The sequence below is a fragment of the Candidatus Omnitrophota bacterium genome, from assembly GCA_028707125.1.
GTDB lineage: Bacteria > Omnitrophota > Gorgyraeia > Gygaellales > JAQTUX01 > JAQTUX01.
In genome coordinates this window covers 286,260-343,930 of record JAQTUX010000002.1, presented here as the reverse complement: position 1 = coordinate 343,930, position 57,671 = coordinate 286,260, and the positions used below count along the sequence as shown (strand labels likewise).

General features: G+C 51.5%; 55 protein-coding genes and 3 tRNA genes (2 of these 58 cut by a window edge). 56 read left to right on the top strand and 2 right to left on the bottom strand.

The features are described 5' to 3' along the window. From PHR44_08075 to PHR44_07970, 22 genes are all read left to right on the top strand, one after another. Positions 1-460, top strand: the end of a protein-coding gene (locus tag PHR44_08075; protein ID MDD4910613.1) for a HEAT repeat domain-containing protein. The gene continues 67,562 nt to the left of window position 1, outside the view; 460 of the gene's 68,022 nt are visible here — the last part of the coding sequence; the start codon falls outside the window, past its left edge; the stop codon is at positions 458-460. 102 nt (positions 461-562) lie between these two features. Next, the gene (locus PHR44_08070) at positions 563-925 is read left to right on the top strand and encodes a PilZ domain-containing protein (GenBank protein MDD4910612.1); all 363 of its coding nucleotides are present in this window, start codon (positions 563-565) and stop codon (positions 923-925) included. A gap of 90 nt (positions 926-1,015) precedes the next feature. Further along, complete coding sequence (locus PHR44_08065) at positions 1,016-2,329, top strand: extracellular solute-binding protein (GenBank protein MDD4910611.1); 1,314 nt, start codon at positions 1,016-1,018, stop codon at positions 2,327-2,329. A 24-nt stretch (positions 2,330-2,353) separates the two neighbouring features. Continuing rightward, complete coding sequence (locus PHR44_08060) at positions 2,354-3,862, top strand: MFS transporter (protein MDD4910610.1); 1,509 nt, start codon at positions 2,354-2,356, stop codon at positions 3,860-3,862. Position 3,863: 1 nt separating this feature from the next. Next, a complete protein-coding gene (locus PHR44_08055) occupies positions 3,864-4,742 on the top strand; it encodes a sugar ABC transporter permease (protein MDD4910609.1) in 879 nt (292 codons plus the stop codon). Positions 4,743-4,746: 4 nt separating this feature from the next. Next, positions 4,747-5,595, top strand: coding sequence for a carbohydrate ABC transporter permease (locus tag PHR44_08050; protein MDD4910608.1), 849 nt, complete (start codon positions 4,747-4,749; stop codon positions 5,593-5,595). A 131-nt stretch (positions 5,596-5,726) separates the two neighbouring features. After that, the gene (locus PHR44_08045; GenBank protein MDD4910607.1) at positions 5,727-7,973 is read left to right on the top strand and encodes a glycoside hydrolase family 2 TIM barrel-domain containing protein; all 2,247 of its coding nucleotides are present in this window, start codon (positions 5,727-5,729) and stop codon (positions 7,971-7,973) included. Between the two features lie 18 nt (positions 7,974-7,991). After that, on the top strand, positions 7,992-9,191 hold the full coding sequence (locus PHR44_08040) for a hypothetical protein (GenBank protein ID MDD4910606.1): 1,200 nt from the start codon (positions 7,992-7,994) through the stop codon (positions 9,189-9,191). Continuing rightward, a complete protein-coding gene (locus PHR44_08035; GenBank protein MDD4910605.1) occupies positions 9,184-10,449 on the top strand; it encodes a glycoside hydrolase family 2 TIM barrel-domain containing protein in 1,266 nt (421 codons plus the stop codon). The genes PHR44_08040 and PHR44_08035 overlap by 8 nt, the downstream gene beginning before the upstream one ends. Further along, complete coding sequence (locus PHR44_08030) at positions 10,419-11,987, top strand: hypothetical protein (protein MDD4910604.1); 1,569 nt, start codon at positions 10,419-10,421, stop codon at positions 11,985-11,987. The genes PHR44_08035 and PHR44_08030 overlap by 31 nt, the downstream gene beginning before the upstream one ends. A 128-nt stretch (positions 11,988-12,115) precedes the next feature. Beyond that, complete coding sequence (locus PHR44_08025) at positions 12,116-13,330, top strand: ROK family protein (protein ID MDD4910603.1); 1,215 nt, start codon at positions 12,116-12,118, stop codon at positions 13,328-13,330. Between the two features lie 10 nt (positions 13,331-13,340). Beyond that, positions 13,341-14,519: a hypothetical protein gene (locus PHR44_08020; protein ID MDD4910602.1), complete on the top strand. Its 1,179-nt coding sequence runs from the start codon at positions 13,341-13,343 to the stop codon at positions 14,517-14,519. 13 nt (positions 14,520-14,532) lie between these two features. After that, positions 14,533-15,540: a LacI family DNA-binding transcriptional regulator gene (locus PHR44_08015; GenBank protein ID MDD4910601.1), complete on the top strand. Its 1,008-nt coding sequence runs from the start codon at positions 14,533-14,535 to the stop codon at positions 15,538-15,540. A 116-nt stretch (positions 15,541-15,656) separates the two neighbouring features. Beyond that, positions 15,657-17,954: a vitamin B12-dependent ribonucleotide reductase gene (locus PHR44_08010; protein ID MDD4910600.1), complete on the top strand. Its 2,298-nt coding sequence runs from the start codon at positions 15,657-15,659 to the stop codon at positions 17,952-17,954. Position 17,955: 1 nt separating this feature from the next. After that, positions 17,956-19,239 carry an alkaline phosphatase family protein gene (locus PHR44_08005; GenBank protein MDD4910599.1) on the top strand — a complete coding sequence of 428 codons (1,284 nt, stop codon included), beginning with the start codon at positions 17,956-17,958 and terminating at the stop codon, positions 19,237-19,239. A 143-nt stretch (positions 19,240-19,382) separates the two neighbouring features. Then, positions 19,383-21,284 (top strand): tRNA uridine-5-carboxymethylaminomethyl(34) synthesis enzyme MnmG, encoded by a 1,902-nt coding sequence (gene mnmG / locus PHR44_08000; GenBank protein ID MDD4910598.1) that lies wholly within the window; start codon positions 19,383-19,385, stop codon positions 21,282-21,284. Between the two features lie 78 nt (positions 21,285-21,362). Then, a complete protein-coding gene (locus tag PHR44_07995; protein ID MDD4910597.1) occupies positions 21,363-22,034 on the top strand; it encodes a hypothetical protein in 672 nt (223 codons plus the stop codon). A gap of 31 nt (positions 22,035-22,065) precedes the next feature. After that, positions 22,066-22,755: a GAF and ANTAR domain-containing protein gene (locus tag PHR44_07990; GenBank protein ID MDD4910596.1), complete on the top strand. Its 690-nt coding sequence runs from the start codon at positions 22,066-22,068 to the stop codon at positions 22,753-22,755. A gap of 31 nt (positions 22,756-22,786) precedes the next feature. After that, a complete protein-coding gene (locus PHR44_07985; GenBank protein ID MDD4910595.1) occupies positions 22,787-23,176 on the top strand; it encodes a response regulator in 390 nt (129 codons plus the stop codon). Next, positions 23,176-23,910 (top strand): NAD+ synthase, encoded by a 735-nt coding sequence (locus tag PHR44_07980; protein MDD4910594.1) that lies wholly within the window; start codon positions 23,176-23,178, stop codon positions 23,908-23,910. The genes PHR44_07985 and PHR44_07980 overlap by 1 nt, the downstream gene beginning before the upstream one ends. 10 nt (positions 23,911-23,920) lie before the next feature. Continuing rightward, a complete protein-coding gene (locus tag PHR44_07975; GenBank protein ID MDD4910593.1) occupies positions 23,921-24,406 on the top strand; it encodes an Lrp/AsnC family transcriptional regulator in 486 nt (161 codons plus the stop codon). Beyond that, a complete protein-coding gene (locus PHR44_07970) occupies positions 24,407-25,561 on the top strand; it encodes an aminotransferase class I/II-fold pyridoxal phosphate-dependent enzyme (GenBank protein ID MDD4910592.1) in 1,155 nt (384 codons plus the stop codon). Here the strand turns inward: PHR44_07970 and lpxB are convergent. Together lpxB and PHR44_07960 are read right to left on the bottom strand one after the other, a co-directional pair. Beyond that, positions 25,548-26,687, bottom strand: coding sequence for a lipid-A-disaccharide synthase (lpxB, locus tag PHR44_07965; protein ID MDD4910591.1), 1,140 nt, complete (start codon positions 26,685-26,687; stop codon positions 25,548-25,550). The two genes, PHR44_07970 and lpxB, sit on opposite strands and share 14 nt — an antisense overlap. Next, on the bottom strand, positions 26,680-27,600 hold the full coding sequence (locus PHR44_07960) for a Gfo/Idh/MocA family oxidoreductase (GenBank protein MDD4910590.1): 921 nt from the start codon (positions 27,598-27,600) through the stop codon (positions 26,680-26,682). The genes lpxB and PHR44_07960 overlap by 8 nt, the downstream gene beginning before the upstream one ends. A 61-nt stretch (positions 27,601-27,661) precedes the next feature. Between PHR44_07960 and PHR44_07955 the strand changes: the two genes are divergently transcribed. From PHR44_07955 to PHR44_07790, 34 genes are all read left to right on the top strand, one after another. Continuing rightward, positions 27,662-29,449 carry an ABC transporter ATP-binding protein gene (locus PHR44_07955; GenBank protein MDD4910589.1) on the top strand — a complete coding sequence of 596 codons (1,788 nt, stop codon included), beginning with the start codon at positions 27,662-27,664 and terminating at the stop codon, positions 29,447-29,449. 240 nt (positions 29,450-29,689) lie between these two features. Next, a complete protein-coding gene (gene rpsB / locus PHR44_07950) occupies positions 29,690-30,580 on the top strand; it encodes a 30S ribosomal protein S2 (protein ID MDD4910588.1) in 891 nt (296 codons plus the stop codon). Continuing rightward, positions 30,580-31,110, top strand: coding sequence for a translation elongation factor Ts (tsf, locus tag PHR44_07945; protein ID MDD4910587.1), 531 nt, complete (start codon positions 30,580-30,582; stop codon positions 31,108-31,110). Before rpsB ends, tsf begins: the two co-directional genes overlap by 1 nt. After that, positions 31,107-31,835 (top strand): UMP kinase, encoded by a 729-nt coding sequence (gene pyrH, locus PHR44_07940; protein MDD4910586.1) that lies wholly within the window; start codon positions 31,107-31,109, stop codon positions 31,833-31,835. Before tsf ends, pyrH begins: the two co-directional genes overlap by 4 nt. 17 nt (positions 31,836-31,852) lie before the next feature. Beyond that, complete coding sequence (gene frr / locus PHR44_07935) at positions 31,853-32,413, top strand: ribosome recycling factor (protein MDD4910585.1); 561 nt, start codon at positions 31,853-31,855, stop codon at positions 32,411-32,413. A 15-nt stretch (positions 32,414-32,428) separates the two neighbouring features. Continuing rightward, positions 32,429-32,501, top strand: a tRNA-Lys gene (locus PHR44_07930). 10 nt (positions 32,502-32,511) lie between these two features. Further along, positions 32,512-32,593 (top strand) — tRNA-Leu (locus tag PHR44_07925). Between the two features lie 125 nt (positions 32,594-32,718). After that, a tRNA-Gly gene (locus PHR44_07920) sits at positions 32,719-32,791 on the top strand. 35 nt (positions 32,792-32,826) lie between these two features. Continuing rightward, positions 32,827-33,297: a PTS sugar transporter subunit IIA gene (locus PHR44_07915; protein ID MDD4910584.1), complete on the top strand. Its 471-nt coding sequence runs from the start codon at positions 32,827-32,829 to the stop codon at positions 33,295-33,297. After that, positions 33,281-34,525 carry a YvcK family protein gene (locus PHR44_07910; protein MDD4910583.1) on the top strand — a complete coding sequence of 415 codons (1,245 nt, stop codon included), beginning with the start codon at positions 33,281-33,283 and terminating at the stop codon, positions 34,523-34,525. The genes PHR44_07915 and PHR44_07910 overlap by 17 nt, the downstream gene beginning before the upstream one ends. 8 nt (positions 34,526-34,533) lie before the next feature. Beyond that, the gene (locus PHR44_07905; GenBank protein ID MDD4910582.1) at positions 34,534-34,794 is read left to right on the top strand and encodes an HPr family phosphocarrier protein; all 261 of its coding nucleotides are present in this window, start codon (positions 34,534-34,536) and stop codon (positions 34,792-34,794) included. Position 34,795: 1 nt separating this feature from the next. Further along, complete coding sequence (gene ptsP, locus PHR44_07900; protein ID MDD4910581.1) at positions 34,796-36,526, top strand: phosphoenolpyruvate--protein phosphotransferase; 1,731 nt, start codon at positions 34,796-34,798, stop codon at positions 36,524-36,526. Beyond that, the gene (locus tag PHR44_07895; GenBank protein MDD4910580.1) at positions 36,523-37,290 is read left to right on the top strand and encodes a nucleotidyltransferase family protein; all 768 of its coding nucleotides are present in this window, start codon (positions 36,523-36,525) and stop codon (positions 37,288-37,290) included. Before ptsP ends, PHR44_07895 begins: the two co-directional genes overlap by 4 nt. After that, the gene (gene metK / locus PHR44_07890; GenBank protein MDD4910579.1) at positions 37,291-38,448 is read left to right on the top strand and encodes a methionine adenosyltransferase; all 1,158 of its coding nucleotides are present in this window, start codon (positions 37,291-37,293) and stop codon (positions 38,446-38,448) included. A gap of 41 nt (positions 38,449-38,489) precedes the next feature. Further along, entirely contained in the window at positions 38,490-39,740 is a 1,251-nt protein-coding gene (ahcY, locus tag PHR44_07885) for an adenosylhomocysteinase (GenBank protein ID MDD4910578.1), read from the top strand. 107 nt (positions 39,741-39,847) lie between these two features. After that, positions 39,848-40,807 (top strand): 6-phosphofructokinase, encoded by a 960-nt coding sequence (pfkA, locus tag PHR44_07880; protein MDD4910577.1) that lies wholly within the window; start codon positions 39,848-39,850, stop codon positions 40,805-40,807. A gap of 33 nt (positions 40,808-40,840) precedes the next feature. Then, complete coding sequence (locus tag PHR44_07875) at positions 40,841-42,145, top strand: class II fructose-bisphosphate aldolase (GenBank protein ID MDD4910576.1); 1,305 nt, start codon at positions 40,841-40,843, stop codon at positions 42,143-42,145. Next, positions 42,146-43,798: a dihydroxy-acid dehydratase gene (ilvD, locus tag PHR44_07870; GenBank protein MDD4910575.1), complete on the top strand. Its 1,653-nt coding sequence runs from the start codon at positions 42,146-42,148 to the stop codon at positions 43,796-43,798. It abuts the gene before it with no gap. A 3-nt stretch (positions 43,799-43,801) separates the two neighbouring features. Next, positions 43,802-45,472 (top strand): biosynthetic-type acetolactate synthase large subunit, encoded by a 1,671-nt coding sequence (gene ilvB / locus PHR44_07865; protein ID MDD4910574.1) that lies wholly within the window; start codon positions 43,802-43,804, stop codon positions 45,470-45,472. Beyond that, entirely contained in the window at positions 45,473-45,946 is a 474-nt protein-coding gene (gene ilvN / locus PHR44_07860) for an acetolactate synthase small subunit (GenBank protein ID MDD4910573.1), read from the top strand. 20 nt (positions 45,947-45,966) lie between these two features. Beyond that, positions 45,967-47,001 carry a ketol-acid reductoisomerase gene (gene ilvC, locus PHR44_07855; protein ID MDD4910572.1) on the top strand — a complete coding sequence of 345 codons (1,035 nt, stop codon included), beginning with the start codon at positions 45,967-45,969 and terminating at the stop codon, positions 46,999-47,001. A gap of 73 nt (positions 47,002-47,074) precedes the next feature. Further along, positions 47,075-48,595 (top strand): 2-isopropylmalate synthase, encoded by a 1,521-nt coding sequence (locus PHR44_07850; GenBank protein ID MDD4910571.1) that lies wholly within the window; start codon positions 47,075-47,077, stop codon positions 48,593-48,595. Next, positions 48,585-49,031, top strand: a complete 447-nt coding sequence (locus tag PHR44_07845; GenBank protein ID MDD4910570.1) for a hypothetical protein — start codon at positions 48,585-48,587, stop codon at positions 49,029-49,031. The genes PHR44_07850 and PHR44_07845 overlap by 11 nt, the downstream gene beginning before the upstream one ends. A 2-nt stretch (positions 49,032-49,033) precedes the next feature. After that, entirely contained in the window at positions 49,034-49,891 is an 858-nt protein-coding gene (locus PHR44_07840; protein ID MDD4910569.1) for a shikimate dehydrogenase, read from the top strand. 3 nt (positions 49,892-49,894) lie between these two features. Continuing rightward, the gene (locus PHR44_07835; protein MDD4910568.1) at positions 49,895-50,632 is read left to right on the top strand and encodes a prepilin peptidase; all 738 of its coding nucleotides are present in this window, start codon (positions 49,895-49,897) and stop codon (positions 50,630-50,632) included. A 4-nt stretch (positions 50,633-50,636) separates the two neighbouring features. Continuing rightward, entirely contained in the window at positions 50,637-51,569 is a 933-nt protein-coding gene (trxB, locus tag PHR44_07830; GenBank protein ID MDD4910567.1) for a thioredoxin-disulfide reductase, read from the top strand. After that, on the top strand, positions 51,566-52,543 hold the full coding sequence (locus PHR44_07825; protein MDD4910566.1) for a lysylphosphatidylglycerol synthase transmembrane domain-containing protein: 978 nt from the start codon (positions 51,566-51,568) through the stop codon (positions 52,541-52,543). The genes trxB and PHR44_07825 overlap by 4 nt, the downstream gene beginning before the upstream one ends. Continuing rightward, on the top strand, positions 52,485-52,958 hold the full coding sequence (locus PHR44_07820; GenBank protein MDD4910565.1) for an NYN domain-containing protein: 474 nt from the start codon (positions 52,485-52,487) through the stop codon (positions 52,956-52,958). Before PHR44_07825 ends, PHR44_07820 begins: the two co-directional genes overlap by 59 nt. 34 nt (positions 52,959-52,992) lie before the next feature. After that, positions 52,993-53,769: an MBL fold metallo-hydrolase gene (locus PHR44_07815; protein ID MDD4910564.1), complete on the top strand. Its 777-nt coding sequence runs from the start codon at positions 52,993-52,995 to the stop codon at positions 53,767-53,769. Between the two features lie 54 nt (positions 53,770-53,823). Beyond that, positions 53,824-54,501, top strand: coding sequence for a hypothetical protein (locus tag PHR44_07810; GenBank protein ID MDD4910563.1), 678 nt, complete (start codon positions 53,824-53,826; stop codon positions 54,499-54,501). Between the two features lie 59 nt (positions 54,502-54,560). After that, positions 54,561-55,571, top strand: a complete 1,011-nt coding sequence (gene amrS / locus PHR44_07805) for an AmmeMemoRadiSam system radical SAM enzyme (GenBank protein ID MDD4910562.1) — start codon at positions 54,561-54,563, stop codon at positions 55,569-55,571. A 17-nt stretch (positions 55,572-55,588) separates the two neighbouring features. Beyond that, positions 55,589-55,885, top strand: coding sequence for a glycine zipper domain-containing protein (locus PHR44_07800; protein MDD4910561.1), 297 nt, complete (start codon positions 55,589-55,591; stop codon positions 55,883-55,885). A 1-nt stretch (position 55,886) separates the two neighbouring features. After that, complete coding sequence (locus PHR44_07795; GenBank protein MDD4910560.1) at positions 55,887-57,179, top strand: glucose-6-phosphate isomerase; 1,293 nt, start codon at positions 55,887-55,889, stop codon at positions 57,177-57,179. Between the two features lie 143 nt (positions 57,180-57,322). Continuing rightward, positions 57,323-57,671 carry the 5' portion of a hypothetical protein gene (locus PHR44_07790; protein MDD4910559.1) on the top strand. The gene runs 23 nt beyond the window's last position, so 349 of the gene's 372 nt are visible here — the first part of the coding sequence; it begins with the start codon at positions 57,323-57,325; the stop codon falls past the right edge of the window.

Sequence of the window (57,671 nt, the reverse complement as noted above, 5' to 3'; positions counted from 1 at the left end):
AGAAAGAGAGAGAAATATCCTTAAGTTGATCAACGGGGTTATCAATGCCCGTCGCGGCGGGCGTATGGGCCTGCCGGATATCAGCGCCCTCTCCGAAAACCTGCAGAATAAAATACATTGGTTAGCCGGCATCGCAGGCAGATACAAAAACGGATACGCTCCCGAGATCAACAGGGGCGCCATTACCATTGCCCTGGAGATCCTGAATGAATCCGGTGTCGCGTTAAGCGGGGAAGAGAAAAAGCCGTATGCTGAGTTGGATAATATGCAGCGCATGATGAAGGTGCTGCAGGCCTTAAACGCAGGGTTTGGCTATATTCCAGGAGATATGTTCGGCTACCGCGGCCTTGCAGATTGCTTCTTTGATTTCGGGTTAAGCAGGGATTGCGCGCATACCGTAGCAAGGATATTGCGGATTTCAGTTAACAGGGCGGACAGTGAAGAGGAACGACGGCACTGAACGGATAATAAGTTTCGCTTGAGAGGCGGTTACTAAAGATATATAATTAACAAGAATATTCACTGCCTGTATTCAGGCAGGGCCAAAAGGAGATGATGCCGTATGCGGGAAAGAAGAAGGAGCGCGAGGTGGGAGCTCGAGGCGAAGGAAGCGCAATTTTGCCTGCCCGGGTCAGATGAGCGCAGGCAATGCCGCCTCGAGGACTTGAGTTTCGGCGGCTGCCGTATCGCCTGCCGGGATGATCTGCCTGTGGGCAGCGATGTTGAAATGATCGTTGCATTCCCTTATCTTGAACCCATTGTGGCCGAGGCAAAGGTCGTCTGGGGCAGGGATGAGGTCTTCAACAAGCAGCGGGGCCTGAGGTTTACCAAGTTAGGCGACCTTGACAGGGAGAAGATATTCCTCTATGTGCGGGAAAACCACAGGGATGAGCTGGCCAGGAACTGGTGGGCGGGGATTAATTAAGGTATTTTAACTTGACACAGCTGCCAATAGATAATAAAATTGAGGTCTGATTTCCAGCCGTAAATCAAGGGTCAGAAGAGGATGATTTGGATGCGAAGATGTAAAACAGGGATTTTTTTGTCTATTTTAGCGTTGGCGGCCGTTTTTTGTTCCTGGGGCTGCTCTGTTAAGAAGCAGGAAGGCAGATCCCTGACGGTCTGGCACTGGATGACCGACAGGAAGCCGGTGTTTGAGGAGCTGGCAAAGAGATATGAGGCGCAGACGGGCATCAAAGTGGCATTTGAATTATACGCCCCCTCAGACGCGTATTCCCAGAAGGTGCGCGCCGCGGCGCAAGGGGTAAACCTTCCCGATATATTCGGGATATTAGGCGAAAAGAGAGATTTCGCCTCTTTTATTAAGGCGGGCCACATTCTTGAGCTTACGCCTTACATGGACGAGAATAACGCCTCCTGGAGAAACGGTTTCTATGAGAAGGCGCTGGAGGTCAACGAATTCAGATACGGCAATGCCTATGGAGTGGCCGCGGGCATCTACGGGGTGCCCATAGACATTATGACTATCCAGATGGTGTATAACAGGAAGCTGCTTAAGGAATTAGGGGTTAAACCTCCCGATACGTTTCAGGAGTTTCTGAATATAGGCGCTAAACTGTCTTCATCCGGGTTTAAAGATAAAGGCGTGCAAGGTTTTGTCTCCGGCTGGGTTGAGGTGTGGATGATCGACTGTTTTGCCAATAATTATGCCCTTAATATTATGGGCAAGGATAAGGTGCTGGCAACGATACGCGGGGAAGTCCCTTATACCGACCCTGATTGGCTCAAGGTGTTCGCGCTTTTCAAGGAGATGCGGGATTCCGGTATTTTGGCTACAGGGATCGTGACTATGGTGAATAAGACCGCTGAGCAGCTTTTTGCCACCGAGAAGGCGGTATCCGCCTTTAACGGCTCATGGTGCGTGAACGTTTATAAAAGTATGAATCCCGTCCTTGATTACGCGGCAATGCTGCCGCCTGTTGTCAGTGATCAGCACCCTATGGCTGTCTGGGGCGGGGCAGGGTCTTCGTTTATGGTCAACGCCCGTTCCAGGAATAAAGAAGAAGCGGTAAAGTTCCTGCGGTGGCTTACCGATGATCAGCAGCAGGCCTATTTATCCGGCGCTACTAACAACCTGCCGGCGAACAGGCAGAGCGCCTCAAAAATGCCCGAGATCAACGCGATGTTTGCCCGGGGCATGGATCAGGCGGCTCATCCCGCCGCCTGGGACGTATCGGAGTTTTCAATGGTGATCGAGGCCCGGAGCAAAGGGATCCAGGCGATCATCTTAGGCAGGAAAACCCCTGAACAGGCAGCGGCCGAAACCCAGGCGGTTAAAGAGCGGGAAATGGCACGCGAGCGGAAATAGGCGCCAATAAGAAAGGAGCAGTTAATGGAAGAAGCAGCCAGCCAACCGAAACACCGCGTAACGGCGCGCGAAGACCGCGTTCCTCTTTTTCAAAAAGCCATATACAGCATAGGAGGGTTCGTCAACAGTTTTCAGGCCGCCGCTCTTGGGGCGATGGTCATTGTTTTGAATCTCGGATTAGGGGTAAATCCGGCTTTAGTCGGCCTTGTGGGTTTTATCCCGCGTATTTTTGACGCCATAACAGATCCTATTACCGGCTACATTTCGGATAACATCCGCACACCCTGGGGCCGCCGCAAGCCCATTATATTCCTTGGGGCTATTTCCGGCGGGCTTTTCTACGCGTTGATGTTCCAGCTTCATCAGGGGCACAGCGAAATGTACTATTTCTGGTATTTCTTATTGTTTCAGATCCTCTTTTTCCTCGGATTTACCTGTTTTTCCATTCCCTGGATCGCGCTGGGTTATGAAATGACGCCCGATTATCATGAACGCACGCGCCTGCAGGGAGCCAGCAATTTCGTCGCCCAATTTGCCTGGGTGGTCGCCCCCTGGTTGTTCAAGATCATGCAAAACAAGAATATGTTCCAGGATTTAACCCATGGCGCGCGCGTCCTGGCGATAGTGATCGGTATCTTTATCGCCATTGGCGGCATGCTCCCGGCTATTTTCAACAAAGAGCGTTTCGCGAATTTGCCGAAACCCAAAAGAGGGAAGGGCCCCTGGAATGTTACCAAGCATTTCTTCAGCGGTTTCTCGGACACCTTTAAATGCGGCCCATTTGTAAAACTTTGCGCGGCTACATTCCTGATCTTTAACGGATTCATGCTCGCCTCCGCATTTTCGGCCTATGTTATTTTCTTCTATGTGTATGGCGGCGATTATTCCAAGGGCGGCACGCTTTTGGGCTGGTTCGGATCGTTCAGTTCCATCTGCACCTTCTGTGTTATCCTCATAGCGACGAAGCTCTCTACCATGATCGGAAAGAAAAAAGCCATTCTGATCACTCTTTCCCTTTCGATCATCGGCTACGCCTTGAAATGGATAGGATATAACCCCCAGCATCCGTATTTGCTGCTCATCGCCGCTCCGTTCATAGCATTCGGCCTGGGCTCGCTGTTTACTCTGGTGAGCTCAATGGTCGCCGATGTGTGCGACCTTGATGAGTGCAATACCAATACCCGTAGAGAGGGGATGTACAGCGCGGTGTACTGGTGGATGGTGAAACTGGGGCTGGCGGTTTCATCGCTTATTTCCGGGTTCCTGATAAATGCCAGCGGTTTCAATATCGCGTTAGGGGCCAACCAGACAGCCCGGGCGTTATTGTATATGAGGCTTTTTGATATCGGTATTCCCATCGTGACCACGCTGATCGCCATTTTCATACTCGCGACATTCCCCCTCTCCGAGCATCACGCGTATGAGAATCGCCGGCATCTGGAGAGGCGCAGGGAGGAAAGGCGAAAAGAAGAGGCGCAGGAAGCGCTGAGGCTGGCAGAGGAAAGGCGAAAAGGGGAGAGAAGGAAAGAATAAAGTGAAGGCCAAAGATATACTGGAAAATTACGCGTTCGTATTACCGGCGGCGGCTATCTTCGCGGTCTTCTATGTCGTTCCGTTTTTATGGGTTTTTCATTTAGGGATGTATGAGTGGGACGGGATACTGCCTGCCAAGGTTTTCGTCGGCCTGGGCAATTTCAAGGAGATCATGGCGGATAAGGCCTGGTGGCAGTCAATGCGTAACGCCGGCTATATCACCCTGATCGCGCTTACCTTTCAAAACGCGCTGGCATTTTTACTGGCATGGGCCTGTGACCGCGAGATCAGGATGAAGAATTTTTACAGGTTGATATTCTTTATCCCGCCCGTCCTCTCCGAGATCGTCGTAGGCATGGTCTGGCGCTTCATCATTAATGATGTAGGCGGGGCAAACCTTGTTAACCGCGCCCTGACAGGCGCGGGGCTGACGCAGCTTGTGAACAACTGGCTTTCAGACCCGAAGACCGCCCTGACTACCGTTGCCATTGTGCATTGCTGGAAGGGATTTGGCTGGGGTTTTCTGATATTCTTAGCGGGACTTCAGACCATACCGCGCCGGCTTTATGAGGCCGCGCGCGTGGACGGGGCAGGCGCCTGGGAGTCGTTTAAGAGCATCACACTGCCGCTTATGATACCGGTGGCCGTATTGGTCTCCATCCTTACTATTTTAGGCACGATGCAGGCCTTTGCCTTGATCATAGGTTTAGTGGGAGGGGAGTTCGCCGGTTACACCTCGGTCCCGGTCTTGAGGATACTGAATTCAATGCGCGCCTCATCCCGTTTCGGCTATGCCTGCGCGCAGGGCATCACGTTCGGCGCGATCTTAGTCGCTGTTTCATTCGTGCAGTACCGTTTCTCCAAAGCGAGGAAGGTTTGACCCAATGAAGGCCAGGTCATATTACAGGGCAAAGAATGTAACGATAAATACGCTTATCCATATCCTGCTGATCACGGTCGCGGTCAGCTGCGTATTCCCCCTTGCCTGGATGGTATCATCAAGCCTTAAGACGCAGGAGACAATATTCACCGACACCTCGCTGATACCCAAAGAGCCCCATTTTGAGAATTATTATCTTGCCTGGAAAGAGGGGGGCTTCGGCAGGTATTTCTTAAACAGCATATTCTATACCGCTTCCGTTGTCATCGGCATAATACTGGTCGCTTCAATGGCGGCATACGCCTTTTCGCGCCTGCGTTTTCGCGGCAGGGCGTTGCTGTTCATGATGTTCATGGCGGCGATGATGATCCCTGTTCCGGGAGGATTTGTCCCGCTTTACGTATTGTTAAATAAGCTGCACCTGAGGAATACCCCGCTGGGTTATGTCCTGTGCATGATAAACGTGGGGCTTTCAACCAGCATATTTCTGCTCAAGACATTCTTTGACAGGATGCCGCCTGAGCTGGAGGATGCCGCGCGCATGGACGGGTGTTCTAAATTCGGCATATGGTGGCATGTGGCGCTGCCTTTGGCAAGGCCGATACTCGCGGTGGTGGTGGTATTCAACGCCCTTAACGTCTGGAATGAATATATCCTCGCCTTGATCATTTTTGACAGCAAGGCGTTTATGCCTTTGCAGGTAGCCCTGACTACTTTTCAGGGAGAGTTTCTTACGCGCTATCCGCTTTTGATGGCGGGCTTGACCATAACCGCCTTACCTATAATACTGGTGTATATCTTTATGCAGAAATATATCGTTAAGGGAGCTACTCAGGGAGCGGTGGCAGGATGAGAGATAAGCGAAAAGCGAAAAGCGAAAAGCGAAAAGTTAAAGCGCAAAATTTAAAGTTTTTAGTTTTAAACTTTGGTTTTACGTTTTTCGTTTTGCATTTTTCGCTAACATGTTTTGCCCAGGATGCAGTCTTGACCTCCAAAGATCTTATAGAAAAATCCTGGGAGGCGCACGGAAAGCGCGACGCGGAGAAGACATTGGAATACACCGGTCAATGCATAGAGCTTTACGCGAAGCAGGCGCAGGAGCAGCAGTCATCGCTCAATGCCATGCCGAAGGAAGGCACGCCAGGCCTGCAGGAGCTCAACGATGTGGCAGTGGCTTATTTTATACAGGGCGAGGTCCATATGCGCGATCAGGAGTGGGAAAAGGCCAAGGCCGCGCTTAACATCGTTCTGGATAAATACAAGTATGCCTGGGGATGGGACCCCCGCGGATGGTTCTGGAGCGTGACTGAGAAGGCGCGGGACAGCATAACCAAGATCAACAAGATAATAAGGGGCGACACAGGGGAGGAGGGCGAGGAGGCATCGCGGGAGAATCTGATCCCTATAGCGCTTCATGACCCCGGAGCGGATGTTGTTGATTACGAGAAATACGGAGAGTTCAAGGGGGCGGGCACAAGGGATTATAAGTACATTGTAAAGGATCAGGAAGGCCTGAGCATGGCCGCCGGGGAAGGCATACACCCGAATACGTCTTCCCACCGTTTTGACCAGAGATTCATAACAGCCGTAAAAGAGGGCAAGGTCAAGCAGGGCCTGCACTGGCAATATATGAACAGCCCGGATCTGCAGACCGCGTTTTTCAACTGGATAATCGCCGCTGAGCCGGCAGGGGTTAAATTGTTTTATATCGGGGAATTGCTGGAAAAATCAGGTTTGATCAAACACGCGTTAAAGGCCTACCACGCGATAGCGGTGCATTTTCCCGGCAGTTACGGCTGGACATATTGGCATACGCCATGGTACGTGGGCCAGACCGCCCTTGCCAAAATAGAATCCATTCTGCGCGGCAACCCCGATCTGAACCTGCGTTTAGAAGGGGCGTATATAAAAATATTGAACGGTTTTGATAACGACATAAGCAACGATATCGTCATTACAGACCCCGGCAGGTTTATAAAGGTCAATCTCACCGATAAGATATTTTCCAGGAAATCCGCCAAAGACATCGGCGTAAGCAGGGCTCTGGGCAAGGGCAAGGTGCGCCTGGTCCAATACCAGAACAGCCATTGGCAGCTTCTTGTGGATGGCAGCCCTTATATGATCAAAGGCATAACTTATGCCCCGACCAGGGTCGGCCAGTCGCCTGATGAAGGCACATTGGGCAACTGGATGACGGAGGATTCCGACAAAAACGGCAGGATAGACGGGCCGTATGATTCGTTTGTGGACGAAAACGGTAATAACAAGCAGGACGCGGGAGAGCCGGCTGTGGGGGATTTTCAGCTGATGAAAGAAATGGGGGTGAATACGATACGGCTCTATCACCATCCTTTAAAGATAAGCAAAGAGCTGCTGCGCGATATGTATAACAGGTACGGCATACGGGTCATAATAGGCGATTTTCTGGGCAAGTACGCTATCGGCTCCAACGCCGAATGGGCGAAGGGCACGGATTACGCAAACCCCGAGCATAAAAAGAATATGCTCGCGTCCGTGCGCCGTATGGTAGAGGAATTCAAGGACGAGCCGTATGTGTTGATGTGGCTTCTGGGCAACGAAAATGTTTACGGCGTTGCCTGCAACGCGGACAAAAACCCTAAGGCATTCTTTCAGTTCGCCAATGAGGCGGCGTTAATGATAAAATCCATGGACGCGGATCATCCCGTAGCGCTCTGCAACGGCGATACCTTATTCCTTGACGCGTTCGCCAAATATGCCGCGGATATAGATATATTTTCCGCCAACGCCTACAGGGGCAGTTACGGTTTTGGTTCTCTATGGAGCGCCGTTAAGGAGCTCGCCGATAAGCCGGCATTTATCAGTGAATACGGCTGCCCCGCGTACGCCAAAGGCAGATCGCTTAGTGACGCCGAAGGGCTTCAGGCGGAGTATCACAGGGGCTGCTGGCAGGACATAGAAAACAATACGGCATTCAGCGAGGGCGCGGGCAACTCTCTGGGCGGCATCGTATTTGAATGGCTGGATGAATGGTGGAAGGCATACGAGCCGTTCATCCACGACAGGCAGGGCCTGTTCACCGGGCCGTTCCCCGACGGGTATATGCATGAGGAATGGCTGGGCGTCTGCGGACAGGGCAGCGGGGCGTTAAGCCCGTTCCTTCGGCATTTAAGGAAGAGTTATTTTCTATACAGGGACTCATGGCTTAGGGATGAGCCGTGGGAATTCAAGGATCTTTTAAGCAAACACTGAAAAAAAAGGAGGTGCAGTATGAAGTTTTTAGCAGTTGCGTTGTCTATGTTTCTCGCGGTTTCGGTTTCCGCGCCGGATCCAGTCCGCGCTGCCGAAGAAGGCGCGGCGGCGCTGAAAGACGAAGCGGCAAGCTACAAGACATTCAATGTCTACGCGGACAAAAATTCCCCGGATAACCATTACATACCTTCCGGTTATATGGGCGATAACCAGACGGTCTCCGTTATAGGCCGCGTAGTCAAGCTTGTGGAAGACAGTATGGATAACCCGCGTTCCGGCACCACTTGTGTAAAGGTGTCGTATGCCCCGGAGAATGAGGGTTGGGCAGGCGTTTACTGGCAGAATCCCGCGAACAACTGGGGGACCAAGAAGGGCGGATTTGACCTGACCGGCATGACCCAGCTTACCTTCTGGGCGCGCGGCGAGAAGGGCGGCGAGATCATCCAGAAGTTTGTCGTCGGCGGGATCAAAGGGCTGTATCCTGATTCCGCCACGGTGGAGTCAGGCCCCATAGAATTGACCAACACCTGGAAGGAGTACGCCATAAACCTGGCGGGCAGGGACCTCACCTCTATAGCCGGCGGGTTTTGCTGGGTTGCCAATACCGACCTGTCTCCCAACGGAGTTGTGTTTTATCTTGATGACATAAAATATGTCGCTGACCCCAACATTAAGCCGCAGACCAGGAATAAGGAGGTTATGCCGTTTTATGTCTATACCGATAAGTCGTCTTTGAATAATCATTTTGTGCCTTCGGGTTACATGGGCGATTACAGCTCCGAAGACGTAATGCTTGTCAACGATTCCAGGGAAAACCCCTACCTCGGGGATACTTGCATAAAGGTGGTTTACAGCAACAAGGCGACCAAGGGGCAGCGTTGGGTAGGCGTTTACTGGCTTAACCCCGCTAACAACTGGGGCACTATTGACGCCGGCTTTGACCTTTCCAACGCCACAAAGCTTACCTTCTGGGCGCGCGGCGAGAAGGGCACCGAGAGGATCGAGGAATTTAAGGTAGGCGGTGTCAGTAATGAATATTCCGATTCCGATGTCGCCGGCATAGGCCCGGTCATGCTCAGCACGGAATGGAAGCAATATACCATAGACCTGAAGGGCAAAGACCTTTCCTATATATTAGGGGGTTTTGTCTGGTCAACAAACCTGGATGTGAATCCAGAGGGAGCTACATTCTATCTGGATGAGATCAAGTATGAGTGATGGTTTAAGGATCAGGGGCAGGCTGCAAGGAGGGATTTTATTCTTTGCAGCCTGCCTGTTTCTATCCCTCGCGGGCTGTAAGGGAAAAGGCGATGTTTTTATACACAAGGACCGCAAGGGGCACTACCGGTTGATCGCGGCAGGGGCGCCGTTTGTTGTCCGGGGCGTCTGTTATTCTCCCGTTCCTGTCGGCAAGAACCACGAATATGACTTTTTCTCCGATCCGAATAAGCCCTGGAAAAAAGACGCTGAGTTGATGAAGGCGGCGGGGATAAACACGGTGCGCTTTTATCAGCCCGGGCCTCACGCCGAGGTGGTAAAAGAGCTTATCAGCGGCCTGTATAATGATCACGGCATATATACCATAATGGGTTCGTGGGCGGGGTTCTGGGAATATCCCCTGGGATACGCGGATGCAGAGTTCAGGGGACGCATAAAGAAACAGGTGCTGGAGATGGTAAATACTTATAAGGATACCCCCGGTATACTTATGTGGGTCCTGGGTAACGAAAACAATTATTCCTTCAACGGCCAGGTAAACCCCTGGTCATCGCCTGAAATAGACGCGATACCGGATCTATGGCAGAGGCAGCTTGAGCGGGCAAGGATTTATTATTCGTTCATTAACGAGATAGCCAGGGAAATAAAACAGGTTGACCCTGATCATCCCGTCGCCCTCGGCAACGGAGAGCTCAAGTATCTGGAGGTTGCCTCCGCCGGGATCTGCCCCGATATTGACCTTATCGCCTGCGTTATCTACAGGGGCAAGACATTCGGTAATCTGTTCGATTCGCTTAAATTTACCTTTGACAAGCCGGTGATCATTTCCGAGTTCGGCGCCGACGCGTATAACGCCAAGCTTAAAGAGGAAGACGAAGGCATGCAGGCGTTCTTTCTTGAGTCACAGTGGAGGCAGATCTACGAAAATCTGGCTGGAGGCCCCAAGGGCGCGGGCAACTGCGTGGGAGGGGTCATGTTTGAGTGGAATGACGAATGGTGGAAACATAACGAATACGACCTTCAGGGGTGGCCGGCGCACGATACCGGCTCAAACTGGTCTAAGGGCGAATACTATTTTGACATTGAAGTCCCCGGCGGTATGAATATGAATGAGGAGTGGTTCGGGATAGTCGCTCTATCCGAAGAATCAGACTCGGGGTTGAATAAGCGCGTGCCCAGAAAGAGTTATTACGTGCTGAAGAAGTTCTTCCAAGACCCGGATCAGGAATGGATAACGGAAAAAGAAAGAAAAAGATAGTTCTGGCCTCGGCGCTGGCGCTGTTTCTCTGCCTGTCTCAACGCGGCTTTACCGCTGATGCCGGACGGGCGCAGCTCCTGGACGGCATAGATGAGTTGAGGGGGGTGTATTTCGGGCTCAACCAGTATAATGAGTTTGTGGATTTTTTGAAAAGCATGCTGCCTGAGGCAAAGGAATCCGAGAAGGCGGCCGTAGCGTATTTTATCGCCCTGACGCGCTTTACGCAGTTCGGCTTTCTGGAGACAAATAAGATGTGGGACGAATATTTTAACAAGGGCGATGACTTCAGGAAAGAATTTACGGAGAACCTCCAATTCGCCATCGAGCATATTTCCAGGTCCGATATCCTTCTGCCCGAAGCCTTATTTCTTAAGTGGAAATTCCTGAAACGCGAAGGGGGCGCCGAAGACAACACAATACTTGAAGAATTATTCTCCGCGTTAAAGCATTATTCTCAGCAGACAAAAGATATTGAAAGCATTAGAGGTATGGCGGACCGGCTTAAACAGGAAGGGGCGGATGCCTCCGCGAGATCGGTCTATGCCCTGTATGCCCGGAAGGTGGACTCAACCGTCAAGTCCCCTGATGAGATAAAAGAGAAGGCGCTGCAGGCGCTTGAGGAAGGCAGCGTGGAACTGGCGCAGGCATTGTTTGATTCATTTATAGAGAGGATAAGGCCGCAGCAAAAAGAGGACGCGGCCGGAGAGTTATCCGGGATAGTTGAAAGGTTTTCCTGCGAAGGGGAGAATTTTGACGTGGAGTATTCAGAGAAGGTCTTCGCGATGCTCAATGAGATCAGCGCGGGCAGCCCCGGCGAAGATCTGTTGTATCTCAGAGCGAAGAATCTACAGCACGCCGGGCTCCTTGTCCCGGCGGCGGTAGAGTTTGAGAAACTGCTCTATAATTTTCCCAAAGGCAGGCATCTGGATGAGGCGGAGTTCAAGCTTGGGATCATAAACCTTTACGTGGTCGGTAACCAGGGCCGCGGCCGAGAGCTTCTTAGCGGCATAATCGCGAGGCCTGCCGCCGGCGCGTACTATCCGCTTTCGCTTTATCATCTGGGGCTTATATGCCAATGGAATAATGATCACAAATGCGCGCTTGATCATTATGGGAAGATATTGTCAATGGATGAAGAGATGTCTTCGGACATTAAAGATGAGGCCGGCCTGAGGATCTCAGAGATCAATAACGGTTCCTCCATAGAACATAACCTGAAGACGTTCCTTGATGCCTGTTTAAGGCAGGAAACCGGGCAGGCCGCGATACCGATATTGGACCTGAAGGCCTCCCCGATCCCCATACCGAAAAATAAAGAGGTAGATTTTTCCGTCCCCGCCTTTATTTCCTCCGCCGGATGTTTCCCTCAGAAGACCGGTTATCTATGGTCAGGCCAGATACCCGGTGAAAAACCGCTTTCCGATTCTCCCGAATTCAGCGTAACTTACGGCCAGGCAGGCACAAAGGTCGTGAATATAGTTGCCGTGAACCCATCGGGAGCAGCCAGCAGGGCGATCGCGATAATCGACGTGCAATAAAATAAAAAAAATATAGACAAAACTGAAAATAGTGTGATAAACTATTGAAGGTGTTATTTTTACAATATTTTTTAAGGCCCTTCTTATGATTTTCAGCCGCGGCATAAGAGGGACGGGGTGCCGGGAATTTGCAAACTTTAGATAGCGAGGTCCTATCCGAAAGAGAACGGCGTAATATCTCTATATTGGAAACATTGAGGCGGATGGGCCCTTTGTCGCGCCCGGAGATATCTCAACATATAGGGCTGAATGTAGTTACGGTCTCAAATTATATAGATTCTTTTTTAAAAGAAAGACTGGTCTTTGAAAAAACGCTGGATGTATCCGAGGGCGGCAGGCGCCCGGTGCTCCTGGACCTGAATCCCGATGCCGCGTATGCCGTGGGAGTGGGTATCAATCTTTTTAACAGCGTTGCCGTGCTTGTGGATCTGAAGGGCAATATTGTCGCGAGGGCGAAAACGGAGGAAGTGCCGCTCTCCGCCCAGGCGGCAGCCGACTGCAGCATAAATTTGATCAGGGAACTTTTACTTAAGGCAAAAAGTTACGCGGATAAAATAAAGGGGCTGGGCATAGGCATCGCCGGACTCGTAGATAAAAAAAGCGGTTCCGTGCATTGGCCGCAGCGCAACGGCGGCGGTTATAACTACGTGGGCCTGAACATCAATTTAAGGGACGCCCTGGAGAAAGAGTTTGACCTTCCGGTTTTCGTGGAGAATGATTCTACCTGCGCCTGTTTCGCGGAGCAGTGGGCGAGAAAGGACCTCAGCTGTAAAAATGCCATGTTCATGTTTTCCGGCGTGGGCTGCGGCATAATGATAAAAGGCGACATTTATACCGGCTCAGGCGGTTTTGCCGGCGAGATATCCGTGCACAATCCATCTGCCGCTAAAAAATCTCCCTGCGTTTTCGCTGAGTCCTGCCTGATCGAGCGTTGGGAAGCGGATCTGGGCATAGTTGAAGAGGCAAGGAAGATGGTCCAGGAGAGGGAGAGCCGGCTGGTTGAATTCTGCCAGGGCGATATAAATAATCTTTCCTTGAGGAGCGTGTTCCAGGCGGCGAAGGCAAAGGACGCGCTCGCCTGCGAACTCATAGAGCAGGGGGCAATACGCCTGGGGATAAAGACCGCCTTCCTGGTCAATCTGCTTAATCCCGATATGGTTATAATAGGGGGCGGTTTTGAGGAGGCCGGAGAGTTATTTCTGACCAAGCTGCGTTTCGCGGTAAATGAATGGGCTTTTAAAGAAATGACGGCCGATTTGAAGATAGTTTATTCTGACCTGGCGGAGAATGCCGTTGCGGTTGGCGCGGCAAGTTTAATTGTGCGCAGGGTATTCGCACAGTAAGGGGGGGTCGATGGACCAGAAGTCAAAAATCATAATAGTCATATTAGGCATACTAACGCTCATTTCTATTTTATTCGCAGCCAAGCTCAATAATGAAAAGCAGGCAGTGTTGAGGGAATATCAGGAAGAGAGGGAGGCCTGGGGGCTTAAGGAGGGCAAGCTGCGGCAAAATGCCGAAATCATAAAGAAGCAAAAAGACAGCCTTCAGGAGCGCGTTAACGCTATACAGAAGGAATTGGACAGCGCGGAGCGGGAGAAGGGCGAGTTCAGGTCTAAATATGACATTGTAGCCAGGGAGCGGGATGAGCTGGTCCGGAGATTGAAGGAGAAGCCGAAGGCGCCTGTTTCTTCGCGTTCCGCGGGTATGGGCTCTTCCGAAGCGCCGTCTTCAGTAAGCGATCAATATTGGGGAAGCGTGCTTAAAGATAAGGCGGCCCTGGAGTTTGATCTCGGCAATGTCAAGGACGAATATAAAAAACTGCGGCTGCACATAGAAGAGCTTACAAAGGAGAAGACCGAGCTTGAGCTGGAATTGACGAACCTTCAGCATAAGAATTCAGACCTCCAGCGGCGTTACGACTACAATGAGAAATTACTTGATTCGTTGAGTTCGGAGCTGGTCAGGGAGAAGAACGATAAGCAGGCCATAACAGCGCAGGTCAATGAAATAAGGAAGGAAAACGGGGTTTTGAGAAGGCAGCTTAAACTGGCGGTTGACGCGAAATTGAAGCTGCAGGAAAAGATAGTAAATATTGAGGAAGAAAAAGCGGTATTGAAGGATAAGGTTGAGGATGTTGAGACCGTAGCCATGGAAAAGCGGACCGCGCTGCAGGCCTCAGACGAGAAGCTTTCCAGGATCAAAGGCGGTCCGGCCGGCAGCGAAGCGGCTAAGACCGACGAGAAGGCGGTTGAGCTCTCGCCCATTGTAGTGCACGCTCCCGATGCCGCCGGCATACAGGTGTCCGGCAAAGAGATGGTGGGCAGGATCGCCGCCGTTGATGTGGAGCATAATTTTGTAGTCATTGACATCGGAGAAGACGCGGGGGTCGGCATCGGAATGGATTTTGAGGTTTATCAGAACGGCGAGCGCGTAGGCACGGCAAGGGTCATACAGACGCGCAAGTCAATTTCGGCGGCAGATATACTGCAGTCAACCAGGGAGATAAAAGCAGGCGACATTGTAAGATAGCCCTTCGTATCATATGGGTCCCTCCAAAAAGAAGATCTCAATTAAAGATGTGGCGCGCGCCTGTGGGGTGTCTATCACCACGGTTTCACGGGTGCTTAATAAAAGCGGGCCGGTAAGCAAGGCAAGCAAGGCGCGGATCGAAGAGGCGATAAAAGACCTTAAGTTTATGCCTTCCGCGGCTGCCAGGGCATTGGCGCGCGGAGAGGCCAACGCCATAGGCCTGGTTATCCCGCATTATGAAGGGATATTTTATTCTTATTATGCCCTGGAGATAATAAAGGGCGTGGGCACGATGTGCGACGTGATGAAGTTTGACCTGCTGCTGCACATTACCGGTTCAGGCTCTTTTCTAAGCACCGGTTCAGTGGCAGGGGTGATATTCGCCGATGTGATCAAGAACAGGGGCCAGCTTGAATCGGCGCTGAAAGAGAATATCCCGGCGGTCGTAATAAATAATTTTGTGCAGGACCTTGCCGTAAGCTGCATTGCCATAGACAATGAGAAAGGCGCGTATACGGCGGTAAAATACCTTATAGATCTGGGGCATAAGAAAATAGCGCATATTACCGGCGACCTGATAACCCAGGCGGCCTCAGAGCGCCTTAAGGGGTACAGGCGGGCGCTTGAGGGTGGCAATATAGCATACAATGAGGGTTACGTTATCAAGGCGGACTATTCGCGCGGCGCGGCGCGCACCGCGATGGAGGCGCTGCTTGATCTGGGCCATCCCCCTACGGCGGTATTCGTCGCCTCTGACTCTATGGCGCTTGAGGCGATAAACGTTATATACGAAAGAAAGCTGGATGTGCCGAAAGATATTTCAATTATCGGATTTGACGATGATCCTTCCGGGCTCTACGGCAAGGTCGCCCTCACTACGGTAAGGCAGCCGTTTGCCGCTATGGCGCAGGAGGCGGTGAAGGAACTCAGGAAATACATCAGCGAAGGCGCTGCCAGGGTGAAAAAGGTGCGGCTGCCGGTGGAGTTGGTGGTAAGGGATTCCTGCCGCCAGATATCGTAGTATAATTAAAATAGAACACAACATATAGTATATTTTCCCTTGACAGGAGGCCATCCGGCCGTTATACTGTGGTTCATCACCATTAGATAACTCCCAAAAAATAAGGAGAACAAGATATGCCGCTTGAGCTTTCGGAGAACTCGCTCAAAGTTTTGAACAGAAGATACCTTGTTAAGGATCCTTCGGGCAGGTGTGTTGAGACCCCTGAAGAGATGTTCCGGCGGGTGGCGCGCGCCGTTGCCTCGGCAGACGTTCTATACGGCAGGCCGCCGGAAGAGATCTTGAGGACAGAGGAAGAGTTTTATTCCGCGATGTCCGCTTTGGAATTTATGCCTAACTCGCCGACCCTGATGAATGCCGGCAAGGATATGGGCCAGCTTTCCGCCTGCTTTGTGCTTCCTATTGAGGATTCAATGGAGTCAATTTTTGAGACGTTGAAAGCGGCAAGTTTAATACATAAATCCGGCGGCGGCACGGGGTTTTCCTTTTCCAAACTGCGCTCTAAAAACAGCGTGGTGAGGTCCACCGGAGGCATCGCCTCCGGCCCCGTATCGTTCCTTAAGGTATACGATGCCGCGACCCAGGCAGTCAAGCAGGGGGGGTCCCGGCGCGGGGCGAATATGGGCATATTAAGGGTTGACCATCCGGACATCCTTGAGTTTATCGCCTGCAAGGAGAGCGATAAAGACATCACAAATTTTAATATTTCGGTCGCGCTTACAGACGATTTCATGAAGAAGCTTGAAAACGGCGAGGACTACGACCTTATAGAGCCGCGCACAAAACAGACGGCAGGGCGCCTTAACACAAAAAAGGTATTTGACCTGATCGTAAAGCAGGCGCATAAGAACGGCGAGCCCGGGATCGTTTTCATAGACAATATCAACAAAGACAACCCTACCCCAAACATAGGCAGCATTGAAAGCACCAACCCATGCGGAGAGCAGCCGCTTTTGCCCTATGAGTCCTGCAATCTGGGATCCATCAACCTGGCCAGATTATATAAGAAGGATTCTTTAAGCGGCAGATGCGAGGTTGACTGGGAGAGGCTGCGCGTAACTGTGCGCGGGGCAGTGCATTTTCTTGATAATGTCATAGACATCAATAAATTCCCCCTGCCCCAGATAGAAGAGAATACGAAACTGACGAGGAAGATAGGGCTGGGTGTCATGGGATGGGCCACATTATTGATACGATTAGGTATACCTTATGATTCCGAGGAGGCATTGCAGCTTGCCGAGACCGTGATGGCTTTTATCGCCAACGAGTCAAGGGCCGAGTCGGCGATGCTGGCCGAAGAACGGGGGGCATTCGCGGCGTTTATAGGCAGCGCGCTTTACGCAAAAGGCGGGGCGGCTAACAGGCAGCGCAACGCCACCCTGACCACTATCGCCCCGACGGGCACGATAAGCATTATAGCCGGGCCCTGTTCTTCCGGTATCGAGCCGTTATTCGCGGTAAGTTACTACCGCAACGTTATGGATAATGATAAGCTTGTTGAGGTCGATCCTTTGTTTGAAGAGACCGCCAAGGAGCGCGGGTTTTATTCCCGCCAACTGATGGAGAAGGTGGCGGAGTCCGGCTCAGTGAAACATATAAATGAAGTGCCGGAAGACGTGAGGCGGCTGTTTGTCACCGCGCACGATATCTCTCCGGAATTCCACATAAGGATGCAGGCCGCGTTCCAGAAATACGTGGACAACGCCACTTCAAAGACGGTTAACTTCCCCAACAGGGCGGCCGAGAAGGATGTGGCAGGGGTATATCTGCTTGCCTATAAATTGGGGTGCAAAGGCGTGACCATTTATCGCGACGGAAGCAGGGATGAGCAGGTATTGAATATAGCCAGAAAGAAAGACGAGGATAAAGCGCAGCCCGCCTCCGCGTCCAAGGAGAGGTATGACATATCTCCCCGCCCCAGGCCGGAGGTCACTCAGGGCACGACCACGAAGGTCCCTACCGGCTGCGGTAATTTTTACATAACCATTAACTCCGACGAACAGGGTAAGCCGTTTGAGCTTTTTACTCATATGGGCAAGGCCGGCGGCTGCGCCGCGTCCCAGCTTGAGGCGATAGGCAGGTTGGTATCACTGGCGTTCCGCTCAGGCATAGAGGTCAAGTCCATTATAGAGCAGCTAAGGAACATACGCTGCCCTTCGCCTTCCTGGGAGAAGGGCGTGCGCATATTTTCCTGCGCGGACGCGATGGCGAGGGTGATCGAGCGCCGGCTGGTCAATGGTCAGATCAAAGAAGAAAAAGACGACGGCCTTAGCAACAATCTGTCTGTGTTTGAGGAGCAACAGGCGCAAAAGCGCGTCGCGACCATAGTGGGCGTTTGCCCTGATTGTGGAGGCGCGCTTATGCATGAGGAAGGGTGCGTGAAGTGTCCTTCCTGCGGATTCACAAAGTGTTGATATGCGAAAGATATTCTACATAGTATTGGATGGCTTAGGCGATTTGCCGATCAAGGAACTCGGCGACAAGACACCGCTTGAGGCGGCCTTTACCCCTAATATGGACAGGCTGGCCCAGATGGGCAGAACCGGCATTGTGTATACGGTAGGCAAGGGCATCGCGCCGGAATCGGATATCGCGGTCATAAGCCTGCTGGGGTATGACGCGCACAAATACTATACGGGAAGGGGGCCGCTTGAATGTTTCGCGGAGGGCGTCGCGGTCAACCCGGGAGACGTGGCATTCAGGGTGAACTTTGCCACGGTGGATGACGACGGCGTAAATATAAAAGACAGAAGGGTGGGCAGGAACCTTACTACCGAGGAGGCGTCGTCGCTTTCCAGAGAGATAAATTCCAAAGTCACGCTTTCTGAAGGCGTGTTTGAATTTAAGAACACCATAGGCCATAGGGGTGTCTTGGTCATAAGGGGAATGCGTTCTAAATTATCCGGCTGGCTAACCAATACAGACCCGGCGTATGACAGGGAAGGGGTGTTTGGCGTTGCCAAGGAGAAATTTGAGAACAAGGTTCAGGAGTCCTCGCCCATGCCCGGATACGAGGATTCAAAAGAGGCGCAGACGGCAGCGCGGCTTTTAAATGAGTTTACCAGATTATCTATCAAGGCGCTTAATGATTCGGCGGTGAATAAGAGGCGGGTTTCGGAAGGCAAGATGCCGGGTAATGTTATCTTGAGCCGCGACGCGGGAGACCATCTTCCGGAGTTTCCCCCTATAGGTTCGTTTTATAACTTAAACGTGGGTTCATTTGTGGAGATGCCGGTTGAGAAAGGCATCGCCCTTCTCACAGGCATCAAGATAGTGGATGTCCCCAAGAGGACAGGCCACAGCGATGTGGATTACGCTGCCTGGGCAAAGATAGCGCATAATGCCATAGAGGCCCACGACGCCCTGTATATCCATATCAAAGGCCCGGATGAGCCGGCGCACGACGGAAAATACGAGCTTAAAAAACAATCCATTGAAGAGATAGATAAGTTCTTCTTCAGTGAACTGCTTAAAAATATCGATTTTAAGAATTCCATAATCGCGGTGACCGCTGATCATTCCACGCCCTGTAAACTTAAAGCGCATTCCTCTGACCCCGTGCCGCTTTTAACCGCGGGCGGCCCTATAAAGGCCGACGGCTCAATGAGCTTCTCGGAGAAGGCAGCCAGAGAAGGCAGCATCGGAGAGCTCAAGGGTGTTGAGATCATGCCCCTCCTTGTAAAGCTGGCCAAAGAGTAATATAATAAATCCGAATAAATTTCCAATGACCAATTACCAATGCCAAATAAATGCTCAATTACCCAAGGTCCAATTGGGAATTGACTAATTGGTCATTTATTGGGATTTGGGAATTGGCTAATTGGTAATTGACGACAAATAATATGTATGATGTCATAGTCATCGGCGCCGGGCACGCAGGTATTGAATCTGCATTAGCTGCATCAAGGATGGGTTGTAATACCCTGCTGGTTACCTTGAGATTGGAGCAGATCGGCCATATGTCCTGCAATCCCGCGATCGGCGGTGTAGGCAAGGGCCAGCTGGTAAAGGAGATAGACGCCCTGGGCGGGGAGATGGCAAAGGCGGCAGATGCCTGCGGACTGCAGTTCAGGATCTTAAACGCGTCAAAGGGGCCTGCTGTCTGGTCAAGCCGGGCCCAGATAGACCGCTTTCGGTATAAAGAATATATGAGAAAGGCCCTGGGAAAACAAAGCAACATCTGCCTTAAACAGGCGGAGGTCATATCCCTGCTGGTCAAAGGCAGCAGCGTAAACGGCGTCAGGACTAAAGATGAAGAGATATTCTCAAAAACGGTTGTTATCGCGCCCGGAACATTCTCCGGAGGCAAGATCCATATAGGCTTGAGGAATTTTCCCGGAGGCAGGCAGGATGAAGAGGCGGCCATGGGATTATCCGAGTCATTGAGGTCCCTGGGGTTTGGGATCATGCGTTTTAAAACAGGCACCTGCGCCCGGCTTGATAAGGCGACGATAGATTTTTCCCGTCTCAAGATCCAGGAAGGCGATGCCGACCCCAGGCCGTTCTCTTTTACCAATAAGGGGCTTAAATTAAAACAGGCGCCTTGTTATATAACATATACAAACGAACGCACGCACAAGATCATCCGCGACAACCTGAAGTATTCGCCTCTTTATACAGGCCTGATAAAGGCAACGGGTGTGCGTTATTGCCCGTCCATTGAAGATAAAGTAGTGAAATTCCCCGACAGGGTGAGGCACCAGGTTTTCCTTGAGCCGGAAGGCAGAGAGGATAACCGGATCTACCCTAACGGCATATCCACAAGTTTACCTGAAGAGGCGCAGGTTGAAATGGTCCATTCCATAGAAGGGCTGGAACATGCCGGGATCATAGATTTCGGATACGGCATAGAACACGACGTCGTGGACCCCAGGGAAAATCTGCCAAGTTTAGAGACAAAGCGCGTAAAAAATCTCTATCTCGCCGGCCAGATAAACGGGACGACCGGTTACGAAGAGGCGGCTGCCCAGGGCCTGATCGCCGGGATAAACGCCGCCTTAACGGTAAAGGGCAAAGGCCCTTTTGTATTGGAAAGGTCGCGGGCCTACATAGGCGTTTTAATAGACGACCTTACCACAAAAGGCACTGATGAGCCCTACCGCATGTTTACCTCGCGGGTAGAATACCGGCTCCTGTTGAGAGAGGACAACGCCGATATAAGGTTAAGAGAGATGGGGTTTGGGCTCGGCCTTGTAAGCAGGGAGGAATACAGAGAGACCCGGGATAAAATAAAGGCGGTAAAGGAAGGCACAGAGGCGCTAATGTCAAGCAGGATAAAGCCGACGCGGGAGGTTAACTCAAAGCTTAACTCATTCGGCAGCCCGGCCTTGAGAAAAGAGGTTACGCTCGCGGAATTGCTGAAGCGCCCGCAGATAGACCTGCGCAGATTACGGGAGCTGGATTGCCGGGGCTTGCGCCTCGATGAAAGGGCGGCATTTTTAATTGAAACGGAAATGAAATACTCCGGGTTCATCGAGAGGCAAAAGGCGGAGGTTGAACGCTTCCGCCACCTGGAAAAGATAAAGGTCCCGGCGGGCATGGATTATAACGGGCTCAACGGCCTTTCACGCGAGATCAGGGATAAATTGGGCAGGGTAAGGCCGCTGTCTCTGGGGCAGGCGCTGCGTATACCCGGGGTCACGCCCGCGGCGGTCGCGGTGTTGATGGTGTGGATTAAGAAGATTGGTTTGAAAGATAGCGAAAAGCGTAAAACGAAAAGCGCAAAACTAAAGTGTAAAGCTTAAAACTACAGAACAAAAAACTTTAAACTTTAAGTTTTAGTTTTACGCTTTGCGCTCTACGCTCTACGTTTGTTGAGTGATATGGATACTACGAATAATTACAATCTGCTCAAAGAGAAGGCGATGGAGCTTGGGGCGCGGCTGTTCGGCGTGGCGGATATATCCGGGGTAAAGAATGAATTTACTATCGCCGCCGCTGTCTTAGAGAAATTAGACAGGGCTGTGTGCCTGGGGGCCGCGCTGTCAGGGCCGATACTGGATGAAATAGAAGACCACCCCACCAAACTTTATTTTCATCATTACCGCGCTGTCAATATGATGCTTGACCAGATTGCATTGAGGCTGTCAGGTTTGATATCCGGCAGGGGTTTTTCCGCGTTACCCATACCCGCTTCTCAGATCCTGGATTGGGTAAAACAGAGCGCGCATCTTTCTCATAAAAAGATCGGTTACCTCGCGGGCCTGGGCTGGATCGGCAGGAATAACCTTCTGGTAAACAGGCAGTTGGGCAGCCGGTTCAGGATCGTTACCATTCTTACCGATATGCCGCTTAAGTCGGACAGCCCGGCCGCGGATGGCTGCGGGGACTGCCGCGCCTGCATACAGGCCTGCCCCCGAGGGGCCATAAAGCAAAGACGGGAAGATTTTGATCACACCGCTTGTTTTGAAAAACTGAAGGAGTTTCAAAACAGCGGCCTGGTCGGCCAGTATATCTGCGGGGTGTGTGTGAAGGCCTGCAAGGGAAGATATTGACTATACCCGATTTTCCGATTACAATATTGCTATGGCTCAGACAAAGGATAAAATAGAGGCGCTTTATAAGATAGGCAAGGCGATCACCTCCGACCTTTATTTAGAGGATATCTTGAAGCTGATCGTCACTGTCACCGCCCAGGCGATGGGCTCAAACGTCTGTTCGCTTATGTTGATAGATGAAAAGCAGAAGGTGCTGGCCATAAGGGCGTCCCAGTCAATTTCGGAAGGATACAACAAAAAGGGGCCGCTCAGGATCGGCGAAGGCGTGGCAGGCAAGGTTGTCCTGAGCAAGAAGCCGCGCACGGTCTATAATGTCCTTGAAGACAAGGACTACAAGTTTAAAGATATCGCCGGGAAAGACGGCCTGGTGTCGCTTTTGTGCGTCCCGATGATGGTCAAGAATAAGGCCATAGGCGCGCTCAACCTGTATACTTCAAAGCCGCATAAATTTACAGAGAGCGAGATCGAGATATTGACCACGGTGGCAAACCAGGCGGCTCTGGTCATTGAAAATACCGAGCTGATGGTAAAGACCAAGGTCATTCAGGAGGAGCTTGAGAGCCGCAAGCTTATTGAAAGGGCAAAAGGGATATTAATGAAGCAGAAGGGGCTGTCGGAGGAAGAGGCATACAAAGTAATGCAGCGGCATTCAATGGACAGCAGGAAATCAATGCGGCAGATCGCCGAGGCAGTAATACTGAGCGCGGAGATAAAATAGCGACCACACAGTGGAGCCAGGAGGCAAGATAATGCGGCAGAAGACCAAGATTCTCATTGTGGATGACGAGCAGGACATTTGCGATATAACCAGGTCCTTCCTGGAAAAGAGGGGCTATGAGGTATTGGCCGCGCAGGATAAGGACGCGGCGTTGGACATATTCCGCAGCTTTTCTCCCGCGGTTGTCCTTCTGGACATCAAGCTGGGGAGCTCTTCGGGGATGGATGTATTGAAAGAGATCAAAGAGGAAAGCCCGCGGACCCGCATCCTGATGCTTACCGGACTACAGGATGAAGAGAATATCAGGAGGGCAAAGGAATTGGGCGCGGATGATTATATAAACAAGCCGTTCACCCTTGATTTTCTGGAAAAGGTGGTCCTGCATAAGATCTCGCTGATGGCCTTGAAGGATTCGCAATAATGAAGAAAAGCGGCGTTAAGCGCAGGATGATCAGTTGGATCAAGGGGCAGCTAAGGCAGTCAGGCGCGCGGGGAGTGGTTATAGGGCTCTCAGGCGGAGTGGATTCTTCGGTAGCGGCTGCCCTGGTGAAGGAGGCGGCAGGCAGGAATAACACCCTGGGTTTGATCATGCCCTGCCACAGCAATATCGCCGACTTCAGGGACGCCAGGATCGCGGCAAAGAAAATCGGCATAAAGACCAGGACCGTGGATCTATCGGAGATATTTGACAGATTGGTGAGGATCCTGCCTGCCGGAGGCAGTATGGCCGCGCATAACCTGAAGCCGCGGCTGCGCATGATCACGCTCTATTATTTTGCCAATAAATACAATTATTTAGTGTGCGGCACAGGCAACAAATCCGAAATTATGATGGGTTATTTTACCAAATACGGAGACGGCGGAGTGGATATACTGCCCCTGGGAGACCTGCTTAAGTCGGAGGTAAGGACGCTGGCGGAGGAATTGGGCATCCCCCGCCATATCATTTATAAACCTCCCAGCGCGGGCCTGTGGCTGGGGCAGACAGATGAAGGCGAGATGGGCATAACCTACAGGGAGTTAGACGGCATCTTAGAATGTTTAGAAAATAAAAAGAGGCCGCCCGTTTCCAAAGGCAAGGCGGCGAAGGTTAAAGGCGCTATCAGGAGATCAGGGCACAAGAGGCGCATGCCTGAGATCTTCCATATAAAGTGAGGAGGGTTTGATGGACGAGATACTGGAGGTTTTGGAGAAGGACGCGCGCACCACGCCCGAGGATATAGCCAGGATGCTGAAGAAAAAGCCGGCAGAAGTAAAGGCAAAGATCGGGAAATACGAAAAGTCGGGCATAATATTAAAGTACAAGACGGTTATTAATAAAGACCTTATCAATGACGATGATTCCAATGTCAGGGTTTTGATAGAGGTCAATATTACCCCTCAGAAGGACGCGGGTTTTGATAAGATCGCGGAGCGCATATATTCTTTTCCGGAGGTTACAAGCTGTTATCTGATCTCCGGCACCTACGACCTTCTGGTGGTTGTGGAAGGCAGGAATATCAATACTGTGTCCAATTTTGTCGCTGAGAAGCTTTCCTGCCTTGAGAACGTGCGCGGCACGGTCACGCATTTCCTGTTAAAGAAATACAAGGAAGACGGGGTCGTGTTGAAGCAAAGGCAGGAGAATAAGAGGATAGCGATATCATATTAAATGAAAAATATTGTATCTAAGAAAGTCGCGCAACTCGCTCCTTCAGGCATAAGGGTGTTCTTCGACCTTGTGCTGGGCATGGAGGACGTTATATCACTGGGCGTAGGCGAGCCGGATTTCGTCACGCCCTGGCAGATACGCGAGGCGGGCATTTATTCGCTGGAGCAGGGGTTTACCTCATATACCTCCAACAAGGGGCTTTATAAGCTGCGGCTGGAGATAAGCCGTTACCTGAAGAACAATTACGGCGTAGTTTATTCTGCCGATGATGAAATACTTATTACGGTGGGGGTAAGCGAGGCGATGGACCTGTGCCTGCGCGCCATTATCAACCCCGGGGATAAGATCCTGGTGCCGCAGCCGAGTTACGTTTCTTACGGCCCTATGGCGGAGCTGGCAGGCGGCATACCTATATATATAGATACCGAAGGCGACGGCTTCAAGCTTACGCCTGAGAATCTGGAGAAGAGCATAGACAGAAAGACAAAGGCGATCATATTTAATTATCCCGCTAATCCCACGGGCATATCCTATACCAGAAAGGAACTGGGCCGGTTGAATAAAGTCCTGCTTAAGCACGATGTCTTATGTATCAGCGATGAGATATACGCCGACCTTACCTATGATTTTGAGCATACGCCTTTTGCCACGTTGAGCGGAGCGAGGAATAATACCCTCTACCTTAACGGATTTTCCAAATCATACGCCATGACCGGCTGGCGCGTGGGTTTTGCCTGCGGCCCCAAAGATATTATCGCGGCTATGACCAAGATCCACCAGTATACGATCATGTGCGTCCCTATAACCGGACAGATGGCTGCCTGCGAGGCGCTGCATTCCGGCAGAAAATCGGTGGAAGAGATGAAGCGCGAATACAAAAGGCGCAGGGAGTTTGTGTTGGCCGAGCTCGGTAGATCAGGCCTTGAATACGTGGAGCCGCAGGGGGCGTTTTATGTGTTTGTTTCGCTTAAGAAAACAGGGCTTAAGTCCCTGGAGTTCGCGCAGGGGCTTTTAAAGAAAAAAAAGGTCGCCGTTGTGCCGGGCACTGCCTTTGGACGGGAATTTGACGGTTATATACGCATGTCATACGCCTCAAGTTTTCAGGACCTGAAAGAGGCGCTGCGCAGGATAGGGGAATTTCTCAGGGGTGTATGAAATCAACGATAATCTTTGCCGCTCTTTGCGCCGCGCCGTAGGGTTTGAGCATTTCTTTTATTTCCTGCAGCTGGCGCCTGATAGATATGATCCTTTCCGGGTCGGAAAGGATGCCCACCGATTCTTTGGCGATCTTTTGCGCTGTCGCGTCTGACTGTATCAGTTCGGGCACGATGCGCCCTCCGGCGACCACGTTTACCAGCGCGATATCCGGTATCCTGACCAGGCACCTGGCGATAAATGAGGTAAGCAGGGAGGTCTTGTAAACCACTACCATCGGCCTTTCCATTATAGCTACTTCCAGGGTCGCCGTTCCCGAGGCAACGATACAGAAATCGGCTATATTTATTCCGTCGTATGTATTGCCCTCAAGCAGGCTTACCCGTAAGCCGGATCTGGAGATAGCCCCCTCAAATATTTCTTTTGCTACCGCCTCGGATCTTAGTATCACGAACTGCGTGGGAGGTATTGTTTTATTTATTAACTTTGCCGCCTCCAGCATGACAGGCAGCAGTTTCTTTACCTCCTGCTGCCTTGAGCCGGGCAGGAGCGCCACGGTTATTCTTTTAAAGGAAAGGCAGAGACGGGTGAACGCCTCTTCTTTATTCATGGACGGCCTGACTATGTCAAGCAGGGGGTGGCCCACGTATTCCGCCTCAATGCCTTCTTCTTCGTAGAATTCCTTTTCAAACCGGAATACCACCAGCATTTTATCTACGAATTTGCGTATCGCCTTTACCCGTCCCCTGTGCCAGGCCCAGACCTGCGGGGAAATGTAATAGACGGTCCTTATCTTTAACCGCTTGAGTTGTTTCGCCAGCGCGAGGTTAAACCCCGGATAGTCAACCAGCACAACGCAGTCAGGCCGGATCGCCCGGGCTTCTTTGAGGAACAGCTTGAACGCGCCTCGGAATTTCCCCAGGTTTCTTAATACTTCCTGGAATCCTACCACCGCGATCCTGGTGAGGTCGTAATAGACGCGCGCCCCCGCCTGTTCCATGCGTTCTCCGCCCAGGCCGGAGAATTGCGCCGACGGCTCAAGTTCCCTGAGCGCCTTTATCAGGTGCGCGGCATGCATATCGCCGGATGCCTCGCCGGCAACTATCATTATCTTTTTGTCAGCCATCGCGTATCTTCTTCTGGATCTTCAACGCCACAGCCAGCGCCTGCCGGCCTTCCTTCCCGGATATCAGGGGCTGGCATTTATGAGCGACGCAGTGGACAAATGACTCCAATTCTTTCTTCAGGGGTTCTTCCTTTTCAATGGGCAGGTCTTGTTTGGATATGGAGCCGCCTTTTTTCGTGTAGAGGGTCGCCTCCGCCGCTTTGTAATCAAGGGAGATGTAGGCCTGCGGCAGAAAGATGCGGATCTTTCTCATCCATTCCTCCGATACCCTGCTGGCCGTAAGGTTGGCTACGCAGCCGTTCTTAAAACTGATACGCGCGTTGGCAATGTCTTCATATTCGCTCAGCACTTTAACGCCTACGGCGTCTATCCTCTTTATGGGGGAGTTTATCAACCCTAAAATGATATCTATATCGTGTATCATAAGGTCCAGCGTTACGCCTACGTCCAGGGAGCGGTTGGGGAAGGGAGAAAGCCGGTGCGCCTCTATAAATTTGGGCTCTTTGATCATATCCTTGACCGCGGCAAAGGCGGAATTAAACCTTTCCACGTGGCCCACCTGGAGTATGGCCTTATTGTTCCTGGCGATCTTGACCAGCGCGTCCGCTTCTTTGAGGGTCAGCGTGATAGGTTTTTCCACAAGGCAGTGTACCCCGCGTTTAAGGAAATATTCGGCAACCTCGTAGTGCGTTGAGGTAGGGGTGGCTACGCTTACCGCGTCCACGGTTTGGGGTATTTCTCTGTAGTTGTGAAATGCCCGCGTTAAGAACTCGCAGGCGGCGGAGTCGGCCTTTTGCCCGTCAACGTCGCATACCCCTGCCAGGCCGACGTTTCCAATTTCTTTATATTTCCGCAGGTGCAGCCTGCCCAGCCGGCCGGCCCCTATCACGGCTATGTTAATTTTGTCAGGCATAATTCATCATCATAACAAATACCTTGTGGAAAGTCAACATATCTGATATAATCAAGCAGCCATGAAAGATTATATGAGGTTTTTGCGTTTTCTCAGGCCGCATAAAGGGACTCTCGGCTTAGCCGTATTGTTTATGGCGATTTCCAGCTTATTTGACTGGGTTTCTATCGCCATGTTTGTGCCCGTAGTGGACAAGGTCTTCAATAACGGCAAGATCGTTTTCCCTGTGGGGCTGCCTTCCGGCATGGAGAAGCTGATCTCGCTTATTAACTCTATGTCCCAGATGGAGTTGCTGAGGATCATCATCCTGATCATGCCCGTTTTATTTTTACTAAAGGGCCTGTTTAATTTCTTATATTCCTATTATATGTCCGATATAGGGCAGTTGTGCGTGCGCGATATCCGTAACCGCCTTTACGAGAAGATCCAGGGCTTATCGCTGGAGTATTTTATCAAGAAGCGCACAGGCGAGCTCATTTCCAGGATCACCAATGACGTGAAGCTGGTGGAGAACGCCCTTTCCTACGGCACGACGGACCTGGTGTATCAGTCGTTTCTGGTGGTTGTTTTTTCCTTCACCATATTCTATATACACTGGAAACTGGCTTTAGTATCGCTTTTGCTTCTTCCCATGGTCGCGCTGCCCATCATTAAGGTCGGCAAGGTGCTGCGTAAGATCTCCCGGCGCTCCCAGGACAAGATGGCGGATATAAACTCGCTTTTAGTTGAGACGATAAGCGGCGCGCGGATAGTGAAGGCATTTTGCATGGAAGACCATGAAATAGAGAAGTTTAGAAGCCAGAATCAGGGTTATTATAAGCTGTCAATGAAGTCCATCAAGCGCACGCTCTTGTTGAGCCCGGCGACGGAATTGATCGGCGTAATATTCGGCGTATTTATCCTGGCATGGGTCGGCAAAGATGTGATTTCCGGGAAGATCTCTTTCGGCGTGTTCGGCTTATTCCTGGGTTCGCTTTTCTCTCTGATCAGGCCGCTTAAAAAGTTGAGCCAGGTCAGCACGTTAAACCAGCAGGCGCTGGTGGCTTCAAGCAGGGTTTACGATGTGCTGGATACTGTTTCCACAGTCGCGGAAGGGCCGCAAGCGCCCTTGCTGGCAGTCATCAAGCATAAGATAGTGTATGAAGGGGTCAATTTCAGCTACGGCTCACAGCCGGTGCTTGAGGATATCAACATAGAGATCAAGAAGGGAGAGGTGCTCGCGATAGTAGGCAAAAGCGGCGTAGGCAAGTCCACCCTCGTCGATCTATTGCCGAGGTTCTACGACCCCGGCCGCGGCCGTATTCTTATTGATGGCGTGGATATACGCGGCGTATCCTTGAGGTCTCTCAGGGGGCAGATGGGCATTGTTACCCAGGAAACAATACTTTTTAACGATACGATAAGGGAGAACATTGCCTACGGCAGGAAGGACGCGAAAGACGCTCAGATCATGGAGGCGGCAAAGAAGGCGCATGCCCATGAGTTCATAGAGTCGCTTCCCGACGCGTATGATACGCTTATCGGAGACAGGGGGGCTAAGTTATCAGGAGGCGAAAAACAGCGTTTATGCATAGCAAGGGCGTTGCTTAAGGACCCGCCCATACTTATTCTGGATGAGGCCACTTCTCAGCTGGACAGCACGTCCGAAAGGATAGTGCAGGAGGCGCTGGATACGCTTATTGCCGGCAGGACGGTTTTTATTATCGCCCATCGGCTTTCAACCGTGAGGAGCGCGGACAGGATCATCGTGCTTGACGCGGGCAGAATAGTTGAGCAGGGCAGCCACGAAGAACTGCTGGGTCAAAACGGCCTATACAAGCAATTATATTCCCTCCAGGAAATAGGATAATCCGCCTACGCCACATCAATGGGTAAATGATGGTAGGGCTTCGGCGGATTAATCCTCCGAAGCTCTACCATCGTTAGCAATTTGATGAGCGAAGGAGGATAATCCCCGCTTAATGGCAAAATTCAGGGAAAAATCTTGCATATTAGGTTTTTTTTGGTATAATTTATAAAATATAGTCAAATAAACTAAAATCAAGGAAGAAGCGTTAGTAAAGCAGATTCTTTGAAGGAGGGAGGCGTTTTGTCAGACGAATTACTTAAAAAACTGTTAGAAGCAGGGGTTCATTTCGGCCATCAGAAGAAGAGGTGGAACCCCAAGATGAAGAAGTTCATCTTTGGCCAGAGAAGCGGCATATATATAATCGACCTGGAAAAAACGGTGGATTGCCTTAATGCCGCGAGGGATTTCCTGATGGACCTGGCTGCCAAAGGCGAAGGGCTCCTTTTTGTCGGCACAAAACATCAAGCGCAGGAGATAGTTAGAAAAGAGGCCGAGCGCTGCGGGGTGTTTTATGTGGTCAACAGATGGCTTGGCGGGCTGCTTACCAATTTTGCCACCGTAAGAAGGAGTATCGGCAGACTTAACGAGCTGGAGAAAATGAGGGAAGACGGCACCTTTGATATGCTTTCCAAGAAGGAGGTGTCGCAGCTGACCAAAGAGCTCGAGAAGTTAAAGAAGAATTTTTCCGGGATAATTAAAATGGAAAAGATGCCGGCAGCGATATTTATGATAGACACGAAGAAAGAAGAGACGGCGGTGAAAGAGGCGAGGAAGCTGGGTATACCCATCGTAGCTTTAATAGACACAAACTCCGACCCTGAACTGGTGGATTATCCCATACCGGGCAACGACGACGCTATGAAGTCGATCAGCATAATCACCTCTTTGGTAGCCGACAGCGTTGCCGAAGGCCGCAAGAAGTTCCTTTCTTATCTGTCGCAGGAGGGCGTGCGCATGGAGAAGGGAAGCGAGGCCCCGGCGGAGCCAACGGAGCCCGCGGTTGAAAAGCCCGAGTTGGAAATAGACGCGGAGGCGCTGCTCGAAGAGGAAAAAAAGAAGGAAAAGATCGCGAAGAAGTTAAGGGCGCAGGAAGATGAAGAGAAGGCCAGGGAAAGGAAGGGTAAGAAATAATGAATATCAGCTTGGATTTAATCAAACAACTCAGGGAGAAGACATCCGCGGGCGTGGCCGACTGCCGCCGCGCGCTGGAAGAGGCCGAAGGAGACATAAAAAAGGCGGAGCAGATATTGCGTAAGAGGGGGCTGGAGATGGCGGCGAAAAAAGCCGACAGGTCGGCCAAACAGGGCCTTATCGCCTCCTACGTGCATCATGACCACAAGACAGGCGTTTTGCTTGAGGTCAACTGCGAGACGGATTTCGTGGCAAGAAACGAAGACTTTCGGCACTTTGTGAAGGACATTACCATACAGATAGCGGCCGCGGCGCCTTTATATATAAAGAAGGAAGACGTGCCAAAGGAGGCGCTGGCCGATGTTGATAAGAAAGATGAATTCTTCAAGGCGCACTGCCTGATGGAACAGCCGTTCGTGAAGGACGGCTCCGTTATCATTAAGGATTACCTTGGCTCTGTTATAGGCAAGCTGGGAGAGAACATAGTAGTAAAGAGATTCGCGCGTTATAAGTTGGGGGAGCGGGCATGATCAAGCACAGGCCGCTTTATAAGAGAGTGGTGCTTAAGTTAAGCGGTGAGGCCCTGCAGGGAAAGGGCCAGCACGGCATTGACGAAAGAGTGCTTAATTCCATCGGCAGGCAGCTGAAAGACATAAAGGATCTGGGGGTTGAGGTGGCCGTGGTTTTGGGCGCGGGGAATATCTTCAGGGGCCAGGAAAATACCGGGAGGCAGGGCCTGGACATGGACAGGTCTGTGGCGGATTACATGGGGATGCTGGCCACGGTCATAAACGGGCTGGCGCTTCAGGACGTCTTGGAGAAATTGAATATGCCCACCCGGCTTATGACCGCCATAGAGATGCACCAGATCGCCGAGCCGTATATACGCAGGCGCGCTGTTCGGCATCTGGAAAAGGCAAGGATAGTCATTTTTGTCGCCGGCACAGGCAACCCTTATTTTACCACCGACACCGCGGCAGCGCTTCGCGCTATGGAGATAAACGCGGACGCTATCTTAAAAGCGACCAAGGTGGACGGGGTCTATTCCGCCGACCCGATGAAGGCCAGGAATGCCAGAAAGTTCTCTTCCCTGAAATATATTGATGTGCTTAAGAGGGGGCTTAAGGTCATGGATGCCACTGCCGTGAGCCTTTGCATGGATAATAAACTGCCGATAGTCGTCTTTAATCTCAACAAAGAGGGCAACATCAGGCGTGTGATCTTCGGGGAACGAATAGGGACGATCGTAAAATAACGGAGGCTATGCAGGATATGAATACCAGAGATATTTTGTCGGGCGCCGAAGAAAAAATGAGGAAAGCGGTTGATTCAGTCACCAGGTCATTTTCCGAGATCCGCACGGGCAGGGCGCACCCCGGACTGGTTGAGGGGCTGTTCGTGGATTATTACGGCACGCCCACATTGTTGAAGCAGATGGCGTCGATATCCGCTCCGGACGCCCACCTTATCGTAATACAGCCCTGGGACGCGTCTTCCATACCGGAAATAGAGAAGACCGTGCTCAAATCGAGCATAGGCGTCACGCCGGTTAACGACGGCAAGGTTGTGCGGCTTCCACTGCCGCAGCTTTCCAAGGAAAGAAGGGAGGAATTGGCAAAGGTAGTCAAAAAGATGGCCGAGGAAGGCAGGGTATCTTTGCGCACTATCAGGCGCGATATTAACGAGTCGATAAAGAAGACCGAACAGGACAAGGTGATCTCGGAGGACGACAGGTTCAAGGCGCAGGAAGAGGTCCAGAAGCTGACCGATAAGCATATTAAAAAGATAGACGAGATCCTGGCCGGTAAAGAAAAAGAGTTGATGGAGTTTTAGTTCTTTGAATAATCTGGGCCACTAGCTCATCCGGCAGAGCACCATCCTTTTAAGATGGCTGTGGGAGGTTCGAGTCCTCCGTGGCTCATTAGAATGCGGGGCGGATGGCGGAATTGGGATACGCGATAGCCTTAGGAGCTATTGGGGCAACCCTTGGAGGTTCAAATCCTCTTCCGCCCATAAAGGCAGAATTAAGAACTAAGAAAAAATTAAGGGGCAAAAGGGAATTTTTTTGTTGTTTGTTTTGGATGGGTTCATAGATGTCATCTTAGTTCTTAGCTCTTAATTCTTAGTTCTGCTTTACTGCGGGAGTAACTCAGTTGGTAGAGTGCGACGTTGCCAACGTCGTTGCCGCGGGTTCGAACCCCGTCTCCCGCTCTTAGATAAAAAAATACACAAGAGGAGGCTACTGTATGAAGGTCATGGATTTTCTCTCCAAGGATGCCATCAGCTGTGAGATCAAAAGCGCAAAGAAAGAGGATGTGATCAAGGAGCTCGTAGAGCTGCTCGTGAATAGCGGCGACATTGACAAGAAGAACCGCGGCAAGATAATAGAACTGCTTATGGCGCGGGAGGCGCTGGGTTCAACGGCCATAGGCCAGGGCATAGGCATACCGCACGCCAAGGCGGACTGCGTCGGTAAGCTGGTCGCGGCATTCGGTATTTCGCGCGGCGGCGTTGATTTTGATTCTCTGGACGGGGAGCCGGCGTACATATTCTTTCTGCTTCTTGCGCCGCAGGATTCCGCGGGCCCCCATTTAAAGGCGCTCGCCAAGATATCGCGCCTGCTCAAGGATAAATACTTCAGGGATACTCTGAAAAACTGCAAGGATGCCAAGTCAGTAATACAGGCCATTTCGCAGGGTGATGAAAAGAAGATTTGATATAATCAGGCCTTTTAAATGGCTCTACCCCGGCATGAGGGTGAAAAGATGGATAGTGCTGACCATCTTCGGCGTCTCTCTTATCGTCTTCGGCTCTGCCAAGTTCCTGTCGGAGATAGAATACGTATATAAGTTCATAGACGCGGCGCTGGTCACCTGCGGGCTCATCTTTTTGTACTTTGGCATAAAAAAGATGCTGCGTTCTTTCATAACATTATTTCTTCCCCAGAGCGATAAGGAACTTCTGGACATAATGTTCCGCACGAGATTGCTGCAACGCGGCCCGCGCATCGTGGTAATAGGCGGCGGCAGCGGTTTGTCGGTGATCCTCAGGGGGCTTAAGGAGTTCACCTCCAATATCACGGCTATCGTGACCGTTGCCGATGACGGCGGTTCTTCCGGCCGGCTCAGGGAGCAGTTTGATATACTGCCCCCGGGGGACATACGCAACTGTCTTGTGGCGCTGGCAGACGCTCCGGCGCTGATGCAGGACCTGTTCCAGTTCCGGTTTAATGCCGACAGCGAGTTCGCCGGCCACAGTTTCGGCAATCTGTTCATCACGGTCATGACGCAGCTTACCGGCGATTTTGACAAGGCAGTTAAGGAATCCAGCCGCGTGCTTGCCATAAGGGGCAAGGTTGTGCCCTCTACCTTGAATAAGGTTGTGCTTGTGGCGGAGCATAAGAATGGGGCCATTACGGAAGGCGAAGCAGAGATACCGAAAAAAGGCGTCGCGATAAAAAGAGTATATTTAAAACCGGACACCTCTACTGCCGCGCCCGAGGCGCTTAAGGCGATATCCGAGGCAGACGCGATAGTGCTGGGGCCGGGCAGTTTATACACAAGCATTATACCTAATCTTCTTATAAAGGATATAGTTGACGCGCTTCTGGTTTCACCGGCGCTTAAGGTTTACATATGCAATGTTATGACCCAGCCCGGAGAGACCGATAATTTCAGCTGTTACGACCACGTTAAGACGCTTATAGACCACAGCCACCCGAAGATCATAGACTATTGCGTAGTGAATAAGTCCAGGATACCTGAGGCGCTGCTGGAGAAATATAAAATGGAGAACTCCTACCCTATAACCGTGGACGCCAACCGCGTAAAGTCGTTAGGCTGCGGCGTGATCGAGGGAAATTTTGTCAGCGCCCTTGATTATGTGCGCCATGACCCGGAGAAATTGGGCAGGGTGGTAATAAATCTTGTGGCGGAAGAAGGTTAGTTATCGCTATGAAGTTATCCAGGAGGATAGTTATTAAGAACAAGCAAGGCCTGCACGCGCGGCCGGCCGCCCTGTTTGTGCAGGCGGCTAATAAATACGACTCCAGTATAAAGGTCAAGAAGGGCGGCGAGGAGGTAAACGGTAAGTCCATTATGGGCATACTTATGCTCGCGGCGGAGAAGGGCAGCCGTCTTGAGGTCACCGTTGAAGGAGAAGACGCGGATAAAGCGTTGGAAGAATTGGAAAGGCTGCTTACACAGGATGAATGAGATGGTCAAATTAAAAGGCATACCGGCCGCGCCGGGGATAACTTCGGGCCCGGCCTATATCCTGGGCAAGGAGGATTTTATCGTGCCGCGCTCTGCCATAGGCGCCGAACGCATCCCTTTTGAGATACAGGCATTGGAAGAGGCGCTTATTAACACCAGAAAAGAGATAGTATCGCTTCAGCGGAAGATCTCCGACGATATGGGCCAGGAGGCGGCGGAGATCTTTGACGCGCACCTGCTGGTGCTGGAAGACCGCATGCTCATAGAGGAGGTCATCTCCCGCCTGAAGAAGGAGCGCCTCTCGGTGGCATTTATATTTTCCGAGGTCTTAAAGAAGTATGTATCCGTGCTTTCGCGCACTAAAGACGAGTATCTCAGGGAGAGGATAGCGGACGTAAACGACGTCTCCAGAAGGGTGTTGCGCCACCTGTTGGGGGAGAAGAAAAGAGGGCTGGGAGATATAAAAGATAAGGTGATCGTGGTAGCGCATGACCTTTCTCCTTCGGATACCGCGGCAATGCACAAGCAGAACGTCTGCGCCTTTGTCACCGATATAGGCGGCAAGACCTCGCATACGGCGATCATGGCAAAGTCGCTTGAGATATCCGCGGTGGTAGGCGTGGAGGAGGCCACAAAGAAGATAGCGCACGGCGATATGCTGATAGTGGACGGCTCGGCGGGTATCGTGATCGTCAATCCGGACGAGAAGACGCTCAAGGAATATGTAAAGGAGCAGTCGCGCTATATTGAACTTACGCGCAGGTACTCTTCCTTAAGGGACCTGCCCCCGGAGACGCTTGACGGAAAGCGCGTGGAGATCGCCGCGAATATGGAATTGCCCGAAGAGCTGCCGTCGGTGATCGAGCACGGGGCGCGGGGCATAGGGCTTTACAGGACGGAGTTCTTCTATATGAACAGGAAGGGCCTGCCTTCGGAGGAGGAGCATTTCCAGGCGTATAAACATGTTGCCGAAAAGGTCAAGCCCCACCCCGTGATCATCAGGACGCTGGACCTGGGCGGGGATAAATTCGTGTCGCAATTAGAGGTGCCGCACGACATGCATCCGTTCCTTGGCTGGAGGGCGATAAGGTTCTGCCTGGCGCGGCCGGATATCTTCAAGGTGCAGCTTCGGGCGATATTGAGGGCGTCGGTCTACGGCAACCTTAAGCTTATGTATCCGATGATCTCCGGCATAGAAGAGCTGAAACAGACCAATTTGATCCTTGAAGAATGCAAGGCGGAACTGAAGAAGCAAAAGACACCCTTCAACGATAAATTGGAGGTCGGCGCGATGATAGAGGTGCCTTCGGCGGCGCTTACGGCAGACATCCTGGCAAAGGAGGCCTCTTTTTTCAGTATAGGCACCAATGACCTTATCCAGTATTCTCTGGCAATAGACAGGACCAACGAAAAGATCGCCTATCTTTATGAGCCGGCGCATCCGGCGGTGCTTAGGATGATAAAGAGCGTAATTGAAGCGGGGCATAACGCGGGCAGATGGGTGGGTATGTGCGGAGAAATGGCCGGCGACCCTTATTTTGTGCTGGTCCTTTTAGGGCTTGGCCTCGATGAATTCAGCATGCCCCCTGTTAATATACCGGAGGTAAAACAGGTCATAAGGTCGGTGACGATGAAAGAGGCGTCGGAGATCTCCCGTAAGGCGTTGACCTTTTCTACCGGCCGGGAAGTAGAGGATTTCATTCAGAAAAAATTTAAAGAGCTGTCTAAATGAAAGCGTTGATCCTTGCCGCAGGATATGCCACCCGGCTTTATCCTTTGACCAGGGACTTTCCCAAACCCCTGCTCAAGGTAGGCAGAAGGCCCATAATAGACTACATAGTCGGGAAAATAGAAGGTGTTAAAGAGGTAGATACAATATTCGTGATAACCAACGACAGGTTTTTCAGCCGTTTTCAGAAGTGGGCGTCAGCGCTGAAGACGGATAAAGACATCAAGATCATTAACGACCGGACAAAGGGCGAGAAGGAAAAGCTCGGCGCGATAGGCGATATGTTTTACGCGCTGAAGCATGAGCGCATAGACGACGATCTGCTGGTGGTGGGGGGAGACAACCTGTTTGACGGCTCTTTAAGCGGCTTCGTAAAATTCGCGAAGGAAAAAGGCGGCTCTCCCTGCGTAGGGCTCTATGACATAAAGAGCAGGGAACAGGCGAAGAAATACGGCGTAGCGTATATTGACGAGGATAATAAGATCCTTGATTTCAAGGAAAAGCCGAAAGAACCCGTCTCGGCGCTGATCGCGATGTGCCTGTATTATTTTCCCAGGGCGCGGGTCGGGCTTATCGGAGAGTATATGAGCGACAGAAAAAACAACCAGGACGCATCGGGTTTCTACATAGATTGGCTCAGGGGCAGGTGCCCTGTATACGGGTTTGTTTTCAGCGGCAGGTGGTTTGATATCGGCCACCATAATCTTTACAATCAGGCAAAATTGCAGTTTGCAAAGCCGGGCGTACAGAAAGGAGAGCAAAGTTAAATGGAATACAAGCGATTTTTTACTTCGGAGTCGGTAGGCGAGGGGCATCCGGATAAGGTCTGCGACCAGATCTCGGACGCGGTATTGGACGAGGTTCTGAAAAACGATCCTCATGGCAGGGTTGCCTGCGAAACGTACGTCACCATGGGTTTGACTATAGTGGGCGGCGAGATCACCACGCATACCTATGTTGATGTCCATAAGTTGGCTAGGCGCGTTCTTAAAGAAATAGGGTATACCCATCCCAAATACGGGCTGGATTATGAGACCTGCGCCATAATCAATACGATACATTCCCAGTCGCCCGATATTTCCCAGGGAGTTGACAGGGGCGGCGCCGGGGACCAGGGTGTTATGATAGGGTTTGCCTGCGATGAGACGCCGGAACTTATGCCTTTGCCCATAATGCTTTCACACAGGCTGGTGAGGCGCGTAGCGCAGGTCAGGAAAGAGGGAGTGCTTAAATACCTGGGGCCTGACTGTAAATCTCAAGTTACGGTTGAGTATGACGGCGGCCATCCCGGGAGGATCGAGGCAGTTACCCTCGCCTGCCAGCATACCGACGACATACTTGATGCCGGCGGAGACAAGATAACGCCCAGGGCAAGAGAGGAAATGATAGAGGTCATAGCAAAGCCCATTGTGGCGGACCGGATAGACAAGAATACCAAGTTTTACGTAAATGAAACGGGAAAATTCCTTATCGGCGGGCCGCAGTCCGATACCGGCATGACCGGCAGAAAGATAGTGGTTGATACTTATGGGGGCACGGTTTCGCACGGCGGAGGCGCGTTTTCCGGCAAGGACCCCACAAAGGTTGACCGTTCCGGGGCGTATATGGCGCGCTATATCGCCAAGAACATAGTGGCGGCAAAGCTTGCCCGGAAATGCTGGGTCCAGCTTGCCTATGTCATCGGAAGGCCGGAACCGGTATCCATAATGGTTGATACCTACGGGACGACCGAGATGCCGGATGAAAAGATAATCATGCTGATAGAAAAGAATTTCGATCTTACGCCCAAGGGGATGATCAAGACCCTGGACCTGCTCAAGCCGAAGTTCAGGCAGACCGCCGCCTACGGCCATTTCGGCAGAGAAGAAGAGGGCTTTACCTGGGAGAAAACGGATAAGGCGCACGCCTTGCAAAAAGGAGCATAATCTTACCCCACACTTACGCGTGGGGAATGAGGAGGATTAAAGTGAAGTATGATGTCAAGAGCTTAGGATTAGCGGCAAAGGGTAAATTAAGGATAGAATGGGCAAAGAATAATATGCCTGTTCTGGGGCTGATAGAAGAAAGGTTTAAAAAAGAGAGGCCGCTTAAGGGCATAAAACTCGCCGCCTGTCTTCACGTTACGACTGAGACCGGCGTGTTGGCTAACGCGCTAAAAATTGGCGGGGCAGACGTTACGATCTGCGCCTCAAACCCGCTGTCCACTCAGGATGACGTGGCAGCGTCTTTAGTGAAGGATTTCCGCATCCCTGTCTTTGCCATCAAAGGCGAAGACACAAAGACCTATTATAAGCATATTGACGCGGCGCTTTCCATAAATCCGAACATAACCATGGATGACGGAGCGGACCTGGTTTCCACCATTCACAAGAGAGGCGCGTTTGAGGGGATATTGGGGGGGACAGAGGAGACCACGACCGGAGTAATACGGCTTAAGGCGATGGAGAAGGACGCGGCGCTGCAATACCCGATCATAGCCGTCAATGACGCGGATACAAAGCATCTTTTTGACAACCGTTACGGCACCGGCCAGTCCACAATAGACGGCATATTGCGCGCGACCAACAAGCTCCTCTGCGGCCTGAGCTTTGTTGTCTGCGGTTACGGTTTCTGCGGCAGGGGCGTAGCCATGAGGGCTAAGGGGATGGGGTCTAACGTAATAGTCGTGGAGACAGACCCCTTAAGGGCGCTTGAGGCGGTAATGGACGGCAATATGGTCATGCCTGTCGCGCAGGCCGCCGCCATAGGCGATATATTCGTGACCACCACGGGCGATATAAGCGTAATAAGAAAGGAACATTTTCAAAAGATGAAGGATGGCGCCATAGTATGCAATTCAGGCCATTTTAACGTGGAGATAGACATATCCGACCTGGAAAAGATGGCAAGGAAGAAACGCAGGATCAGGGAATTCGTGGATGAATACACGCTTGCCGCGGGAAAGAGGGTATATCTTTTAGGAGAAGGCCGCCTGATCAACCTCGCCGCCGCAGAAGGCCATCCCGCTTCGGTCATGGATATGTCGTTCGCGAACCAGGCGCTTTCAGCGGAATATATAAGTAAGAATTACAGCTTTCTTGAGAAGAAGGTGTATTCGGTGCCTCAAGAAATAGACAAAGACATCGCCGCTTTGAAATTGAAATCCCTGGGGATAAGGGTGGATAGATTGACGCCAAAGCAGGAGAAGTATCTTTCCAGTTGGGAAGAAGGAACTTAGAAGCGTAAAACGTAAAGCGAAAAGCGCAAAACTAAAGTGTAAAACTTTAAACTTTAAGTTTTGGTTTTACGCTTTGCGCTTTACACTTTTCGCTAAAGCATATGTCCATTAAGAAGATAGCTGTATTGACCACCGGCGGGGACGCGCCGGGGATGAACGCGGCAATACGGTCAGTGGTGCGTTCAGCGCAAGCCCATGGTTTAGAGGTAAGGGGGATAGAACGCGGCTGGTGGGGCCTGATCAACGATGAGACCAGGATATTGAACAGCCGTTCTGTCTCCGGGATAATCAATCAGGGAGGGACGATACTTAAGACCGCGCGCTGCCCGGAGTTCCATACCGAGGAAGGCCAGAAGAGGGCATACGAGACCCTGAAGAAGTATTCCATAGACGCGATGGCGGTCATCGGCGGCAACGGCAGTTTCACGGCGGCACATGAATTTTATCTGAAATACAAGGTGCCCGTGGCCGGCATCCCCGCCTCCATAGATAATGATATTAACGGAATAGACGCGACCATAGGTTCGGACACGGCGATAAACACGGCGCTTTCCGCCATTGATAATATACGCGATACCGCGACCTCTATGGAGAGGGTCTTTGTGGTAGAGGTGATGGGCAGGGACAGCGGCTATATCGCGCTCTCTGTGGCTCTCTGCGGCGGATGCGAAGAGGTGATAATCCCGGAGAGAAAATTTGATATAGGGAATATCTGCCACGATATAGTAGAGGGCAATCTAAGGGGGAAGGTCAGCTGGATCATTGTCGTTGCCGAGGGCGCGGCCAGGGCAGAAGACATCGCCGCTCAGATCAAAGACCTGACTGATCTGGATACGCGCGCGGTAGTGCTGGGCCATGTGCAAAGAGGCGGCCGCCCTACCGCCGCCAGCCGCGAATTGGCGTTGAGGCTGGGCAGGCACGCCGTAGATTGCCTGCTTAAGGGCAAGGTCAATAAGGTCGTGGGATTACGCGACGGCAATATAGGCGAAGTAGACCTGAAATCGGCTATAACCAGGAAAGAATTTAATACGGATGAATTTTACGCTTTAATCAAACTGCTCAGCTAAGGGGGTAATTATATGGGAAGGCGGCCGCTTGATATGGACAAACTGGTAAAGGAATTGGTGCTGGAAGATGATTTCGGCAAAAAGAAGGCGCTGGCAAAGAAGCTGGTTGATATCGCCTACAAGAAAGGGGTATACCCTTCTTCTATACATGACTTCTATAAGGCCAGGGGCAGAGGAGAATTTTCCGGCCTTACTGTTCCGGCGATAAACCTGCGCACCCTTACCTATGACCTGGCAAAGGCGATCTTCCGGGTCGCCTTAAAGAATAACTCCGGCGCCTTTATCTTTGAGATCGCCAAATCAGAGATGGGGTACACTAACCAGCCGCCCATAGAGTATAGCGCGGTAGTTTTGGCCGCGGCGGTCAAGGAGGGATACAGGGGGCCCGTATTCATACAGGGAGACCACTTTCAGGTCAACGCGAAGAAATTTGCCGATAACCCAGATAAAGAAATAGAGGGGCTAAAGGCGATCATTAACGAGGCAATAGACGCCCATTTTTACAATATAGATATTGATTCTTCCACGCTGGTCGACCTGAGTAAGACAGACATAAAGAAGCAGCAGAGGGATAACTATGAGGTATGCGCCAAACTCACCCAGTATATACGCCAGATACAGCCCAGAGGCATACAGGTTTCCGTGGGCGGAGAGATAGGCGAGGTAGGCAGCAAGAACTCAACGCCTGAAGACCTGCGCGCTTTTATGGGAGGATACACCGAGTCCCTGAGAAAGGGCAGGGAAGGCATCAGTAAGATCAGCATACAAACAGGCACATCGCACGGAGGGGTAGTCCTGCCCGACGGTTCCATAGCGAAGGTGAATCTGGACTTTGATACGTTAAAGGCGTTGTCGGAGTTGGCAAAGAAAGAATACGGCCTGGCAGGCGCGGTGCAGCACGGCGCGTCCACCCTGCCCGCCGAGGCGTTCCATAAATTCGTTGAATCAGATACGGCGGAGGTGCATCTTGCCACGGAGTTCCAGAATATGGTTTATGAACACGGCAGTTTCCCTCAGGAATTGAAGGCAAGGATGTATGAATGGCTTAAGGTAAATGCCTCTGAAGAGAGAAAGGAAGGCCAGACCGACGAACAGTTCTTCTATAAGACAAGGAAGAAGGTGTTGGGGCCGTTTAAGAAAGATATTATGAACCTTACTCAGGAGGCAAGGGACGCAATCGCTAACGCGGTAGAGGAGAAGTTTGATTTTCTTTTCAAGCAGTTAAACGCGGTCAATAACAAGGACCTGGTTGACAAGCATATAAAGTTAAAGCGCGTAATAAAAAGAAAACGCGAAGAGGTGGCGCCGGTGGAGAAGACCGGCGAGGGGGACGATTAAATGAGAAGCGACGCGATCAAGAAAGGCATAGAGCGCGTTCCGCACCGAGCCCTGTTATACGCGACAGGGTTGAGCAAAAGGTCCATGTCGCGCCCGTTCATCGGCGTGGCGACATCGTTCACCGATCTGATACCCGGCCACATAGGCATGAGGGATCTGGAGCGTTTTATTGAGCGCGGCATATGTTACGGCGGCGGCGTGCCGTTTTTCTTCGGCGTGCCGGGGATCTGCGACGGGCTGGCAATGGGGCATTTAGGCATGTGCTATCCATTGGCCTTAAGAGAGCTGGTTGCCGATACCATTGAGACGGTCTGTAACGCCCATCAATTAGACGGGATCGTCTGCCTTACTAATTGCGACAAGATCACCCCGGGTATGCTTATGGGCGTGGCGCGCCTGAACATTCCGGCGATAATCTTGACCGCCGGCCCGATGCTCGGCGGGCGTATCGGCAGGAGGCGGCTTGCCTTTGTGCACGATACCTTTGAAGGGGTGGCGCGGGCTAAAAAGGGCTCAATTTCAATGGACGAGCTTTCCTGTCTGGAAATGGAGGCCTGTCCGGGCGCCGGCTCCTGCCAGGGCTTATATACGGCGAATACCATGGCCTGCCTTACTGAGGCAATGGGGATGTCTTTGCCAGGCGCGGCTTGCGCTTTGGCCGCCTCTGCTAAGAAACGCCGCCTTGCTGAAGCAAGCGGAGAGCGCATAGTGGAATTGGTGAGGGAAAATATTACTCCTCTTAAGATCATCACAGAGAAGTCCATGGAAAATGCCATTATCGCGGATATGGCCCTGGGGGGTTCAAGCAATACCGTCCTGCATTTAATGGCTATCGCCAATGAAGCCAAAATAGAGTTGGACTTAAGGATTTTTGATAAAATCGGCAAAATTACGCCTCATATCACGAGTCTTGAACCGGCAGGCGAACACTTCATGGAGGACTTAGAGTATGCCGGAGGCATACCAGCGGTGCTTAAGCGCCTGAAGGAAAAACTGAATAATGCCGCTACCGTAAGCGGACAGAGCATATTTGAGATCGCGGACGCGGCGCGGATTTACGATGAAGAGGTGATCAGGCCTTTTGGCCGCGCCTATCATAAACAGGGAGGTATCGCGGTCCTGCGCGGCAATATCGCTCCCGACGGCGCGGTAGTAAAACAGAGCGGCGTTTCCGCGAAGATGATGAAATTCACGGGCAAGGCAAAGGTGTTTGACCGCGAGGAGGAGGCGATGCGGGCGATCCTCGGCGGGAAGATAAGGCCGGGGGACTGCCTGGTCATCCGTTATGAGGGGCCCGCCGGCGGGCCGGGCATGCGTGAGATGCTCGCGCCGACGGCAGCCATTGTGGGGCTGGGGCTTGAGGATTCAGTGGCATTGATCACCGACGGAAGATTCTCCGGCGGCACAAAGGGGCCTTGCATCGGCCATGTGTCTCCCGAGGCGGCCAATGGCGGCGCCATCGCGGTCTTGAAGGACGGAGATACGATAATTATAGATATACCTGGCAGGAAATTAGAGGCGAAGCTCACCGCCTCTGAAATAAAACAGAGGTTTAAGGGCTGGAAAGCTGTCGCGCCTAAAATTAAGACCGGTTACCTTGCCAGGTATTCCAGGCTGGTGAGTTCCGCGGACAAAGGCGCGATATTGGGGTAAACTATGAAGATGACGGGAGCGCAGGTCTTAATCGAGTGCCTTAAAAAAGAAGGCGTGCGGGTGATGTTTGGTTATCCCGGCGGCGTTGTGCTGCCTATTTTTGACAAGCTGTATGACGCCGATATAAAATTCATCCTTACGCGCCACGAGCAGGCAGCGGCGCACGCCGCGGACGGTTACGCCCGCGCAACGGGTAAGGTGGGGGTCTGCCTTGCCACGTCCGGGCCGGGGGCAACCAACTTGATAACAGGCATTGCCACGGCCTTTATGGATTCCATTCCCATTATCGCCATAACAGGGCAGGTCAAGACCAACCTTATCGGCAGCGACGCCTTTCAAGAGGCCGATATTACCGGCATTACCCGCCCGATAACAAAGCATAATTATCTGGTGAAGGACGCCGGTGAATTGAGCACGATAATAAGGGAGGCGTTTTATGTTGCATCTACCGGCAGGCCCGGGCCGGTTGTGATCGACTTGCCGGTTGACGTGCAGTTGGGGGAAACAGATTTTGTCTGGCCGGAAGAGGTCAAGATGAGGGGCTACAGCCCTACTTATGAGGGGCATCACGGACAGATAAAAAAGGCGGCAAAGGCAATAGAGGCGAGCAGGAAACCCATTCTTTACGCCGGAGGAGGCGTGATCATTTCCGGAGCGGATAAAGAGCTGAAGGCGCTGGCGGAGAAGACAAACATACCGGTCACAACCACATTGATGGGCATGGGCGGCTTTCCCGGAGGCCATAAATTATTTTTAGGCATGCTCGGTATGCACGGGACGGCTTTCGCCAACCACGCTATAATGGAGTCGGACCTGATCATCGCCGTCGGCGCGAGGTTTGACGACAGGGTGACGGGCCGGCTTGACGTTTTCGCGCCTTACGCGAAGATAATACATATTGATATAGACCCGGCTTCCATAAGCAAGAATGTGAACGTGGATATACCTATAGTTGGCGACGCGAAGACGATACTGGCTGGTCTGCTGCCTCTTATAAAGAAAGCTCCGGATACAGCCGCCTGGTTAAAACAGGTGGAAAAATGGCGGAAGGACCTTCCTCTCAAGTACGGCAGTTCCGGAAAGATAAAGCCGCAGTACGTCATAGAACAGATCTATGAGGCGACCAGGGGCGAGGCGATAATAACGACTGAGGTGGGGCAGAATCAGATGTGGGCGGCGCAGTGGTATAAATACGAAAAACCGCGCACCTTCATTTCCAGCGGCGGCCTGGGCACTATGGGTTTTGGCTTTCCCGCGGCGATGGGCGCGAAGATGGGTTGTCCGGACAAAATAGTGTTTGATATCGCCGGGGACGGCTCTATCCAGATGAACATCCAGGAGTTGGCGACCTGCGTCTGCAATAAGATCCCGGTCAAGGTGGCGATACTAAATAATCATTATCTAGGCATGGTGAGGCAGTGGCAGGAGCTGTTTTATAACAGGCGTTACTCCCAGACCTGTATTACCGGCCCTGACTTTGTGAAGTTGGCAGAGAGCTACGGAGCGGCCGGCATACGCGTTACGAAAAAGGAAGAGGTGCGCCCGGCGATTGAGAAGGCGCTCTCAATAGACAATGTTGTGTTCATGGATTTTCAGATAGAAGAGGAGGAGAATGTCTTTCCTATGGTGCCCGCGGGCGAGGCAATTAATCGCATGATAGGAGGCATGGCTTAAATGCGCCATATAATTTCAGTTTTGGTTGAGAATAAATTCGGGGTGCTGGCGCGCATATCGGGGTTGTTCAGCGCGCGCGGCTACAATATCGCCTCCCTGGCAGTAAGCCAGACGCTGGATCCGGCCGTATCCTATATGACCATCGTGGTGGAGGCGCAGGACGAGAAGATCCTGGAACAGATAAAAAAACAACTCAATAAACTTATTGATGTGATCACCGTGACCGATTTTACCAAAAAGGAGCATATTGACCGCGAGCTTGTGCTGGCAAAGGTTGCTTATTCCCCCGGGGATAAGATAAAACTCGAGCATCTTTTAAGCAAGTGCGTGGGAAAGATCATCAAGCATAAAGGAGACACGGCGATCATCGAGGCGGTAGGAGACCATCAGCAGATCAGGCAGCTGCTGGAGGCGTTAGGGGATCTCGGGGTCAAGGAGCTGGTCAGGACCGGAAGGATAGCCACGTTAGAATAACAATATAATCGGAGGAAAATATGTTAAAGATTTATTACGATAAGGACGCTGATCTGAATTTATTGAATGGTAAGAAGGTGGCGATCATAGGATACGGGATACAAGGCAGGGGACAGAGTTTAAACCTGCGGGATTCCGGCGTAGATGTCATTGTGTCCGAGGTAGAGCAGTCCCCTAATTTTGAGATAGCCAAAAAAGACGGATTTAAGCCGGTGGCGGCAGCCGAGGCGGCAAAGCAGGCGGACATAATCCAGATATTGACTCAGGACCATGTGCAGGCAAAGGTATATAAGGAATCCATAGAGCCGAACCTGAAGAAAGGCAAGCCAGGGGGCGGTGGTTTGGCCTCCAATAGCCAAAGCCAGAAAGCATTATGTTTCTCACACGGTTTTAACATACATTTCCAGCAGATAGTCCCGCCTAAGGACATAGACGTATTTATGGTCGCGCCTAAAGGGCCGGGGGCATTGGTGAGAAGGATGTATGAGGAAAAGAAAGGCGTTCCGTCGTTGATAGCGGTATTCCAGAACGCCAGCGGCAACGCCTTGAAGCTGGGGTTGAGCTACGCGAAGGCGTTAGGGGCGACCAAGGCAGGCGTAATTGAGACAACGTTCAAAGAGGAGACGGAGACAGACCTTTTCGGAGAGCAGGCAGTGCTCTGCGGCGGCGTCAGCGAATTGATCAAAGCCGGATTTGACACGTTGATCGGGGCCGGCTATCAGCCGGAGATCGCCTATTTTGAAGTCCTTCACGAACTGAAGCTTATCACAGACCTTATACAGGAAACAGGCATAAGCGGCATGAGGCGCAGGGTTTCCAACACCGCCTGCTACGGAGACCTGAGCCGCGGGAAACGCGTTATTACCGAAAAGACGCGCTCTGAGATGAAGCAGATCCTCAAAGAGGTGCAGGACGGCTCTTTCGCGAAAGAGTGGATAGCGGAGAACGAAAAGGGCCGCCCCGTATTTAACAAATTATTAAAAGAAGGGGACGAGCATCTGATAGAGAAAGTCGGCAAACAACTTAGAGAGATGATGCCGTGGATGAAGAAATAAGGTCCTGTGCAGAGCACAGGATAAAACAAAGTCTAAACGCCAGAGGCAGACTTTGTTTTAATGAAGAAATAAAATGGAAAAGATAATTATTTTTGATACAACGTTGAGGGATGGGGAACAGGCGCCGGGCGCGTCTATGGCCTCGGAACAGAAGCTTGAGCTGGCCTATCAGTTGGAAAAACTGGGCGTGGATGTGATCGAAGCGGGTTTCCCCATTGCCAGCCCCGATGATTTTAAGGCGGTAAGCGCGGTCGCCAGGAATATCAGGCGCAGCGCCGTATGCGCGCTTGCCCGCTGCGTTAAGGGCGATATTACAGCCGCGGCTAAATCCGTCAAGGCCGCCAGGCATCCGCGCGTGCACTTATTTCTGGCTACTTCAAAAATACATATGCGCTATAAATTCCGCAAGGCGGAGGATGAGATACTCAGGTTGGCCGCGAGCTCAACCCGGGACGCGCGCCGGCTCTGTAGTGATATAGAATTTTCTCCGGAAGACGCTACGCGCACCGAGCGGGATTTTATCTACCGCGTTATCGAGGCGGTGATCAATGAGGGCGCCTCTACGATCAATATCCCCGATACGGTCGGCTACAGCTATCCGCAGGAGATATATTCTCTGGTGACCGATATCCTGGACAATGTGCCTAATATAAATAAGGCCGTACTCTCTATCCACTGCCATGACGACCTGGGGATGGCTACCGCCAACTCGTTGTCCGCGGTTTTGGCCGGAGCGAGGCAGGCGCATTGCACCATAAACGGCGTCGGCGAGCGCGCCGGCAACGCGTCTTTGGAGGAGATCGTTATGGCGCTTAAGACGCGCAAGGATACCTTCGGTGATCTCTATACCGGTATAAATACCAGGAACCTTTTTAAGGTCTCGCGTTTAGTGAGCAGTTTCACCGGTTTTGTGGTCGCGCCTAACAAGGCGGTGGTGGGCAGGAACGCCTTTCGCCATGAGTCCGGCATTCATCAGGACGCGGTGATCAAGAAGAGGACCACATATGAAATAATGGACCCCAGGGACGTAGGGTTCAGCTCAACGGAACTGGTCCTCGGTAAACATTCTGGAAGGCACGCGCTCTCCGGGAGATTGAATGGCTTAGGGTTTAAGTTTAACCGGGGCAAGATCAATGAGATCTTTAAGAATTTCAAGCGGCTGGCCGATAAGAAGAAAGAAGTCTACGATGATGATCTGATCGCCCTGGTGGAGGAAGAGACGGCTCAGAAAAAAAAGGCCTATGAGCTGATTTCAGTACGCGTGGTCACAGGCACGGATATCGTGCCTGAGGCGACGGTCAGGATAAAATACAGGAAAAAGATCCATGAGGCCCGCTCCAGCGGCGATGGGCCGGTCGACGCCTGCTACAAGGCTGTGGATAAGATCACGGGCTTACGCGGGAAACTTCTGGATTACCGCATTGAGGCGGTCACTTCCGGAAAAGACGCTTTAGGCGAAGTGAATATCAAGGCCAGGATAAAAGACGCGGTAATCGCCTCCCGCGCCTCAAGTACGGATATAATAGAGGCGTCTGTAAAGGCGTATTTAAATGCCGTCAATAAGTCCATGGCAGGTGTTTACCATGGAAGATAGGCATTTCTTAAGGGTACTGATCGTCTCGGGCTTTGTGGTCGCGGCGCTTATGTTGGCTGCCAGGTCTAACTTAAGGGGGGATTGGCTGGCCCTGTTAAATTCCCTGGGCAAGTTCAAGAAAGAGTTTGCCGGCGGCGTGAAACAGGAACAAAGGAGAAGGCCGCTGAGCACGGCGATCGCGGAGACGCAGCTTGCCCTTTATGTGGGAGAGCCGTTCAAGAATTTTGACCGGTTGGAGTGGCAGGAATTCTGGGACATTGTTTACGGACGGCGCTACATGGACAACCCCCGCGGCAGGAACTGGCCCAAGGTATACCGCCAGTTAACTATTGAGGAAATACGGATCAAACTAGTGGATATGTACACTTTTCCTTTCGCCAGATTTTCTGATGAACAGTGGGGGGTATTCTTCGGCGTCGCCTTAAAGAGTAAATAAAAATGAATACCAAACACACAAAAGCGGTTTACGGAGTGATAGGCCATCCTGTGTCCCACAGCTTTTCCGCCATAATGCATAATGCCGCGTTCAAAGAAATGGGCATAAAGGCGGAGTACCGGCTGTTTTCAGTTGAGCCGCCCAACCTGCCTGATTTTATGGGCAAGGTCAGGTATCTGGGTATCCGCGGCCTGAACGTTACCCTGCCGCATAAGGAAGCGGTGATCGCCTTTATAGATGAATTATCGGAGGACGCCCGCGCGATCGGCGCGGTAAATACAATAGTAATTGAAAAGGACAGGATGAGCGGGTTTAATACCGACGGAGCCGGCTTCCTGCAGCACTTAAGCAGCGAGATGAAGTTTGGCCCCGTGGGCAAGGCGGCCTCGATCGTGGGCGCGGGTGGAGCGGCAAGGGCGCTTACCTATTATCTGGCAAAGGCGCGTACATCGAGCATCTCTCTGTTTGACATAGACCAGTCAAAGTGCGGTACGCTGGCCAGGGATATGTCGGCCAAATTCCCCGATTGTGATATCCGGAGTTACGGCAGCATAGCGGATCTGCCGGTAGAGAAAAGCGACCTTCTTATTAACGCTACCCCGACAGGGCTTCATAAAGACGATCCGCTGATCATAGATATCGACAGGCTGCCCTCCCGCATATTGGTCTATGACTTGCTTTACAACCCGCAGGAAACAAGGCTGCTGCGCGAGGCCAAGAGAAGAGGGTTCAAGGTGACAAACGGCCTGGGTATGCTTCTTTATCAGGGCGTTCTCGCCTTTGAGATCTGGGAGAAGCGGACTCCCCCCATAGAGACCATGAGAAAGGCCCTGCAGTTGGCGATAGAGAAAAGTAGGTAATAATTGGCTATAGCCATTGTATTAATTTTAGGCCTGTGCGTAGGCAGTTTCCTCAATGTCTGCATATACCGCCTGCCGCTGGGAAAGCCGGTCAACAAGCCCCCCCGGTCATTCTGCCCCAGATGCGATCATGTAATATCCTGGTACGATAACATACCTATTGTCAGCTTTCTGATACTCAGGGCCAAATGCAGGTCATGCGGCGGCAGGATATCCTTTGTCTATCCTTTTGTTGAATTACTTACGGCAGGCGCGTTTTTTTCCTTATACAGCAGATTCGGGTTGGGATTTGAAAGTGTTTCTTACGCGGTCCTGTCCTGCGGCCTGATCGTCGCCACATTTGTGGATTTGAAACACCGCATTATACCGGATGAGGTTTCGATAGGAGGGATAATAGCCGGTTTTGTCTTTAACCATAACATTGACTCGCTGCTTGGGATCCTGATCGGAGGAGGCGTCATATATCTTACGGGCCTTTTAGGCGATTTTATCTTCAAGAAGGAGACCATGGGCGGAGGGGATGTGAAGCTTCTGGCCATGATAGGCGCTTTTTTGGGATACAAAAAAGCGCTGTTTACGTTTTTCGCCGCGCCTTTTTTCGGCACGGCCGTAGGCGTTTATATTTTATTAAAGAAAAAAGACCACACTATACCCTACGGGCCCTTTCTTTCGCTGGCCGCGCTTGTTTCCATATTCTGGTATGAGCCGATCATGAGATTGATATTTCCCGTGTACTTTTAGCCGTATGAATGACACGTATGACTGTATTATAATAGGCGCTTCGGCAGCAGGGCTTACCGCCGGCATTTATACCGGCAGGGCGCTTTACAACACGCTTATCCTGGAGCGGCTGTGTGTAGGCGGCCAGATCATCCTTACAGAAAGAATAGAGAACTATCCCGGTTTTCCGGAAGGCATAGGCAGTTTTGAGCTGGCAGAGCGGCTGCGTAAACAGGCAGAGGGTTTCGGCGTTAGAATAGAAGAAGGAGAAGCAATACGCATCGGAGCCGGCCACGCGGCCGACGAAAAACAGGTCTTTACGGCAGACAGGGAGTTCAGGTCAAGGGCCTTGATAATCGCCTCAGGGGCCAGTCCGAAAAAGCTTGGTATCCCCGGCGAGTCCGAACTCAGCGGTAAGGGCGTTTCCTATTGCGCTACCTGCGACGGTCCGCTGTACAGAGGTAAAGAGGTAATAGTAATAGGCGGAGGCGACAAAGCGATCGAAGAGGCGCTCTTCCTTTCCCGGATAGCGAAAAAAGTAACCATAGTGCACAGGCGGGATAGATTCAGGGCATCAAGGATACTTCAGAAACGCGCGGAGGCAAGCGGAAATATCCATTTTGCCCTTGACAGCGTGGTTGAAGAAATAACCGGCAGCGCCAGGGTTGAGGCGGTGAAAATAACAAATGTAAAGACGGGAAAGAAAGACGCGATGCCTGCCGACGGCGTGTTTATTTTTGTAGGTATATTGCCCAATACAGAGTTTGCCGGGGGCGCGTTGAAGTTGGATAAAGACGGCTTTATCCTTACGGATGAGCTGATGAATACCGGCTCATCCGGCATATTTGCCTGCGGCGACTGCCGCAGGAAGGACCTGTATCAATTCATTACCGCCTGCGGCGACGGGGCGCAGGCAGGGTTCTCGGCGGTAAAGTATCTGGAAGGGGCCGTTAAGTGAAAAAGGCGCTTAATATTGGTCTAAGGGTCAGCGTAAGCATCCTGCTGCTGTTCTTTTTGTTCAGCAAGGTTAATATAGAAGAATTGCGGGTTACTATTTCAAAGGCGGACCCTGTTTACATAATAGCCGCGTTTTTACTATTACTTTTCCTTTATCTGTTGGCGCTTATACGCTGGGATATGCTTTTAAGAGGGGTGATGCTCCATATACCCTTGCGCCGCGTAGCGGTCTCTTTCTTAGGCGGTAACTTCTTTAATCTATTCCTGCCTTCCACTATCGGCGGGGATGTGGTCCGTTCCATGGACCTGGTCATACACACCAGGAGTTCAAAGGAGGTAGTAGCCACGGTTTTGCTGGACAGGATAAGCGGTTTTGTGGGGCTGGTATCTGTTGCCATCGTTGCCCTGCTTTTGGGTTACAGGTATATAAGCGACGAGCCGGTTGTGTTTTTCATTATAGCGGCGGTCGCCTTTATCCTGTTAGCGCTGATCATCGTCCTGTTTAACGAGAGGGTGTTTTTGTTTGTGAATAGCCTGCTTAAGTCGCATCACGAAAAGGGCATAAGGGCCTACCTTAAGAACCTTCATCAGGAGATCTACCATTTTCGTTCGCGTTCAGCCGTGATCACGAAGAATTTCTTTATTTCCGTGGCCATTCAGGCGATGACGCCGTTGATCTTCTGGCTGACTGCCAGGGCGCTGGGGGCCGACATCCCGCTCATATATTTTTTTATATTCGTACCTGTGGTTACTACCATTACCATCCTGCCTGTTTCCATAGGCGGGCTTGGCTTAAGGGATATGAGCACGGTGTTCTTTTTTACAAAGGTGGGCATGGCGCATAACGCCGCGTTGGCAATGTCGCTTATAAATTTCGGCTTTCTTCTTCTGGCCGGCATTGCCGGAGGGATAGTATATGCCTTTGCATTACATTCTAGATGGCTTCAACGTCGCAAAAAGGCGCGGCTTTCCTAAAGTTAATTCGGCTCTCGAAGACCATAAAACACGCCTGGTTGATTTCATAATCAATAATAATGTCTGCGGTTCCAAAAGGAACAGGGTAACGGTTGTCTTTGACGGTAATGCCGATCCCGCCTTTCAGGAAAGACGCGGGGGAATTGAGGTGGTCTTCAGCGGCTCGTCCTCCGCGGACGATAAGATACGGCAGATCGCGGGGGCAGGCGGTAAACCTCGGGACATAATAGTTGTTTCCGATGACAGGGAGCTTCGCGCTTCAATGAAGGCGCTGGGCGTGTGCGTTATGGGCTCATCAGATTTTATTATGAAGGGCCAAAAGAAGGACATATCAGGGCGTATCCCTAAGGCAGAGATCGATTCTTCTCAGGAACGCAGGATCACGGAGGAGCTGCGTAAGGTCTGGCTTAAGTGATCAAGTATCAAGGTGCTAAAGCGTCAAGGTTTATATGAAGACAGAATCCAAGCCGGATAACTGGATCAAATTCTTAGGTACCGCCGGCGCGAGGTTCGTAATGATAAAGCAGCTTCGCGCCTCAGGCGGGCTATGGATCCATTCGCAGGCAGCCAATGTGATCGTGGACCCCGGGCCCGGCAGCATCGCGCGCTGCGCGATGAGCAGGCCGAAGCTTGACCCCTCCAAATTGGACGGCATCATACTTACCCACAGGCACCTTGACCATTCAGGCGATATAAACGTTATGATCGAGGCGATGACCGAAGGCGGGTCCAAAAAACGAGGAGTTGTTTTTTGTCCCAAGGATACAATAGGCGTTGACTCCGTGATATTAAAGCATGCCGAGGCCTTTCCCGAGCGCATTGAATTTCTGGAGTCGGAGTCGGAGTACGCGGTCAAGGATCTTAAATTCATGACCTCTCCCAGGCACCGGCATCCGGCAGAGACATACGGCCTTAAGATTAAACTGGCCGGCAGCAGCGTTTCTTTGATCACGGATACGGCTTATTTCGGCGGACTGGAGGATTTCTATAAAGCGGATATATTAATAATTTCCGTAGTTTTCTATGAACCGCGCCCCGATGTGCAGCACCTTTCTTTTCCCGAGGCAAAGAAGATAATTGAGAATATCAGGCCGAAAAAGGCGGTACTTACGCATTTCGGCATGACCATGCTCGCGCATAAGCCGCATATCCTCTGCGAGGCCTTTGCCCGGGAAAGCGGCATAGACGTTTCTGCCGCGTACGACGGTATGACCTTACCCGTCTAAAAACCCTTGACACGCCTTTTCAGGAGTGATAGAGTTAGCAAAAAGGAGGTGCGTATGAGTTGGACAGTAGTTTTGCTGGAGCCCATCAAGACCATGCTTGGCCAGATCGGCGAATTTATTATGGCCATACTGGGGGTCTTGGCGATCCTCGCGGTCGGATGGGTCATTGCGCGCATTGTGAAGAGGCTCGTGCTGAAGGTGCTGGATATCATTTCTCTGGACAAGCTCTGCGAACAGATCAAACTCGGCGAGATCCTCGCAAAGGGCGGCATTAAGTACAGCGTATCTGAACTCATAAGCGTGGTCAGTTATTGGTTGATATTGTTGATCGCGCTGGTTATAGCGGTCAATACCCTGGGCTTGACTGCCGCCGCCGACATACTCAACAGGATCGTGCTTTACATACCTAATATAATCGCCGCTATCTTTGTTTTGATCCTGGGTATGTTCGTAGCCACTTTATTAAGTTCGCTCGTGCAGGCGGCCACCGCCAACGCGGGCGTTGTACAGAGCAAGCTTCTGGGCAAGATTGCCGAGGTAATAACCATAATATTCACGATCGCGATCGTCCTTGAGCAGTTGAAGATAGGCGCCGTTATAGTAGAAAGGGTCTTGACTATCTTGATCGGCTCTTTGGGTTTGGGCCTTGCCATCGCGATAGGCCTGGGTTGCAAAGACATAATCGGGGATTCAGTAGCCGCTTTTATTGACAAGGTTAAGGCAAAGAAATAAAAAAAGGGACACATCCTGTTCGTTTCCGGCTAAAAGATGGGATGTGTCCCTGTTTTCAAATGCGCAGTGAGGCGCTGCTTTACAGGCAGGTTTCCGGCAATGACGTTTCCTGTTTTCTGTGTTCCCATCGTTGTTTGATAAAAGACGGTGAGTTTGGTTTCTGCGGCGTCAGGCAGAACAAAAAAGGCCGGCTTTATACTTACGCTTACGCTGATGTAGCGGCCGCGAATTTTGACCCTATAGAAAAAAAGCCGCTCTTTCATGTGCTTCCGGGTTCTAAATCCTTTTCCATAGCCGCATACGGCTGTAATTTCAGGTGCGGTTTTTGCCAGAACTGGCAGATCTCACAGACAGGGTACAGTGAAGGCGGGGATGACAAGGCGCAGAGAATGCCGCCGCGTGAGGTAGTGAAGCAGGCAAAGGCGGGCGGCGCGGCCAGCATCTCCTATACCTATACCGAGCCCACGATTTTCTTTGAATACGCCTATGAGACCGCGGGGCTTGCCGGAAAAGAGGGGCTGCTTAATATCCTTGTGACAAACGGCTATATGACCCGGGAGGCGCTTGATCTTTCAAAAGGTTATTTTGACGCCGCCAACGTTGACCTGAAGGCGTTTTCCGACGAGTTTTACCGCAAGGTCTGCAAGGCGCGCCTTAAGCCGGTATGCGAATCAATACGGCATATGAAGGAGATCGGCATCTGGGTCGAGGTGACAACGCTGGTCATCCCCGGCCTTAACGATTCAAAGGAAGAGCTGGGAGAGGCCGCCGCGTTCATCGCTTCCGTCGGCAGGGAGATCCCCTGGCACATATCAAGGTTTCATCCGGATTACAAAATGAATGATGTGGAGGCCACTCCCGTTGAGACGTTAGAGATGGCGTATGGTTTAGGGAAGGCGGCCGGGCTTAAGTATGTGTATACCGGGAATGTGCCCGGAGGCAGGGAAGACACATTCTGCGGTAATTGTAATACCGTTCTTATAAAAAGGCAGGGTTTCAGCGTTTCCCGGAATAACCTTAAGGGCGGCTTGTGTCCGTCCTGCAATACCAGGGTCGAAGGTTTGTTTTAGAAGAAAGGGAGGTTGATATGAAAAGAATAATATTTATTATTGTTCTGGCGGTAGTTATGGCCGGATGCACCACTACTCAGAAGGGCGCGGGCGTGGGCGCCGCGGCCGGCGCGGGGTTAGGCGCGATCATAGGGCACCAATCGGGGAATACGATGGAGGGGGCTGTGATCGGAGGCTTGGGCGGCGCCGCGGCAGGGGCGCTTATCGGAGAACAGATGGATGCCAAGTTTTGCCCGGTATGCGGCAAAAGGTATAAAGAGGGCGTTAAATACTGCCCTGTTGACGGCGCGGAATTAAAACCGATCCAAAAGTAGAATGCCGAAGACCAGGATAGAGCTAGATTGTGGTAATTTATCGCCTTTTATATCCGGCAGAGATTTTGCTTCTATTTTCAGTGAAGTAAAACGGGCGCATGAGCTTCTTATCGACAGAACCGGGGAAGGCGGGGCTTCCCTGGGCTGGCTTGATCTGCCGGATGATACGCCTGATGAGCTGATCAGAGATATTGAGAATTGCGCCGGAGAGATTCGGGAGACAAGCGAGGTATTGGTAGTCATAGGGATCGGCGGGTCTTACTTAGGTTCGCGGGCTGCTTTGGAATTTTGCCGCCCTGAGGGGCTTAAGGTCGTGTTTGCCGGCATTAACCTTGACGCTGATTACCTTCAGGATGTGTTGGACGGGCTAAAGGGCAGGGATGTTTGCGTAAATGTGATCTCCAAATCAGGCGCGACGCTTGAGCCGGCAGCCGCGTTCAGGGTGATATATAACTATATGAAGAAGAGGTATTCCAGCCGGCAGCTCAAGAAAAGGATCATCTGCACAACGGACAGGCAAAAGGGGACGCTGAAGAAGATAGCCGATTCAGAGGGCTTTCGGAAATTTTTCATACCCCAGGACGTTGAAGGCAGGTTTTCCGTGCTCACCCCCGTAGGTTTATTGCCGCAGGCCGCCTCGGGGATAGACATAAGGGAACTGCTTAGGGGCGGCTCTGATATGAAAGATCTTTGTTCCGCGCTTGACCTTGAGAAAAACATTTCCTACAGGTACGCCGCGGCAAGGCAGCTGCTTTATCGTAAGGGAAAAAATATAGAGATACTTTCCGGTTTCAATCCCTGCCTGTATTATCTCGCGGAGTGGTGGAGGCAGCTTTTCGCCGAGAGCGAAGGCAAACAGGGCAAAGGCATATTCCCGGCGTCGTGTGTTTTGACCACGGACCTGCATTCTATAGGCCAGATGATACAGGAGGGCGCGAGGAACCTGTTTGAGACCTTTATGGCCGTAGAAAAGCCCAAGAGGGAAATTAAAGTCCCCGCCATGGACAAAAACATCGACGGGTTGGACTATATAAAAGGCAAGGGCTTCAGTTTTATCAATAACCAGGCGCGCGTGGGCACCAGGAAGGCCCATATGGACGGCGGCGTGCCTAATATGTCAATCAAGATTGCCGACAGAAGCGCGTATTCTTTGGGCTCGCTGTTTTTCTTTTTTGAAAAGGCGGTAGCGATATCGGCGTATATACAGGGTGTCAACCCGTTTAATCAGCCGGGTGTTGAGGCATATAAAAAGAATATGTTTGAGTTGCTGGGTAGGGAAAACACTAAACCCTAAACACTAAACTCTAAACAAACTCAAATGTCAAAACACAAAACTCAAAACACGCAATTACAAAGCAATAGCGTTTTGGGTTTGGAATTTTGGGTTTTGGGTTTATTTAGGGTTTAGGATTTAGAGTTTAGGGTTTAAGATTCAATATGATTAGAGTTCTATATGTTGGTTTCTGTATTATGCTCTCAGGCTGCGGCCGGCCGCTGATGACGCTTAAGGCGCTGGGAGAAAGCCAGGGCAGTATGCAACGGCAGGTCGGCAGGCAGGAAGCCAAGTTTGATCTGCTTGCCTCCGACATCAAAAACGGAAAGATCGCAAGAGGCATGCCGCGGGAGAGGTTCATAAATATTTACGGCGAGCCGGTCCTGGAGGGCCGGCATGAAGGCGGCCTGAGGCTGCTTTACAGGTATCCGCTGGAGTTTTTCAATACCGGGAAGATCTATGTTTATTTTGACAAAGACGGCCTCCTGTCGGATTGGTCGCGTAAGGAAGCCG

Coding starts and splice junctions, on each gene's coding strand:
- PHR44_08070 (MDD4910612.1), top strand. CDS start 563: ATGCGGGAAAGAAGAAGGAGCGCGAGGTGGGAGCTCGAGGCGAAGGAA.
- PHR44_08065 (MDD4910611.1), top strand. CDS start 1,016: ATGCGAAGATGTAAAACAGGGATTTTTTTGTCTATTTTAGCGTTGGCG.
- PHR44_08060 (MDD4910610.1), top strand. CDS start 2,354: ATGGAAGAAGCAGCCAGCCAACCGAAACACCGCGTAACGGCGCGCGAA.
- PHR44_08050 (MDD4910608.1), top strand. CDS start 4,747: ATGAAGGCCAGGTCATATTACAGGGCAAAGAATGTAACGATAAATACG.
- PHR44_08040 (MDD4910606.1), top strand. CDS start 7,992: ATGAAGTTTTTAGCAGTTGCGTTGTCTATGTTTCTCGCGGTTTCGGTT.
- PHR44_08035 (MDD4910605.1), top strand. CDS start 9,184: ATGAGTGATGGTTTAAGGATCAGGGGCAGGCTGCAAGGAGGGATTTTA.
- PHR44_08030 (MDD4910604.1), top strand. CDS start 10,419: ATGGATAACGGAAAAAGAAAGAAAAAGATAGTTCTGGCCTCGGCGCTG.
- PHR44_08020 (MDD4910602.1), top strand. CDS start 13,341: ATGGACCAGAAGTCAAAAATCATAATAGTCATATTAGGCATACTAACG.
- PHR44_08015 (MDD4910601.1), top strand. CDS start 14,533: ATGGGTCCCTCCAAAAAGAAGATCTCAATTAAAGATGTGGCGCGCGCC.
- PHR44_08010 (MDD4910600.1), top strand. CDS start 15,657: ATGCCGCTTGAGCTTTCGGAGAACTCGCTCAAAGTTTTGAACAGAAGA.
- PHR44_08005 (MDD4910599.1), top strand. CDS start 17,956: ATGCGAAAGATATTCTACATAGTATTGGATGGCTTAGGCGATTTGCCG.
- mnmG (MDD4910598.1), top strand. CDS start 19,383: ATGTATGATGTCATAGTCATCGGCGCCGGGCACGCAGGTATTGAATCT.
- PHR44_07995 (MDD4910597.1), top strand. CDS start 21,363: ATGGATACTACGAATAATTACAATCTGCTCAAAGAGAAGGCGATGGAG.
- PHR44_07990 (MDD4910596.1), top strand. CDS start 22,066: ATGGCTCAGACAAAGGATAAAATAGAGGCGCTTTATAAGATAGGCAAG.
- PHR44_07985 (MDD4910595.1), top strand. CDS start 22,787: ATGCGGCAGAAGACCAAGATTCTCATTGTGGATGACGAGCAGGACATT.
- PHR44_07980 (MDD4910594.1), top strand. CDS start 23,176: ATGAAGAAAAGCGGCGTTAAGCGCAGGATGATCAGTTGGATCAAGGGG.
- PHR44_07975 (MDD4910593.1), top strand. CDS start 23,921: ATGGACGAGATACTGGAGGTTTTGGAGAAGGACGCGCGCACCACGCCC.
- PHR44_07970 (MDD4910592.1), top strand. CDS start 24,407: ATGAAAAATATTGTATCTAAGAAAGTCGCGCAACTCGCTCCTTCAGGC.
- lpxB (MDD4910591.1), bottom strand. CDS start 26,687: ATGGCTGACAAAAAGATAATGATAGTTGCCGGCGAGGCATCCGGCGAT.
- PHR44_07960 (MDD4910590.1), bottom strand. CDS start 27,600: ATGCCTGACAAAATTAACATAGCCGTGATAGGGGCCGGCCGGCTGGGC.
- PHR44_07955 (MDD4910589.1), top strand. CDS start 27,662: ATGAAAGATTATATGAGGTTTTTGCGTTTTCTCAGGCCGCATAAAGGG.
- tsf (MDD4910587.1), top strand. CDS start 30,580: ATGAATATCAGCTTGGATTTAATCAAACAACTCAGGGAGAAGACATCC.
- pyrH (MDD4910586.1), top strand. CDS start 31,107: ATGATCAAGCACAGGCCGCTTTATAAGAGAGTGGTGCTTAAGTTAAGC.
- frr (MDD4910585.1), top strand. CDS start 31,853: ATGAATACCAGAGATATTTTGTCGGGCGCCGAAGAAAAAATGAGGAAA.
- PHR44_07915 (MDD4910584.1), top strand. CDS start 32,827: ATGAAGGTCATGGATTTTCTCTCCAAGGATGCCATCAGCTGTGAGATC.
- PHR44_07910 (MDD4910583.1), top strand. CDS start 33,281: ATGAAAAGAAGATTTGATATAATCAGGCCTTTTAAATGGCTCTACCCC.
- PHR44_07905 (MDD4910582.1), top strand. CDS start 34,534: ATGAAGTTATCCAGGAGGATAGTTATTAAGAACAAGCAAGGCCTGCAC.
- ptsP (MDD4910581.1), top strand. CDS start 34,796: ATGGTCAAATTAAAAGGCATACCGGCCGCGCCGGGGATAACTTCGGGC.
- PHR44_07895 (MDD4910580.1), top strand. CDS start 36,523: ATGAAAGCGTTGATCCTTGCCGCAGGATATGCCACCCGGCTTTATCCT.
- metK (MDD4910579.1), top strand. CDS start 37,291: ATGGAATACAAGCGATTTTTTACTTCGGAGTCGGTAGGCGAGGGGCAT.
- PHR44_07875 (MDD4910576.1), top strand. CDS start 40,841: ATGGACAAACTGGTAAAGGAATTGGTGCTGGAAGATGATTTCGGCAAA.
- ilvD (MDD4910575.1), top strand. CDS start 42,146: ATGAGAAGCGACGCGATCAAGAAAGGCATAGAGCGCGTTCCGCACCGA.
- ilvB (MDD4910574.1), top strand. CDS start 43,802: ATGAAGATGACGGGAGCGCAGGTCTTAATCGAGTGCCTTAAAAAAGAA.
- ilvN (MDD4910573.1), top strand. CDS start 45,473: ATGCGCCATATAATTTCAGTTTTGGTTGAGAATAAATTCGGGGTGCTG.
- ilvC (MDD4910572.1), top strand. CDS start 45,967: ATGTTAAAGATTTATTACGATAAGGACGCTGATCTGAATTTATTGAAT.
- PHR44_07850 (MDD4910571.1), top strand. CDS start 47,075: ATGGAAAAGATAATTATTTTTGATACAACGTTGAGGGATGGGGAACAG.
- PHR44_07845 (MDD4910570.1), top strand. CDS start 48,585: ATGGAAGATAGGCATTTCTTAAGGGTACTGATCGTCTCGGGCTTTGTG.
- PHR44_07840 (MDD4910569.1), top strand. CDS start 49,034: ATGAATACCAAACACACAAAAGCGGTTTACGGAGTGATAGGCCATCCT.
- trxB (MDD4910567.1), top strand. CDS start 50,637: ATGAATGACACGTATGACTGTATTATAATAGGCGCTTCGGCAGCAGGG.
- PHR44_07820 (MDD4910565.1), top strand. CDS start 52,485: ATGCCTTTGCATTACATTCTAGATGGCTTCAACGTCGCAAAAAGGCGC.
- PHR44_07815 (MDD4910564.1), top strand. CDS start 52,993: ATGAAGACAGAATCCAAGCCGGATAACTGGATCAAATTCTTAGGTACC.
- PHR44_07810 (MDD4910563.1), top strand. CDS start 53,824: ATGAGTTGGACAGTAGTTTTGCTGGAGCCCATCAAGACCATGCTTGGC.
- amrS (MDD4910562.1), top strand. CDS start 54,561: ATGCGCAGTGAGGCGCTGCTTTACAGGCAGGTTTCCGGCAATGACGTT.
- PHR44_07800 (MDD4910561.1), top strand. CDS start 55,589: ATGAAAAGAATAATATTTATTATTGTTCTGGCGGTAGTTATGGCCGGA.
- PHR44_07795 (MDD4910560.1), top strand. CDS start 55,887: ATGCCGAAGACCAGGATAGAGCTAGATTGTGGTAATTTATCGCCTTTT.